Annotated in this window: 48 protein-coding genes, 1 tRNA gene and 1 pseudogene (1 of these 50 running past the window's edge); 13 read left to right on the plus strand and 37 right to left on the minus strand. The window is 44.2% G+C overall.

Features of this window, described 5'->3' with window-relative positions; translation table 11 throughout:
• Nucleotides 1-765: 765 nt before the first annotated feature.
• Nucleotides 766-1,509, minus strand: coding sequence for a tRNA pseudouridine(38-40) synthase TruA (gene truA, locus ACX0G7_RS19025; RefSeq protein WP_458925106.1), 744 nt, complete (start codon nt 1,507-1,509; stop codon nt 766-768).
• Nucleotides 1,510-1,563: 54 nt separating this feature from the next.
• Nucleotides 1,564-3,402: a DUF4476 domain-containing protein gene (locus tag ACX0G7_RS19030; RefSeq protein ID WP_458925107.1), complete on the minus strand. Its 1,839-nt coding sequence runs from the start codon at nt 3,400-3,402 to the stop codon at nt 1,564-1,566.
• A 160-nt stretch (nt 3,403-3,562) separates the two neighbouring features.
• Here ACX0G7_RS19030 and ACX0G7_RS19035 point away from each other — a divergent pair, with 160 nt between their 5' ends.
• Nucleotides 3,563-6,067, plus strand: a complete 2,505-nt coding sequence (locus ACX0G7_RS19035) for a M1 family aminopeptidase (protein ID WP_458925108.1) — start codon at nt 3,563-3,565, stop codon at nt 6,065-6,067.
• Nucleotides 6,068-6,348: 281 nt separating this feature from the next.
• On the opposite strand, the gene ACX0G7_RS19040 is transcribed toward ACX0G7_RS19035, so the two are convergent.
• From ACX0G7_RS19040 to gap, 5 genes are all read right to left on the minus strand, one after another.
• Nucleotides 6,349-7,203, minus strand: a complete 855-nt coding sequence (locus ACX0G7_RS19040; RefSeq protein WP_458925109.1) for a TPM domain-containing protein — start codon at nt 7,201-7,203, stop codon at nt 6,349-6,351.
• A gap of 10 nt (nt 7,204-7,213) precedes the next feature.
• On the minus strand, nt 7,214-7,669 hold the full coding sequence (locus ACX0G7_RS19045) for a TPM domain-containing protein (RefSeq protein ID WP_458925110.1): 456 nt from the start codon (nt 7,667-7,669) through the stop codon (nt 7,214-7,216).
• Nucleotides 7,670-7,810: 141 nt separating this feature from the next.
• Nucleotides 7,811-8,407 (minus strand): LemA family protein, encoded by a 597-nt coding sequence (locus ACX0G7_RS19050; protein WP_458925111.1) that lies wholly within the window; start codon nt 8,405-8,407, stop codon nt 7,811-7,813.
• A gap of 299 nt (nt 8,408-8,706) precedes the next feature.
• Nucleotides 8,707-9,906: a phosphoglycerate kinase gene (locus ACX0G7_RS19055; protein ID WP_458925112.1), complete on the minus strand. Its 1,200-nt coding sequence runs from the start codon at nt 9,904-9,906 to the stop codon at nt 8,707-8,709.
• Between the two features lie 165 nt (nt 9,907-10,071).
• On the minus strand, nt 10,072-11,088 hold the full coding sequence (gene gap, locus ACX0G7_RS19060; RefSeq protein ID WP_458925113.1) for a type I glyceraldehyde-3-phosphate dehydrogenase: 1,017 nt from the start codon (nt 11,086-11,088) through the stop codon (nt 10,072-10,074).
• A gap of 242 nt (nt 11,089-11,330) precedes the next feature.
• On the opposite strand from gap, the gene ACX0G7_RS19065 reads away from it, so the two are divergent.
• Nucleotides 11,331-11,402 (plus strand) — tRNA-Glu (locus ACX0G7_RS19065).
• A 161-nt stretch (nt 11,403-11,563) separates the two neighbouring features.
• Here ACX0G7_RS19065 and ACX0G7_RS19070 read toward each other — a convergent pair.
• The 4 genes from ACX0G7_RS19070 to ACX0G7_RS19085 form a co-directional block, all read right to left on the minus strand.
• On the minus strand, nt 11,564-12,271 hold the full coding sequence (locus tag ACX0G7_RS19070) for a class I SAM-dependent methyltransferase (protein ID WP_458925114.1): 708 nt from the start codon (nt 12,269-12,271) through the stop codon (nt 11,564-11,566).
• Nucleotides 12,271-12,981, minus strand: a complete 711-nt coding sequence (locus ACX0G7_RS19075; RefSeq protein WP_458925115.1) for a glycosyltransferase family 2 protein — start codon at nt 12,979-12,981, stop codon at nt 12,271-12,273. The genes ACX0G7_RS19070 and ACX0G7_RS19075 overlap by 1 nt, the downstream gene beginning before the upstream one ends.
• Nucleotides 12,982-12,995: 14 nt before the next feature.
• The gene (locus ACX0G7_RS19080; protein ID WP_458925116.1) at nt 12,996-14,501 is read right to left on the minus strand and encodes a DUF6056 family protein; all 1,506 of its coding nucleotides are present in this window, start codon (nt 14,499-14,501) and stop codon (nt 12,996-12,998) included.
• 324 nt (nt 14,502-14,825) lie between these two features.
• Nucleotides 14,826-15,110, minus strand: a complete 285-nt coding sequence (locus ACX0G7_RS19085; protein WP_458925117.1) for a hypothetical protein — start codon at nt 15,108-15,110, stop codon at nt 14,826-14,828.
• A 217-nt stretch (nt 15,111-15,327) separates the two neighbouring features.
• On the opposite strand from ACX0G7_RS19085, the gene ACX0G7_RS19090 reads away from it, so the two are divergent.
• Nucleotides 15,328-16,191: a hypothetical protein gene (locus tag ACX0G7_RS19090; protein ID WP_458925118.1), complete on the plus strand. Its 864-nt coding sequence runs from the start codon at nt 15,328-15,330 to the stop codon at nt 16,189-16,191.
• Between the two features lie 199 nt (nt 16,192-16,390).
• Here ACX0G7_RS19090 and ACX0G7_RS19095 read toward each other — a convergent pair whose 3' ends face one another.
• Nucleotides 16,391-18,256, minus strand: coding sequence for an outer membrane protein assembly factor BamB family protein (locus ACX0G7_RS19095; protein ID WP_458925119.1), 1,866 nt, complete (start codon nt 18,254-18,256; stop codon nt 16,391-16,393).
• Nucleotides 18,257-18,475: 219 nt separating this feature from the next.
• Between ACX0G7_RS19095 and ACX0G7_RS19100 the strand changes: the two genes are divergently transcribed.
• Nucleotides 18,476-19,495, plus strand: coding sequence for a helix-turn-helix domain-containing protein (locus tag ACX0G7_RS19100; protein WP_458925120.1), 1,020 nt, complete (start codon nt 18,476-18,478; stop codon nt 19,493-19,495).
• Between the two features lie 282 nt (nt 19,496-19,777).
• Complete coding sequence (locus ACX0G7_RS19105; protein ID WP_458925121.1) at nt 19,778-21,055, plus strand: vanadium-dependent haloperoxidase; 1,278 nt, start codon at nt 19,778-19,780, stop codon at nt 21,053-21,055.
• 158 nt (nt 21,056-21,213) lie between these two features.
• Here the strand turns inward: ACX0G7_RS19105 and ACX0G7_RS19110 are convergent, their stop codons facing one another.
• The 9 genes from ACX0G7_RS19110 to ACX0G7_RS19150 all read right to left on the minus strand — a co-directional run bounded on the left by ACX0G7_RS19110 (nt 21,214) and on the right by ACX0G7_RS19150 (nt 34,513).
• Nucleotides 21,214-21,438, minus strand: a complete 225-nt coding sequence (locus ACX0G7_RS19110) for a CDGSH iron-sulfur domain-containing protein (RefSeq protein ID WP_458925122.1) — start codon at nt 21,436-21,438, stop codon at nt 21,214-21,216.
• Between the two features lie 63 nt (nt 21,439-21,501).
• A complete protein-coding gene (locus ACX0G7_RS19115; RefSeq protein ID WP_458925123.1) occupies nt 21,502-25,101 on the minus strand; it encodes a TraB/GumN family protein in 3,600 nt (1,199 codons plus the stop codon).
• A 32-nt stretch (nt 25,102-25,133) separates the two neighbouring features.
• Nucleotides 25,134-25,619 (minus strand): GDYXXLXY domain-containing protein, encoded by a 486-nt coding sequence (locus tag ACX0G7_RS19120; RefSeq protein WP_458925124.1) that lies wholly within the window; start codon nt 25,617-25,619, stop codon nt 25,134-25,136.
• The gene (locus ACX0G7_RS19125) at nt 25,606-26,667 is read right to left on the minus strand and encodes a DUF4401 domain-containing protein (RefSeq protein ID WP_458925125.1); all 1,062 of its coding nucleotides are present in this window, start codon (nt 26,665-26,667) and stop codon (nt 25,606-25,608) included. The genes ACX0G7_RS19120 and ACX0G7_RS19125 overlap by 14 nt, the downstream gene beginning before the upstream one ends.
• Nucleotides 26,668-26,677: 10 nt before the next feature.
• On the minus strand, nt 26,678-27,631 hold the full coding sequence (locus tag ACX0G7_RS19130) for a DUF2157 domain-containing protein (protein WP_458925126.1): 954 nt from the start codon (nt 27,629-27,631) through the stop codon (nt 26,678-26,680).
• Between the two features lie 112 nt (nt 27,632-27,743).
• Entirely contained in the window at nt 27,744-29,219 is a 1,476-nt protein-coding gene (locus ACX0G7_RS19135; protein WP_458925127.1) for a family 43 glycosylhydrolase, read from the minus strand.
• 101 nt (nt 29,220-29,320) lie between these two features.
• The gene (locus ACX0G7_RS19140; RefSeq protein WP_458925128.1) at nt 29,321-29,614 is read right to left on the minus strand and encodes a hypothetical protein; all 294 of its coding nucleotides are present in this window, start codon (nt 29,612-29,614) and stop codon (nt 29,321-29,323) included.
• A 281-nt stretch (nt 29,615-29,895) separates the two neighbouring features.
• Nucleotides 29,896-32,295 (minus strand): alpha-L-rhamnosidase-related protein, encoded by a 2,400-nt coding sequence (locus tag ACX0G7_RS19145; RefSeq protein ID WP_458925129.1) that lies wholly within the window; start codon nt 32,293-32,295, stop codon nt 29,896-29,898.
• Between the two features lie 82 nt (nt 32,296-32,377).
• Nucleotides 32,378-34,513: a hybrid sensor histidine kinase/response regulator gene (locus ACX0G7_RS19150; protein ID WP_458925130.1), complete on the minus strand. Its 2,136-nt coding sequence runs from the start codon at nt 34,511-34,513 to the stop codon at nt 32,378-32,380.
• Between the two features lie 103 nt (nt 34,514-34,616).
• On the opposite strand from ACX0G7_RS19150, the gene ACX0G7_RS19155 reads away from it, so the two are divergent.
• The gene (locus ACX0G7_RS19155) at nt 34,617-34,991 is read left to right on the plus strand and encodes an Hpt domain-containing protein (RefSeq protein WP_458925131.1); all 375 of its coding nucleotides are present in this window, start codon (nt 34,617-34,619) and stop codon (nt 34,989-34,991) included.
• Between the two features lie 2 nt (nt 34,992-34,993).
• Nucleotides 34,994-35,683, plus strand: coding sequence for a LytR/AlgR family response regulator transcription factor (locus ACX0G7_RS19160; RefSeq protein WP_458925132.1), 690 nt, complete (start codon nt 34,994-34,996; stop codon nt 35,681-35,683).
• A 1,686-nt stretch (nt 35,684-37,369) separates the two neighbouring features.
• Here the strand turns inward: ACX0G7_RS19160 and ACX0G7_RS19165 are convergent.
• The 8 genes and pseudogenes from ACX0G7_RS19165 to atpG form a co-directional block, all read right to left on the minus strand.
• Entirely contained in the window at nt 37,370-37,558 is a 189-nt protein-coding gene (locus tag ACX0G7_RS19165; protein WP_458925181.1) for an MBL fold metallo-hydrolase RNA specificity domain-containing protein, read from the minus strand.
• Nucleotides 37,559-37,693: 135 nt separating this feature from the next.
• Nucleotides 37,694-38,772: pseudogene (locus ACX0G7_RS19170) on the minus strand (MBL fold metallo-hydrolase); the annotation flags it as partial.
• A 26-nt stretch (nt 38,773-38,798) separates the two neighbouring features.
• Nucleotides 38,799-39,284: a hotdog family protein gene (locus tag ACX0G7_RS19175; protein WP_458925133.1), complete on the minus strand. Its 486-nt coding sequence runs from the start codon at nt 39,282-39,284 to the stop codon at nt 38,799-38,801.
• Nucleotides 39,285-39,511: 227 nt separating this feature from the next.
• A complete protein-coding gene (locus tag ACX0G7_RS19180) occupies nt 39,512-40,345 on the minus strand; it encodes a ferritin-like domain-containing protein (RefSeq protein ID WP_458925134.1) in 834 nt (277 codons plus the stop codon).
• A gap of 10 nt (nt 40,346-40,355) precedes the next feature.
• On the minus strand, nt 40,356-41,063 hold the full coding sequence (locus ACX0G7_RS19185; protein ID WP_458925135.1) for a ferritin-like domain-containing protein: 708 nt from the start codon (nt 41,061-41,063) through the stop codon (nt 40,356-40,358).
• Nucleotides 41,064-41,696: 633 nt separating this feature from the next.
• Nucleotides 41,697-42,941, minus strand: a complete 1,245-nt coding sequence (lysA, locus tag ACX0G7_RS19190) for a diaminopimelate decarboxylase (protein ID WP_458925136.1) — start codon at nt 42,939-42,941, stop codon at nt 41,697-41,699.
• A gap of 92 nt (nt 42,942-43,033) precedes the next feature.
• Nucleotides 43,034-44,668 carry an SMC-Scp complex subunit ScpB gene (scpB, locus tag ACX0G7_RS19195; RefSeq protein WP_458925137.1) on the minus strand — a complete coding sequence of 545 codons (1,635 nt, stop codon included), beginning with the start codon at nt 44,666-44,668 and terminating at the stop codon, nt 43,034-43,036.
• Nucleotides 44,669-44,689: 21 nt separating this feature from the next.
• On the minus strand, nt 44,690-45,574 hold the full coding sequence (atpG, locus tag ACX0G7_RS19200) for an ATP synthase F1 subunit gamma (protein ID WP_458925138.1): 885 nt from the start codon (nt 45,572-45,574) through the stop codon (nt 44,690-44,692).
• Nucleotides 45,575-45,868: 294 nt separating this feature from the next.
• Between atpG and surE the strand changes: the two genes are divergently transcribed.
• A complete protein-coding gene (surE, locus tag ACX0G7_RS19205) occupies nt 45,869-46,711 on the plus strand; it encodes a 5'/3'-nucleotidase SurE (protein WP_458925139.1) in 843 nt (280 codons plus the stop codon).
• Nucleotides 46,711-47,007 (plus strand): hypothetical protein, encoded by a 297-nt coding sequence (locus tag ACX0G7_RS19210; RefSeq protein WP_458925140.1) that lies wholly within the window; start codon nt 46,711-46,713, stop codon nt 47,005-47,007. Before surE ends, ACX0G7_RS19210 begins: the two co-directional genes overlap by 1 nt.
• 15 nt (nt 47,008-47,022) lie before the next feature.
• Here the strand turns inward: ACX0G7_RS19210 and rfbD are convergent, their stop codons facing one another.
• The 6 genes from rfbD to ACX0G7_RS19240 all read right to left on the minus strand — a co-directional run bounded on the left by rfbD (nt 47,023) and on the right by ACX0G7_RS19240 (nt 53,141).
• Nucleotides 47,023-47,904, minus strand: a complete 882-nt coding sequence (gene rfbD / locus ACX0G7_RS19215) for a dTDP-4-dehydrorhamnose reductase (RefSeq protein ID WP_458925141.1) — start codon at nt 47,902-47,904, stop codon at nt 47,023-47,025.
• A gap of 37 nt (nt 47,905-47,941) precedes the next feature.
• Complete coding sequence (rfbC, locus tag ACX0G7_RS19220; RefSeq protein WP_458925142.1) at nt 47,942-48,496, minus strand: dTDP-4-dehydrorhamnose 3,5-epimerase; 555 nt, start codon at nt 48,494-48,496, stop codon at nt 47,942-47,944.
• 33 nt (nt 48,497-48,529) lie between these two features.
• Nucleotides 48,530-49,591 carry a dTDP-glucose 4,6-dehydratase gene (gene rfbB, locus ACX0G7_RS19225; RefSeq protein WP_458925143.1) on the minus strand — a complete coding sequence of 354 codons (1,062 nt, stop codon included), beginning with the start codon at nt 49,589-49,591 and terminating at the stop codon, nt 48,530-48,532.
• Nucleotides 49,592-49,659: 68 nt separating this feature from the next.
• Nucleotides 49,660-50,643: a UDP-glucuronic acid decarboxylase family protein gene (locus ACX0G7_RS19230; protein WP_458925144.1), complete on the minus strand. Its 984-nt coding sequence runs from the start codon at nt 50,641-50,643 to the stop codon at nt 49,660-49,662.
• 11 nt (nt 50,644-50,654) lie between these two features.
• Nucleotides 50,655-51,980, minus strand: coding sequence for a UDP-glucose dehydrogenase family protein (locus ACX0G7_RS19235; RefSeq protein WP_458925145.1), 1,326 nt, complete (start codon nt 51,978-51,980; stop codon nt 50,655-50,657).
• A gap of 33 nt (nt 51,981-52,013) precedes the next feature.
• Nucleotides 52,014-53,141: a DegT/DnrJ/EryC1/StrS family aminotransferase gene (locus ACX0G7_RS19240; RefSeq protein WP_458925146.1), complete on the minus strand. Its 1,128-nt coding sequence runs from the start codon at nt 53,139-53,141 to the stop codon at nt 52,014-52,016.
• A 98-nt stretch (nt 53,142-53,239) separates the two neighbouring features.
• Between ACX0G7_RS19240 and ACX0G7_RS19245 the strand changes: the two genes are divergently transcribed.
• A complete protein-coding gene (locus tag ACX0G7_RS19245) occupies nt 53,240-54,526 on the plus strand; it encodes a 3-deoxy-D-manno-octulosonic acid transferase (RefSeq protein WP_458925147.1) in 1,287 nt (428 codons plus the stop codon).
• An 18-nt stretch (nt 54,527-54,544) separates the two neighbouring features.
• Here the strand turns inward: ACX0G7_RS19245 and ACX0G7_RS19250 are convergent, their stop codons facing one another.
• Nucleotides 54,545-55,234 carry a hypothetical protein gene (locus ACX0G7_RS19250; protein WP_458925148.1) on the minus strand — a complete coding sequence of 230 codons (690 nt, stop codon included), beginning with the start codon at nt 55,232-55,234 and terminating at the stop codon, nt 54,545-54,547.
• A gap of 63 nt (nt 55,235-55,297) precedes the next feature.
• Here ACX0G7_RS19250 and ACX0G7_RS19255 point away from each other — a divergent pair, with 63 nt between their 5' ends.
• Nucleotides 55,298-55,867, plus strand: coding sequence for a thymidine kinase (locus tag ACX0G7_RS19255; protein WP_458925149.1), 570 nt, complete (start codon nt 55,298-55,300; stop codon nt 55,865-55,867).
• Between the two features lie 80 nt (nt 55,868-55,947).
• Here the strand turns inward: ACX0G7_RS19255 and ACX0G7_RS19260 are convergent, their stop codons facing one another.
• Nucleotides 55,948-56,850, minus strand: a complete 903-nt coding sequence (locus tag ACX0G7_RS19260; protein WP_458925150.1) for a DUF6263 family protein — start codon at nt 56,848-56,850, stop codon at nt 55,948-55,950.
• Nucleotides 56,851-56,896: 46 nt separating this feature from the next.
• On the opposite strand from ACX0G7_RS19260, the gene ACX0G7_RS19265 reads away from it, so the two are divergent.
• Nucleotides 56,897-57,535 carry a heme exporter protein CcmB gene (locus ACX0G7_RS19265; protein ID WP_458925182.1) on the plus strand — a complete coding sequence of 213 codons (639 nt, stop codon included), beginning with the start codon at nt 56,897-56,899 and terminating at the stop codon, nt 57,533-57,535.
• A gap of 102 nt (nt 57,536-57,637) precedes the next feature.
• On the plus strand, nt 57,638-57,671 hold the 5' end (the start) of the coding sequence (gene ccsA / locus ACX0G7_RS19270; protein WP_458925151.1) for a cytochrome c biogenesis protein CcsA. Its footprint extends 689 nt past the window's final position; only the first 34 of its 723 coding nucleotides appear in the window; it begins with the start codon at nt 57,638-57,640; the stop codon falls past the right edge of the window.

Consider the following 57,671-nt stretch of genomic DNA (forward strand, 5'->3'; position numbering starts at 1 on the left):
CGTACTATTGTTTCCAAACTTTCAAAGATCTTTCAGGCCTTTCTCGCCTCCCATTTTTCGTTGGGGTTGCAAAGGTAAGTGCCTTTTATATTTCAACCAAATATTTCTAAACTTTTTTCTGAAGTATTTTCAGGTGAGTTTCAAAAATCTATCGAAGAACTTCCTGCTAGTAACTCTTTCGTTTTTAGCGGACTGCAAAGATAGGGCGAGTAAATTTACTAGCCAAGTTTTTTTGAATTTATTTTCATTTTTCTATCCCCTTTAGATCGATTTTAACAAGTCCCCGGCCTGCCTCCTCCACACCATCTTTCAGCAGTAAAGGCCCCTGAATTTACGGGTGAGATTGCCTCTCCTCCTGCACACCGTACCCATTACATCGCATCTCCGCTTAAATATCGTACTCCACCTTTCAAACAACATTCAACACCCATTTCGGCCCCAACATTCAGTCATACCATGGTAATCCCACGATTCCAACATCACCTCGCCTTCATTAACTTCCCATCCATCCTATCTTACTTCTGGTATCCAATCTTAATTCTAAAATCATTCCAATGTTTCCGTCATCCTATGATCATTCAACTGGCCTGCCATAGCCCCATCATCGTGTATGCATCGCCCAATCATCGTATGTGAGTTCAAGATGCCACCCCCCCCTCCCCATTTCCAACAGCATGCCATTTTCGACACAGGAGGCCGGGAATCCAACCTTATTTACTGATCCGCCTTCCAATCAAAATCGTTTTTCCTATAATAGTTTCTATCCTATAATATCTTCTCCCAATCGAATTTTACCTCCTCCAGCATCAAACCATGCCCCGGCACATCAAACCAGGCCTTTGAATTATCCTTCGCCGCCAGCACCGTAAGCAGGTCATCCACACTCGCCCTCCCCCGGCCCACACGAAGCATGGTTGCCACCAAACCCCTCACCATTCCCCGCAGGAACCGGTTCGCCTCCACATAATACTCAAGCCTGCCATCCTTCATTACCCATTCGCTCCTCAGTATCCGGCAATTGAAAGTGTGCACCTGTGTGTTCCGCTTTGAGAAACTGCTGAAATCTTCATGCTCCATTAATATGGCCGCCGCCTCAAGCATCCGGTCCTCGTGCAGGGTATACGGATAAAAATATGCCCTGTCCCGCAGAAACGGATCCTTGCGGTTATACACCGAATACCTGTAGGACCTCGAAATGGCGTCGAACCGGCAATGGGCACCCGACTTCACCAACTGTAAGGAACGAATACTGATATCCCCCGGTAAAATGGCGTTGAGATTATAGATGATGCCCGGGTCAATCGCAGGCTCAATATCGAAATGGAAAAAGTTCTGCCTGGCATGAACGCCGGAGTCGGTTCTCGAGGACCCGGTAAGCAACGGTTTTTGCTTCAACACGATGGCCAGGGCATTTTCAACTTCCTGCTGCACGGTATGTGCATTTTCCTGTACCTGGAAACCGGCATAATTTGCCCCGTGGTACGACAATTCGAGAAAATATCTTGGCATCCCCCAAAGATATAGATAAGCCTTTTAGAGATATTGATAAGCGTGTCGGAGTCTTTAGATCCTTATCATCGCATTAAAACGTTTGATATAATAATCTTCTTTCAGCACAGTTACCAGGTTGCGGAATTCCTGGGAGTCAGACGCAAAGGGATATGCAGTGTCAAGAAATTTGTACTTTCCTTCATCGTTCAGAAAAAGCTCTGTCAGAGCCCTGATCTGCCGGCAGGTAAAACACTTTGTCCGAAATACTTTTTTGGCAGCAGCAATCCGGTCGTCAGCGCTCACCTCTGCCATCATCTTCACCCTGAGTTTATCAAGGTCATACTCAGTCGCAAAATTTACGCAATCAGAATTGATCATCACCGGGCCCCTGGATAAGGGTTGTGTGTTGGTGGCATAGGAACTTGAGCCGGAATCTTTTTTCGTAACCACGGGATCGGTCAATGGCCTTGGGTTAGATTGCCATCTGGGGAAGATGGAATCCTTTTTCGGAACAACCGACGCGGCCGGATCAATGGCGATAATAACTTCAATAGTGTCGGTTTTACCATCGCTCTTATCAATATAGGACACAGTGAGTGCACGCTCCGACTTCTTCTCGCCGATCTTTTTCACCTCAGATGATCCACTACCGGCTGTTTTATTTTTCAACGACGCCTTGTATACGCTGTCCTTGAAAGCCTTTTCCCTGACAATAGCATCCTTCGCAGCTGTTTCTTTATCAAGAGCTTCTTTTGTTGCCACTTCCCGGGCTGCCGCCACCTTTAATGCATTCTCTTTGTCTGTCGCTTCTTTTGCCGCGCTTTCTTTGGCAGCGCTTTCTTTAGCAGCAGTTTCCCTCGCCAAAGAATCCTTCAACGCACCCACCCTGGCTATGGAATCCTTTTCATTATTCGTCCTCGCCAAAGCTTCATTAGCTGCGGTAATCTTTGCGAGCGAATCCCTGGTTGCCGCTTCCCTCGCCAGAAGTTCAGTTGCAGCAGCTTCCTTTGCAGTCACCTCCTTAGCAGTTTCCTTTACAGCAACATCGTTTGCGGTTTCCTTTGCAGCAACATCCTTAACGGCTGCCTTATCAGCGGAGTCCTTTAAGATAGCCGCTTTGTCTGCGTCTTCTTTTTTTGCCTGCTCTGTTTGTGAGTCAGAAACCGCGCTTTTAGCACCGACAACTGCAACACCTGCTGCCCCGGAAGACGAATCATTCTTTGCCACAGCGTTACCAGCGGTTTTTTCAGCTGTCCTGCTCAGACTATCAGCCACTGCCTTGTCTTCTGCCTGTGATTTCTGCAGCGCAAGCGAAGAATCAACATGTTTGACCTTTGTTGAATCGATAAAAGCACTTGCATGCTGTTTCTCGTTCTTTTTGTCGGCCTGATTCGGAGTTTTTACTGCCTGGTCGCTGGCGCCCGGATCAGTAACGGTTACGGGAGTTTTTACCGCAGGATTTGCAGCAGCAACCGCTGGCTCATTCACCGCCGGCGGATGATTTATTACTGAAGTGTACAAAACCGAAGTGTCATTTACCACACCCGCCATCATGATCGAAAACGCATCCGTTTTCCTCACTCCCCCTAAAGGCATGGAAGCGCTCACGATCGGAGGTGACGGTTGAATCACCTTGTCGTTATCCAGGTCAATCAGCTGCCAACCCTGGTTTGCCTGTTTAAGCTGGAAACTGTTGTCACTTTTTTTAAGATTTATCTGGAAACGCTGTTCGGGCAAATCGGTCTCGGGGAAACCAATGAAAATATCAAAGCTGCTACCGCTGAGCTCGGTAACATATACCTGGCCGTTTGAGGTAGAAACATTGATCTTGCTTCCGATTTTTACATAAAAAGGTTTCTTCTCAGAAGCCTCTAAAAAAACCAGGAGGCTCTGCTGCGCTAACAAACTCATACTACACAGTAAGAGGCCCAGCAAAAATGGAAGTTTCTTCATGCAGGAGACAATAATAGCAAATCTAACTTATTTGTTATCAGGGTTTGACCACTTGTACATTTTTTCACAAATTTTAAGCCTTTGTAAAACTATATTTGCGCCCAACTAAATATTCGTCATGAAGAAATTTTTAATGTTTCTGTTGGTTACGGGCTGTTCTTTTGCGGCAATAGCGCAGGAGGAGTCGGAGCAGTCCGATACGAGCTGGAAAAAAATGTACCGTGAAACTGCCCCCCGTATCAATGATCTTGTTCATACCAAACTTGATGCAAAATTTGACTATGCGAACTCCCGGCTGAACGGAAAGGTCTGGATCACACTTAAACCGCACTTCTACGCCACCGATAGTGTCGAACTGGATGCAAAAGGAATGACGATTCAAAAAGTCGCTCTCGTTAAGGGTTCTTCAACAACTCCCCTGAAGTTTAATTACGACGGTATGATGCTTAACATCCGTTTGAATAAATCTTACAAAGCAGACGAAAGTTATACGATCTACATAGAATACATTGCCAGGCCAGACGAGTATACAGGAAAAGGCAGCGCCGCGATTACTGACGCTAAGGGTCTTTATTTTATCAACCCACGCGGTGAAGAAAAAGATAAACCTACCCAGATCTGGACCCAGGGAGAAACCGAAGGTACATCTGTATGGTGCCCGACAATAGACAGGCCAAATCAGAAAACCACCCAGGAAACTATACTCACTGTACCTGACAAATATGTAACGCTTTCCAACGGCAAACTTGTTTCCCAGAAGAAAAACGCAGATGGTACGCGCACAGATGCATGGAAAATGGATCTGCCACATGCCCCTTATCTCTTTTTTATGGGTGTAGGTGACTTCGCTATCGTCAAAGACTCATACAAAGGAAAAGAGGTTAGTTATTATGTTGAGAAGGAATACGCACCGGTTGCCCGTAAGATCTTTGGTAATACGCCTGAAATGATGGCGTTTTTTTCAAAGGCACTTGGCGTGGAATATCCCTGGGTTAAATACTCCCAGATGGTTGGTCGCGATTACGTGAGTGGTGCCATGGAAAACACCACAGCTACCCTTCACCAGGAAAGTGCACAGCAGGACGCCCGTGAACTGGTTGACGGCAATAGCTGGGAAGGTACCATTGCACATGAACTATTTCACCAATGGTTCGGTGACCTGGTGACCAGTGAAAGCTGGAGCAATCTTACGGTCAATGAATCTTTTGCAAATTATAGCCAGGTTCTCTGGAATGAATACAAATATGGAAAGGATGCGGGCGCAGAAGAAAACTTCAATGACATGCAGGGATACTTCCAGAGCATGAGTGAGAAAAAGGACCTGGTTCGTTTCTACTATGAAGATAAAGAGGCCATGTTCGATGCCGTTAGTTATAATAAAGGCGGAAGAATTCTGAACATGCTCAGGAACTATGTAGGCGACAGTGCTTTCTATAAATCTTTGAACCTTTACCTGACCGCTAATAAATTCAAGGCAGCTGAGTCGCACAACCTGAGACTTGCATTTGAAGAGGTAACCGGGAAGGATATGAACTGGTTCTGGAACCAATGGTATTTCGGCAGCGGTCACCCGAAACTGTCCATTGATTATGTATACAACGACAATGCAAAAACAGTCAGTGTTATTGTAAAACAAACCCAGAGCAGTAATAAGATATTCCGCCTGCCGGTTGCCATCGATATATATAACGGCACCAATAAGACCCGTCATTCTGTTTGGGTTGAAAATGCAGTTGATACTTTTACTTTCGCATATTCAGCCAGGCCCGACCTGGTAAATTTTGATGGCGATAAGGTATTGCTTGCAGAGAAAAAGGATAACAAGACCCTTGATAACTATGTGCACCAGTTTAAACATGCAGGCACATATATGGACCGCAGAGAAGCAATCGACTTTGCATCAAAAAACCAGGACAATCCCAAGGCTGTGGAAATCATGAAAGCTTCACTCAAGGATAAATATCATGGGTTAAGAACTTATGGCCTCACTAAGCTTGATCTTAAAAAAGATGCCATTAAAACTGAAGCCGAGCCATTGATACTTGCCATTGCTAAATCGGATCCGAAGCCTACTACAAAAGCCACTGCAATCGGACTTTTAAGCAGTTTTGACAAACCTGAATACAAGGAATTGTTTGTAAAAAATCTTAATGATTCTTCTTACACCGTTTCAGGTTATGCGCTTGAGGCACTTACCAAAGTTGATAAGGAAGCCGGTTTAACAGCCACCAAAAAACTGATAGCAACACCGGCTAAAGGAAAGCTGATGGGTACCATGGCTACTGTGCTTATACAGAGTGGCGATGAAGGCAGCTTTGATGCCATTGCTAAGTACTTTGATGGTCTCCCATTGTCAATGACAAAGATCTCCATGCTGCAGCCAATGACTGAATATCTCACCAAGATCAAGGATACTGATAAGGTAAAAAGAGGCATTGACCTGATCGTTGAGTTCAGGGAACAGGTTGAAAAGTATGGTTATGCCCCGGTAATTGATAATATGCTTAAATCTGTCATAGCTAAAAAAGAGACCGCTAAGGCTTCAGCCAGTGATAAAGCTCCTCTGCAGACACAGATCGATTATATCAAATCCAAGATCGGTGATCAGAGAAAAGGGTTTTAAGTAGTGATGATTTGAGAGTTATGAGTTATGAGTAAATTATGAGTTAGGGAGGAATGTGTGAGTTTGGTATGGTTGCAATTGAGTTGAGGAAGGAAATTTATTTTTAGGCATATCAATTAAAACGAAAAGCGGTTTCTGTTTGAAACCGCTTTTCGTTTTAATTGTCAAAGTTAAGAGTTGATCTGACAATTGGGATTAATTTTAAGTACCCCCTAATCACCCTCCCTAACTCATAATTTACTCATAACTCATCACTCATCACTCATCACTCATCATGGCTATTACCAGCTTCCTCCTGATCCGCCGCCACCGAAACCGCCGCCACCAAATCCTCCGAAGCCGCCGCCTCCACCGCCACCGCCGCCGAAACCACCAAAGCCACCGCCTCCGCCACCGCCACCTGGGAAGATCACAGGGAAACCGCCCCTGTAACCTCTGCGGCTCATGAATCCACCTCCGCCACCGCGGTTGTTACGGGAGATAATAAAGATGATTATGGCCAGGACGATAAAGCCTGCAATTCCGCCACCACTGCCTTTTGGCTTACGTTTATTATAGTTATCGGGCGCTTTGTATTCTCCCGCCGCTGCCTGGAAGATCGCATCAGTAGTTTGGTCGAAAGCCGCAAAATAATTGTTGTTTTTGAGATTAGGCACCAGGAACTCTTCCGCTATTGCATTAGTAGTGATAGCAGGAAGTGCGCCTTCAAGGCCATATCCCGTTGCAATAAAATAGCGTCGTTTGCCATTTTCTTCGGTTCCATCGCTTACAAGTATTACGACACCATTATCATATTTACCCTGGCCACCTACACCCCAGAAATGACCGATCTCGGTAGCATACTGATCCGCCTCATATCCGCGCATAGTCTTAACCGTGACCACCAGGATCTGGTTCGTTGTAGAGTCATCGTACGCCACCAGTTTTTGTTCCAGTTGTCTTTCCTCGTCAGGAGTTAACAGATCTGCATAATCATTTACAAGCCGGGGCGGATTGGGCTTCGGGGGTAACAGGTTATGTGGAACAACCTGGGCCTGGATACGCATCGGTGTAGAAAACAGCGATAACATTATCACAGCGATAAACGCAGTTGTCCTGAAAAGCGGGATATTTTTTATTAGCCTGAAATCTGTCATGTTTAATTGGTTATTTCCCAAATACGATATCATCAGGGAGTTCATTCTTATCTAATTTGTTATCGTAAGGGAAATGTTCATCGAGTGCGTGTCCAATATCACCGATAACCAGCACCAGGGCATCCATATAGTGTTGTTGCTGGAAATGCATACGCATTTTCGAGATTTCCATAGCCCAAAATGCTTCACCCACTTTTTGATGGATGCCTTCGTCACCAAGAATGGCCATCTGGTGATCCTTTACCGCAACATAAATCAACACTGCATTTCTTTCTGCCGTCTGATCCATTTTCAGCGACCAGAAAATTTCTTTGGCCCGGTCAAGCGGATCCACATAACGACAACGGCTTTCTATATAAACCCTGATTTCACCGCTTGTGCGCATCTCAGCTTCTTTGATGGCGGCTATTATCTTGTCTTTTTCTGAGGCACTCAGAAACTCGGTTTTACTGGAGAAAATAGACATAAGCAAGCATTTTATCCGGAAGATTCAGGTAATATGACGGTCCACTTCTTCAATACATCCAGGTCGTATTTTGCAACGAACATGGGTATCAATGAGGCGGACCGTAATATGAACTGTTGTCAATTTATTTAGAAGCCATTATTACTTACTGAAATCAACCTTAGGAGCTTGCTTTTCAGCGGCGGTTGCTTCGAAATATGGACGTTCCTTGAAACCAAGTGCACCGGCGTAGATCACGTTTGGAAACTTGGTGACCGTAGTATTGTATGACCTGGCCACTTCGTTGAAACGACTTCTTTCAGTTGCGATCTTGTTTTCAGTATTTGAAAGTTCAACCTGGAGTCCTTTGAAGTTTTCAGTGGCCTTCAGTTCAGGATATCTTTCAACAGTTACCAAAAGACGGCTCAATGCGCTACCCACCTGGTTTTGCGCTGCCTGGAATTCCTGTAGTTTTTCAGGGGTGATATTGGCCGGATCAACTTTCACCTGGCTGGCTCCCGCGCGCGCCTGGGTAACCTGGGTCAGGGTCTCCTGCTCGAAATTAGCTGCTCCCTTGACGGTTGCAACCAGGTTGTCAATCAGGTCATTCCGACGCTTATATTGATTCTCCACATTACTCCAGGACTCACCGACTCTTTGTTTCTGTTCATTCATAGTATTGTAACTACTACAACCGCAACCTCCAAGCAGGAGAACTGCAGCAACAATTATGATAAGTGTCAGGTTTCTTGTCTTCATTTTATATTTCTTTTTTTATTTACAGCTAAAATTAATGTTTTTGCAGTTTTTTAATGTTAATATTTCCACCAGGCCGGTCGGTTGAAAACACAACCGGATCCCGGTAAATCCCTAACATCTGACACAATGTTTGTCGTAGGTTCTGTTCAATTATTACAATCCCGGATTCCGGATGTTTCAAACCTCTGTTCAATCCTTATGCCCTGATTCAACCTACCTCGTTATCTGCCTGCCTTCCCATCCACAAAAAAGCAGTTGTAATACGCTTAGCATCACAACTGCCGCTCGATTATCTCCAGTTATTTTTTATTGATGGCTGCGATACCCGGTAATTCTTTGCCCTCAAAGTATTCCAGCAGAGCTCCACCGCCGGTTGATATATAGCTAACCTTGTCTGCAAAACCAAACTGGTTGACTGCCGACACAGAGTCACCTCCACCCACAAGCGAATATGCCCCGTGTTCGGTTGCTTTGGCTATCGCCGTTGCAATAGCCTTGGTGCCGGTCTGGAACTTTTCCATTTCAAACACACCCATTGGTCCGTTCCAGAGCAGGGTTTTTGACTTGCTGATCACATTGGAGAACTGCTCGCTGGCATATGGTCCGATATCAAGTCCCATCCATCCGTCCGGGATCTTGTTACTTGGTGAATGAGAAGTTGATGCATTCGCATCAAACTTGTCTGCTATCACCGAATCGGAAGGAAGATGAATACAAACTCCTTTTGCTTCAGCTTTGGCAATCAGTTCCTTTGCTGTTTCCAGCCGGTCTTCTTCTACGAGCGACTTCCCGATCTCTCCGCCATTCGCTTTAATAAAAGTATAAGCCATTCCACCGCCGATAATGATATCGCTGGCCCTTTCAAGCAGGTTTTCGATAATCAGGATCTTATCCGAAACCTTTGCCCCGCCTATGATTGCCGTGAAAGGTTTTTCTGAGCTGTTCAAGATCTTATCGGCACTTTCCACCTCTGACTCCATCAATAGACCAAACATCTTCTTATCTGCGTCAAAGAATTTTGCGATAACTGCAGTTGATGCGTGCGCACGGTGTGCGGTTCCAAAAGCATCATTGACATAGACGTCACCTGACTCACTTAATTTTTTTGCAAAGGCCTCATCTCCTTTTTCTTCTTCCTTATAAAAGCGCAGATTCTCAAGCAGCAGCACTTCGCCTGGTTTCAGGGCCTTTGCTGCTGATGTAGCTTTTTCACCGATACAGTCTTCAGCAAATATTACTTTAGCTCCCGGGAGTAATTCCTGCAGATGGGGTACCAGGTGCTTCAATGAATATTTATCCGTCGGCCCGTCTTTCGGACGTCCGAGATGGCTCATAAGAATCGCAGATCCACCCTTCTCAAGTATTGTTTTGATGGTGGGAATTGAGGCGGTCATCCTGGTATCGTCAGTGATCTGGAACTTATCATCCAGCGGAACATTAAAATCTACCCTGATCAGCGCTTTTTTACCGGAGAAATCGTAATCGGAAAACTTTGGCATATAGAATTTTTAGTGGTGATCAAATTTACAGGAAACAAAAATGTTTACGGAAAACAAAAATCTTACTTAAAATAAAAATGCCGGAAAGCATCCGGCATCTTCAGATTATTAAGCTTTCGCAACAGCATAGCAAAAATCATGCTTCGCGATAAACAAAAAGATTAGTTATTTTTTATTGATCTGTTTTGCAAAAAAGTTCACAGTGCGAACCAGCTGGCTAACATAGCTCATTTCGTTATCGTACCAGCTCACAGTTCTGACCAGTTGAAGGTCACCTACGGTCTGAACCTTGGTTTGAGTTGCATCAAACAAAGAACCGAAAGTACTGCCAATTACATCACTGCTCACGATTTCGTCGGTAGTGTAACCAAAGCTTTCATTGGAAGCGGCCTTCATGGCGGCATTGATCTCATCTACTGTAACCTTCTTTCCGAGAACTACTGTCAGTTCAGTGAGAGAGCCTGTAAGTGTGGGAACCCTTTGTGCAGATCCGTCCAGTTTACCTTTCAGTGCAGGAAGAACAAGGCCAATGGCTTTTGCAGCACCGGTACTGTTTGGAACGATATTCTGCGCGGCAGCTCTTGAACGGCGGAGATCACCTTTTGGATGTGGTGCATCCTGGGTGTTCTGATCGTTCGTGTAGGCATGCACGGTAGTCATCAATCCGTTAACGATACCATATTGTTCTTCGAGGACCTGGGCCATCGGTGCAAGACAGTTTGTGGTACAGCTTGCACAGCTGATGATCTCTTCTGACCCGTCGAGAATATCATGGTTAACGTTGAAAACGATTGTTTTAAGATCACCGGTTGCAGGGGCAGAGATAACAACACGTTTTGCGCCGGCAGTAAGGTGAGCTGCAGCCTTGTCTTTATCGGTGAAGAAACCGGTACACTCAAGTACCACATCAACATCATGGGATTTCCAGGCAATTTCTGCAGGATTCTTCTGTGCGTAGATTTTTACTTCGTCCCCGTTTACTATGATTGAATTTTCTGTGGATTTAACTTCTGCGTCGAAACGTCCCTGTGCACTGTCATATTTCAACAGGTGTGCAAGAACCTTAGGGCTGGTAAGATCATTGATTGCTACTACGTCAATTCCTTCCATTTTATATATCTGGCGATAGACTAAACGACCAATCCGACCGAAACCATTAATGGCAACTTTTACTGTGCTCATGTTCAATTTGATTTTAAATAGTGGTAAAATGCGCAGCGAAGTTACAATAATGGAATAAATAATCAGCTACCATTTAAGAGTGTTTCGGATCAAAAGCGTTGGAGATCATATCAATTAAGAAGAAAATGCCATATTTGGCCTTGATTGACAAGGGTTCAGCTTCTCAAAAAGATTCTTGGCGATAACAGCAAAAAATTTTGGCGGGAAAACGAACAGCTACTATCTTTGCCGTCCCAAAATTAGCCGCGTTGGTCAATCGGTTAAGACGCATCCCTTTCACGGATGAATGAGGGGTTCGATTCCCCTACGCGGTACATAGTTTAGATTTTGAATCCCCCGTAAGTTTATAACTTGAGGGGGATTTTTCATTTTGGTGACTTTTGCTTTAGCCGACTAAGGATACCTTTTTCCCGCGATGTTACAGCCGCAGACGCAGTGCACAGTTCCGAAACCAGATCTGTTTTCCCTACTTGGATTATACTTCAGAGTGGAATTGGCCCACATAGAACCAATCGCCTTCAATATTCTCGCAGGCATGATCCGGAAAATCCAGTTTCGCAGTCAGCATTTCTCTCTGTGGAAAAAATTGCAAATGCTCATCAAGCGAATAAAAATAATAGCGCTGCTTTGGGGTGACAACAATCAGTTTTTTCCTTGTTACTCTTTTCAACTCAGCGATGAAGTTCCCGATCTCGAATATATGTTCAATAGTATGAGAACAGATTACGACATCGAATGATTTATCTTCAAAAGGAAGGCTCCGCACGTCCGCATTTACAAACTGAATATTCGGATCCCCGTTTTTTGCAACAAAATCGACACCAGTTAGTTTGAGCTTTGGATAACGGTCATGGATCACTGATAAAACATATCCATCCGAACACCCAACATCAAGTACATGCTGGTACCCGTCATTCAGTTCGGTCAAAATCAGGTCCAGGCATTTTTGAGTCAGGTCTGTTTTTCTGTTTCGCGAAATTGAGTGAAGATTCCTGTAGAAATCCTGCAGTTGATTTTCATCCCATGTAAAATAATTCTTCTTAAAATTCATCACCGCCCTGATATTCCTACCGCCATAAGCAAAGTAGTAGAAAGGATACATGAACCAACGACTGTCCCGTATGAACGGAGGTATCCATTCATCCAACATATACCTGATTTTATTGGTAAGCTTTCTGTTCATTATTTGCGGTATTTACCGGCGATGTAGCGTGTCAATATTTTCAAAAGCCCGACAGACAACAGCAATCCATCCCTTACAATCCTTACTGAGCTTTCCCGCTGTTCGATAACCTGGACCGGTATTCTCACCAGGTTATGGTTCCGAAGACCCGATATAAACAATACCTCCACATCAAAGGAAAAGTCAGTCAGGGTCACTTTTTCAAAGATAGATCTTGCGATGTCCCGGCGAAAGCCTTTCACACCACATTGCGAATCGGGTAATCCCTTAAGGATAAATCGAGTCACGATAGCGGAAAGCAGCCGGCTGCCAAGCGTTCTGGCAAAACTGATCTTTGGGTACCGCGATCCCGGCAGCGACCGGTCACCTATAACTACTTCCACCGAACTGTTTTGAAACACGGCCAACATATCAGTAATAACGGTCAGGATAAAAGGGAAATCTCCATCCATAAAAATCAAGACATCCCCGCTTGCAGCAAAAATACCTCTTTTAACAGCCGCCCCTTTACCCAGGTTAACCACGTTATCGATATAGATACAACCGGATGCTGCACTGATCTCTGCAACACTTTCTGATTCATCCGAGCCATCATTAACCACTATGATTTCATACTCAAGCCCGGTAGAGCCAAGCAAATCCACCAATTGCGGAATGCCTTTGCGGAACTGATGAGCACAATTGAATACCGGGAGTATGATACTAACCATATTTGATCGCGTAACTATTGATTTTTGAGACGATGGTCGGAAAGCCCCCAACGCAGATGATATTTCTTGTTATAATAGATCGTGTCAATATCATGGTATTCGGCAAAAAAATACGCCGATCCGTCTGAAGCCGGCTCATCTTTAAAATAAGTAAATGAAGGTGGCAGAGGAATCTCATCCTTATAAAACCGCGCCTTCTTTTTAGAAAATCGTTCGTTCAGGAATTGCTGTGCGATGCTGTCGTATGTTGGAATAACCACTGATTTTATGCCCTGGGCCTTTGCATTGTTGATACGGCTGATCCTGTCTGATATAACAAAACGATGTACAGGTGCCGCGAACAGATTCAGCAATAGTTCATGAGTGGCCGCTGAAAAGACGAGCAGCACGCAAAACGAAAGTTGAATGAGATTACTCTGGCTGATGTTATTAATCTTAACGTCCAACTTATTCCTTATCGCCGGGCCATTCACCATAATCACTCCCCAGACACCGAGGATCAACACGCAATTGATGATGTTTGAAAGCCGGCCAGGGACCACAGCACCACCGATTTGCCTGACGACGAAATGGAAGGCAAGAGCCATGATAAATAGTGCTCCAAGCTCCATCCACCAGCTTGTTTTTTTCAGGTTGAACTGTTTCGCGTACCCAGTCTTGAGTTTGTCAGACAAAAGGAAGACAGCCAGGCAACCGAGGTAAAAAAGAGGGTTGGAAAGAAAGGTCATTGTAGCCTGATTGAGCCTGTATACTCCACCGAAAAATGAAAATAGCAGATGCTGTTTATTTGTGTATTGCCCGGTTCTTTCTGCGTTGCCGGGCAGAGCCACTGTGCATGCAATAGCAATGATTGCGACACCAATTGAAACAAAAAGATAACCTGGGATCTTTTTTTGATGAATTACAAACAGCAGCAATGCACATGACGGCACTGCTAATACCATCATCCCCATAAATTCGTTTGTACCAGCCAGGATGATCGTCAACAGACAGCAAACAAGGACCGAAGAAAAACTTTTTTCCCTGGAAATCAGTAATGTGCCATGTTGTTTGATTAAAAGAAGAAATAGGAAAAATGGCAAAGTGTAGGTTACAAGGGTTGCCAGCCAATATGAAAATGAAGACGGTTGTGGTACAGATGTAAAAAATACCAGGTATACAGCAAGGGTTACAGACACGTGCATCAGCATTGAATTGTTCAGCACGAAAAACGTTTGTAGTACCCATTTCACAAAGATGTACAGCATCCAGAGCGATACCAGGTTGAACACCAGTAAAACCAGTGAGTAGTGCTGCATCAAAAAAGTGGAGGAACCGATTAGCAGGAACAACGAAATACTTGAGTACCGGCCGTTCAGATTGTCGAGATAGAAACGAATACTGCCGGATGGTCCAAAAGTTTCCACCAGGTATTTTGGAACAAGATCATCAAACGACGGAAACTGTGCAAATACTAACCCGAGGACAAGAACCATGTAAGCACCAACTATTATCCTGAACAACCAGGGCATGATCTTCATAGGGCAGCAAGATAAATATTATTTGGATGATCAGACTTCCCACCCGAATTTGTTTATCCAGACACCAAGCGATCTGTTTCGCCGGCAAAATAGATTTCCTGCATCGCGTCCTTCCCTGGTCGCAATAACTTCGGCTTTTACACCAGAGATTTTAATTCTCGAAACGTCAATAGCAAAATTGTTTGTCAGATAGGTCGGGAAATTCCGGCCATCTTCCTTACACCAGTGGCACTGGTCTCAAATCTGGCAGGTAAATCCTGGGATTTGAAATTGAATAGCGTTTCCAGAACAACCTCAAGTATTGGCTTGACTGTAAATGAGTCCCTAATTAAGATTTGTTTCTTCCATCTTAATTTTCGGCAGACCGATCGCATTTTCAACGTCTACTTCATAGCATAGATTTTTCGCAAACTGTCCGGCAACCTTATCAAGGAACTGTTGAACTTCCTGGGCACTGTCGGCTTCCCAAAGACAGGTACCTGTATTGCCATCTTTGGCAGGATAAATTCCGTGGATTTTTAAATTAGCGGGAAGATTTTTTGACACTTCCTTTGCTCCTGCCCAGAAATTCTCGGGATCGTTGATGTTGTGATGTGCAATGACTAACATAATTTTAAAATTTAAGGTTTAAAAAATAAGTTGCCTAACACAGGTCAGAATAAGAGAAAAGTCTTCAAAACAATGGTAAGATTTGATAAAGCAGGATGTAAATATTACATTAAAACCGATAAATTTCCAAATCAGCTTTTGGAGTGTCTTTTCAATCAAAGAAATAAACAGTAAGGCCGGGTTGCCAAAATAGCACAATTAACAATGGAAGCATAAATTGAAAGAAATTAAGCAGCATAATATTATGACACCAGAAGAATATGAGTGGTATATAAATCTTATCAAAAAGCGACATCAATACCTCAACCTGACATCTGAACAGGCCCAACAAATCTATGATTATGAGAAGGACAAGAATCTATATTCTAAAAAGCATTACTTGTCCACCTGGGAGGAATGGGACTACGAATCTTTTACATTTAAGAAAATACTCTCTGAGCAGCAATTTAAAGACTACCTGGTAAACCTCTCTGACGATATTAAACGATATGAGCAGAGTTTGATAGATCAGGATAACCAGAAGGCCAATACAGTTAACTATCACCAGGAGATACTATCTTACTATGCAACCGTGTTTTTACCGGATTTGTTTAAAGAACCTAAAATCACTGCCATGCCAAATATGTATGGTGTGCAAGAAAAAATTACATTCCTAAAATCGGAATACAAGTTGTTTTTAAATGACGACAAGAAAAAGTTACTTATAGAATGCTTCCGACACAGCAGGTCGTTTGCCCCAAATGAAGTGCGGATAGGGTTGTTGATGCATAAAATTTCTTATCTCTGGCCAGATTATGGTTACTTTAAGCATTCGGCAGACGAGGCAACAAAAGGGGTGATGGCTTATGTCAGGGCAAAGGTGCGGAATCTGCCGGACGAAGTTGAAAGTTTATTGGCGAAAAAAATCACTGACCTGAAAGATTTCAATAAAGCGTTATCTAAAAAATATTATGGGGAACCAAAAGGTTGGCATGTCCACTTTGGAGAGCTAAGTAGCGAAGAAGAAAAGGAAGAACGGATTATGCAATTGTTTTTACTGGATGCAGATTATTACGGCATGGCATTAAATAAAATTGGTTAACAGAAAACACCCCGGCGTGAAATATGAGACTATCGAGACCGCCATTCAATGTTTTCCTTAAAACGTTGTCAATATTCACTTATTGCAAAAGCCTTCAATTTCAAAGTATCGAAGCAATTGAATTTATGCAACAGATATCAGGTTCAAAGTCACTAAGCACCGGCTTTACGCAAACAGCTTTCCGACACATCCTTGAATTTTATTTCTTCAACGCATCTGCCTCAAAAGCCAGCAACACATTACCTGGTGCCTGGCCAAACATACCGTAACCCGAATTCACAAATAACATTCCATCCGCAACAACCGGTGCAGGGCCATCGATCGACCCACCTTTGCCTTTGATACCATTGACAGTATCAAATGGTTTTGCAGTATCGAACTCCCAAAGGATAGTACCATCTATACTTGAATATGCTCTTAGTATTCCATCTAAAGAACCTGCAAACACGATTCCAGGCACAACCAAAGGCGCTGCAGAATTCCCATTCAGGCAAACCTTATTCGGTGGACATCCAGGTGAACGGGCACTCCATACCGTGTCACCGGTTTTAAGATTTAATGCGAACAAACCCGGAGAAGGTTGGAAGTCTTTTACAGCTTTATCAAGCGCAATAGGGTTGTCAGCATTACAGGCATAGACATTAGTACCATCAGTAGCGATACCCCAATGGATGCCGCCTAATTTACCTCCCTTACCTACCCTTGATTTCCAGATCAATTTTCCTTCCGGAGTAAGCGCATAAACTACACCTGACTTTTGCCCTGCCAACAACATATCATTGCCGTCCGGACCTTTAACGATGATGGGCGCCACACCAAAATCAAGGTCAGGACCATCAGATGCAGGACAATTCAGAAATACCGGGCAGGCCAGGTTATAGGCATCATTACCAGTAGCCTGGAAATTCCAGACCAGTTTTCCTGTCTCCATGTTTATGGCCTGCAGAGCGTCGCTCGAAATTGTTGCGGGATCAGAATAGTTTTGTCCGGTGCCAATATAAAGTACACCACGTTTCGCATCCACGGTCGGACTGCACCAGACAGGTGCACCAGACGGACCATAAAACGATTTGCCATTTTTCTTTTTTACTGTCTCGGCTGCTTTGGGAAGTATACGATAAGTCCAGATTATTTTCCCCGTCTCAGCATTCAAAGCAACAACTCCCCCGGACGAAGTACAACACTCATAATTGTTAAGCCCTGCCGAACCAATTTCTGATGACACGATTGGAACAAATACTTTTCCATTATAAGTCACTACAGATCCGGTATTTTGTGAATAAGCTTCAAAACCGGCCCTGGTGTTCCATCTTTGTTTGCCGGTCTTCACATCGATCGCATATACATTACTGGTATAATCAGCGAAAATGGCGGTGACATTGTTCTTTGATTTCACAATGTTGATGGCGCCACGTATTGCTGCTGCAGCCGTAAACTCCCATCCGATCTTCCCTGTATGCTTGTTAATGGCATAAATCTGTCCAAATTGAGAACCTGTTATCAGCCAGTCCCCGGCCACAGCCGGTTTTCCTCTTGCAACGGTGCCATCGGGAAACGCAAATGCCCATTTCAATTTTAAGGTCTTTACATTTTGTGTTGATATCCCGGCTTGTGATGTTGTTCTGAAACCCGTACCCTCCAGGTTGTTTCCCCAACCCGAATGATCAGATTTACCTGAAATTGTATTCGCAGAAAATTTGGTATAAGCGTCTTTACTCATTTCAGAAGTTTTCATGGTTGTCTTTGTGATCCATTCTGAAACTTTTTTTCGTTCATCATCGCTTAAGGCAACTCCTTGCTGACGCATTTTACCAGTGGTTAGCGAAGTATAGATAGAACGCGGTGACATAGTGGCAAGCACACCCAGCCCCGGGGCAAGCGATTCTACAGACTCTTTATGGCAGCTTAAACAATTTGAATTGTAAATTTTTATACCGGTTGAATCCGCGGGTAAGAAAGCTGGCACCGACCCCGAAAAACTGCCCGGATAGATCTCCGGGTATCTATAAGCAGACATCAGGGTAATGGTAAATATGATGCCGGTTATTTTGAGAATCTTTGTCATAACTATTATTTAGAATAAGACTACCACGCAACTACCAGGGCTCAATGATCTGGAATATCCGACGTTTAAAATCAAAAATTATTACAAAGTTTCCCGGAAAAACTTCTGCCTTAGTTTGCAGGATTTACACTAAGCAGAGCATGAATCTCGCGGATCCCGCATATTCACCGGTTTTGGTGAGCATCTCCCGCCGGGGAGCATCTTAAATTTGCAACGCCGGTGAGCAAATCTTGCCGGAGTTTTTTTATGAATGCAAAAGAAGCAATAGAACACCAGGTGAACACGGTTTACAGAAGTTGCGGAACAGCAATGCTGTCTGTTAAAGAACCGGGAATGGCCGATATTAACGTGAATATCCGGGAAGTTAAGGGCGCGCTCGTGTTTACGCAGGATATGCAGACTCATGATAACGATTTGCATTTTGACCTCGAAAGAACGGAGCCGGTTGTAATGATGTTTTTTCAACTAAAAGGGTCCGCCTTTTTCCTGGAAGATAAACCGTTCAAGGTACCTGCTATGCATCACTCGGTTAATCATGTGACTTCTTTCAGGTCAAGATGTGTTGCCGAAAAAAATACAACGTCAAAAAACCTTTGTATAAAGATCAGCCCTTCCCTGATCTTAAACGAATGGCCGGTTGAACTTCCTGATGACAAATGGTTACGTGCCATTGAAGATGGACAGCCGATGGTAACATTGGACCAAAGCCGCCCGATGAACTATGCAATTCATCAAAACGTAGAACAACTGATTAACTGTCCTTATTCCGGCTTGTTGGGTACGTACTACCGGGAATCAATGATAAGGTTACTGTTGATACAGCAACTGGCCGAGTTTAACGGTGGCGATGCCGAATCCAACAAACAACACGCTACTGTGCCTCCAAAACTGACCATCAATGATGTTGCCGCCTTGCATGATCTGAAGCAATACCTGGAAACCCATTTTCTTGAGGATGTATCATTGGACAAACTTGCGCGCCGCGCGGGTCTGAACAACTTCAAACTTAAACATGGATTCAAAACATTGTTTAAGACCTCTGTAATGCGTTTTATCGACGACAAGAAAATGGAATATGCGAAGCAACTGTTGCTTGATCAAAGGGAGGATGCAGGCAGGTTCGATCTTTCTGATCTCCTGGGATATAATCATTATTCAAATTTCAGCGCTGCATTTAAAAAACGTTTCGGTCATTCTCCATCAACTTACAAAAAGCAGTTTTCACAAAGGGCAGCATAATACCACCGGTCAGCTTCATAACAAAAGGATCGTTAGATAGAATACATTTCTTCCCGAACCCTCTTAACAGAGGGTTTTTTTTGCACATAAAAATACATTGACTGTTTACCGCTTATAACATTGTTCTTTTGTTCAGCAAAAAACAATGTTCTTGTTTTAAACCTCTGCAAAGGGCTTTTTTATGCCTTACAAAAAATACCTTTCTCATACCAGTTGATACTTTTCCCATAACCATACCAGCGCCCGGCCATTGTTTCTTTGTATTCTAAAAACATTATCAACATGAAACAGTATTTAGTTATGGGCGCAATTTTTATCAGCGCCTTATGTGCCTGTAACAGGTCGAACAGCATTTCGGCAGACAAACCGAAACCGAAAACATTTTCAAACAAAGTTGTACTTGACTGGAACGAGATGGCATATAATGCCATGGGAGGTGCTGCTTATCAGCATTCACTGCTCGCCTCCCGGATCAATGCAATGATGCACATCGCCATGCATGACGCAGTGAACGCCGTGATCCCACAGTTCAAAACTTATGCATTCAACAAAAGAGATGAGAACGCAGATCCGGTTGTTGCAGCGGCATCAGCGGCTCACGGTGTATTGGTAGCCGCTTTCCCCGAAAAACGTTCATCGCTTGACTCCATGTTACAGGCTTCCACAGCAACAGCAACAGATCCCATTGCTTCACAAAAGGGTATGCAGACCGGCAAGGAAGCAGCTGCAGCAATTCTTGCCCTCCGTTCAAATGACGGCGCGCTGGCAGATCCGTTCGGAGCAATAACTCCATCCAACACACCGGGCATCTACCAGGCAGTTCCGCCGTTTGACATAGTGTTTGCACCATTCTGGAAAAATATGCAGCCCTTTGGCATTTCAAGCGTCAGCCAGTTTCGCGTGGCCCCACAACCAGCGCTCGATTCAAAGGCCTACACGGATGGATTTGAAGAAGTAAAACGCATGGGTTCAAAATCAAGCACACAGCGTAATTCAGAACAAACCGCTTATGCGCAGTTCTGGTATGAGTTCTCGGAAGCAGGCTGGAACCGGATCGCCAGGAACGCTGTAATGGCTAAAAAAACAGATCTGTTTACGACTGCGCGTTTATTCGCGCTTGTGGATATGGCACTTGCAGATGCATACAGTGCGGGCTGGGATTCGAAGTTTCATTATAATTTCTGGCGCCCGTTCACGGCTATCCGTAATGCAGCAAACGATGGTAATGCAAACACAGCACCCGACCCGGCCTGGGAGCCGTTCCTGCCTACTCCACCGGTACAGGATTATCCATCAACCCACAGTGCACTGGGAAACGCAGCAGCTACCGTGTTGACATCGATCCTTGGGGACAACCAGTCCTTTTCGTTTCAATCTCCAACATCGAACCCTGTTAACATGACAAGGCAGTTCAAGAGTTTTAAACAGGCGGCCGTGGAAAATGCCGACTCAAGAGTTATGGCCGGCCTGCATTTCCGGTTTAGTTGTGATGCGGGTCTGACCCTGGGAGACAATATTGGAAAATGGATAGTTCAGCACCAGTTAACACCATTGAAATAGAGAAAGTACAGGGGTAAAGAAGTTTAGAGCGATGAGTTATGGGTTATGAGTAAGTTTTGGGTTTTTAAGTAATGAGTTTGGAGTGGTTGCTTATCACTAATAACTCCATCCAAATTAATCACTCACTCATAACCCATAACTCATCGCTCTAAACTTATTTACGTTTTTTTGGGAGGTAAGGCAAATGCTACTGCCTCATGTTCGAAATGACCTTTGTGCGAAGCATCACAAAACGGCTTGTTTTTCGAAAGGCCGCAACGGCAAATCGAAACCACATCTCTCCCGCCAAGATCGTATGGCGTACCGGTTTTATCTACTATCTCGAAATCACCTTCAATCTTTAATGAACCATTGCTATTCACTGTAATTTTTGTAGCTGCCATTTCTATACTTTTTGTAAGCTGCGAAAATAGCATAATAATGTCATTGATATGCTGCAGCCATCTTTATTGCTCATCTCTGTCCCGTATCATCTCTTTGAATTGTTCTTTCACCTTTTTCTGATCGAAGGCAGCGTTCCAATATATGTTTGTAAGTTGAACAGCTGGCTCCAGCGAATCCGCGGAATCATAACCACCGGCCATCGCGAGATAAAATTCTTCATCTTCACCAAAGCCCATTTTATATAAGTAAAAGTTGAGGCTTTTACCATTGATTATTTCCCTGCGTTTTTCAATAAACTTTAAAGAGCTCGGCGAATAATCATCCACGCCGCTATTGTAAGCGAGTGACTCAGCGAAAGCGGCCTGGTTAAGATATTTTGACGGAAACAAAGATTGCTTACCCAATGTTTTCAACATCTCATAAACGGAAACGCGTATTTCTTTATCAGCTGCAAGTTTATTGATATGCCCGGCATCTACGACCTGTGCATTTTTAAGAAGCAGTTCGACCACATCCCTGGAGAGATATTTATCCTTTGTTGTCAGTAGACCAGATAGCTCTCTATTTGATTTCCCGGTGTTGAACCTCCCAAGTAAAGCTGCAACATCATACAAACGATAATCAGCATTCATCTCCGAATACATTACCGGCCGGTTTAAAAAACGGGCAGTGGCAATGAAATCTGACTCGTCCTTAATGATCTCATTTTTTGCGATGACATTGCTATCAAGCAACCGGAGTGCTACTGATGACATTACTGGTCCGAAAACAGTATCCTTTATAAACCTTCTTAGTTCAGGATAAAACGCAGCAGTTAAAGAGAGTGAATCTTGCAGCGGTTCGGACAGTTGATAGCCCGGATCCATAGTCAGGGATGACTGCTTTATAAGTGCGATCATTGCCTTATACGACTCACTGCTTTTCATTTCAGCAAGGCTTTTTAGAACCAGCACTTTATGATCCTGGTTATGTAACACATTGTAGGTCCTGGCAAAATAATCGATCGACTCCGGTTTATTAAAGGCTACTATACGTTCGGCTATCCTGTTATTAACGGTCATCCCTGAATCAGTTCCGTAGGGGTAGCGATAAGTCTTAAATACTGCACCGTGAAGCAACTCCAGGTCGGACGCTACAAATGGTGCCGTTTCAAGTTTCTGATATGCTTTAAGACGTGTTGTGGAATCAACAGCAGCGAGGTCACGGATCAAAGCATTGGCTTTAGGAACCAGGTGCAAGGCCTGGTCCGCTGCAATTGACCCGAATGTAAACTCATCAAAAAACCTGTTGATATCCGGCTGGTATACAAATTCACGTATTCCGGTTACACAGAGTTTATACACTTTGTCTCCATTCAGGAGTATCCTTACCCGGTAAACTATACTACCACCGCCTTTTTTCCGCATCAATAGTTCACGCCCTTTGCTTCCGGCGTTAAAAACTTCCTTATCAGTGAGCAACTCACCGCCCGCCAGCTGGGCATCAATCTGCATCTTCCAAAAGTCGGGGTCAGACTGCGCCCAGTCGTAAGCACCGAGCGTATCGGGCAACACCGTATAGGAAGTAGAAGTCATTGTATCATAAGCAAGCCATTGTAGATTATTTAACTCCTGGCCGGTGAGCCTAAACACGGCAGGGGCCCAGGTACTGAAGTTTTTATCTGACTCCTCATATCTTTTCCAATGCGCCCCGGGCTGTTTGATAAACCGCAACGACTGAAAGAGTGAATTACCGGCTTCCCCATAAACATTGGCCGAATCACCTATCATCATCAGGAGGATGTTGCGATTACCGTTGATACCAGCCACCGTTCGGGCATACAGGCCTTTTTGTTGTGTACTCACGCCGGTAACCTGTAACATGCGCTTACCATCGAGCCAGACACCCTGCGAGTCGATTACGCGGTATTGTGTACCCATCTTTTCATAGAGTTCTGCTTCTATCAGGCTATCACTTTCAATAAAATGACCGGGCAGTACTTCCTGTGAGAAAAGCATGGTGTAAATCCCTTTGTCCAGGTCCACTCCTGCAAAACCGGATATATGCCATCCATTGTCATCACGACTGTATTGTTTGTTTGGTTCGATGCGGGATGGAGCTTCGAACGTGATTCCCATAATGGTATCAGTGAAGAGAAACCTGGAAGCCCGGGACGGGATGACACGATTTTCAGGAATGGAAAATGAGCTAAAGAACTTATTGGCGTCAGCACCTGCAAGATGTTCACTTTTGTTTCCGGACATCATCGCGACATATACAACGCGTTCGTCCATCAGTATCTGGACGCGCATGTTCTGGTTACTTACGCGTTCAATGTACTCCTGACCGGTAGCCTTCCCTACACTTATTCTTCTGCCAGGCCTCAATTTTCGGCCCTTGAACATCAGCGAGGCCATTTGTTGCGCAACACTATCCTTGTTGAAATTCTGCTGAGGATAAATAACGGCCATGGTAGCGTAAGTCGACATGGTAAACAGGTCCAGGTGGAACTTCATATCTACCAGGCTCTGCAACCGAACAGATGCAGGGTTGCCTGGCATTGATATTTTATATAGATTGTTTACATCTGAAACTTCCTGCCAGGGCAGATGTACTTCCTTAAAGCTGTATTTGGAAGCATCGATCTTTTTAGCTGACATAACCGGTTCCACCTTAAAACCACGCCGGGTCAACAGGTCAATCACACCGCTGTCACCGGGTAAATGTGCGGCCCCGATCGCCAGGAACATTGTGCGGATATTGACAAGGCTATCGATCCGCCTGGCCATTTTCACATTTCTCCGCAACAGTAACTGATCTTTATACTCTGCTCCGCCCTGGTTCGAGATCTGGTTGATACCATCCAGATCTTCCCTGGTATAAGTTTCGATCATGGACTCCATCATCGATTTACCGGTCTTGTTTATCTTCTTTTTATTATCCAGCAATAAATAGTCAAGATCCGACTTATCAACCATGTCTTCCATCAGACCAACCTGGTCGCCCAGGTCCTCAATTCCACCTAGCCACTTTCCCTGGCGGCGGGCAATATTGTACAGGTAGGCATCTACAAATGTTGGCATCTCTCCTTTCGACATGAAATCATTCATCCAACGATTCCTTTCCTGCACGATTTCATCAGTAGTAATTTCCCCGGCTGGTTTCTTAAACTTCCGCCCAAGGCCTTCCCGGTAATATTCAAATTCTTCTTCCGAAAGCAGATCCTGCAACTTTTTTTTGTTGGCAAGATCATCAAACATCTTATTCACATAGTAAACAGCCATCTCATCGGGATTGACTTCGATCGCCAGACCTTCCGACTTTTCAATGGCAGCATATACGGAATCGCTGAAACGAAATAATCGTTTATCACTAAGATGCATCGTGCCAAAGAGGTAGGAGGGCTTTTGAAGGCCATGGCCACTGATCCGCCACAAAAGTGTTTTGGGGGTTGATTGCTGAGCTGAAGCAGAAATAAAAGCCAGGCAGAGAAGGCTGCTCAGCACACGAAGAGAAATAGCCATGGTTAGGAACAGATATGGTTTTTGAAACTTTGAACGATCAGCCGGATTTGCTATCAAAATAATTTTAATAACCCAGATTCCATAGCTTACCGGGAACATTTTTTCATGATTACTGTACCCGCGTTCCCGTCGCTTTTCAGCGAGGGTGTTCCGTTTCAATAAACATACTCCAATTCAATAAACATACTCTTTTACTCTATTTGCTTAAGGTGTTCGTCAAACAGGCCTATGAGAACAGTTTCACCGTTTGAATCCGCTTTGAGACCACCATATTTAGCAACTGCATATTTCTCTGCCTGCCCTTCCTGGAAGAAAAAGGACTCAGCACCAAGATTCAGGCTCCAGGCACCCATACTATAGCGGATGGCATATTCACCGGCAATAAGCGGTGTTATATTTTCCTGTATCCTGACCCTGTCGGCCACTCCATCCGATCTCAGTTTCACCACTACATATCCCCGTGGCAACACACTATCCGCACTGATCCCCTGCGATATTGCATACCTGAGTGTCATATAATCACCCTGCATTAAGGACCTTGGATCAACCGGGGCAAGTTCAAGTAAAATCAGTTTTCCATCTTTCAACAGGGACTCCTTACTCAATACTGACCTGTTGAAGAAAAACAACAAAACCAAACAGTTCAACAAAATGATGATCCACTTAAGCTTTGACATTTGTCACTAATTTTTTTATGGTCACTAAATAAATAAGGATGAATAAAAGCCCGCTACCCATCAGGAAAAAGGATTTATATAACAGGCTATATTCAAGGTCGTAATAGTACTGGCAGATAAAATATATCAACCCGGCAACGCCTAAGATAAACGCACCACGATGTTGTACGAAAAAGCTCAGCAGGATAATCAACAGGCATCCGGCAATGGCGGGCGCAAGAATGGTGGGCATGAACATAAGGAAGGCAACTCCATAAATGAGTGCTTTATCATCGCGCTTACTGACTTTAAGTACGGAGGCCAGTCTGAAAGCAACATACACCAGGGCCAGTATCATGGCCACTGAGGTGACCAACACAAAGTATGGATGAGTAGAGATGAGGCCTTGTTTTCCTATGAGAATCAAACCGGCCAGGAACGAGATAGCCATGCCTGTGCGGACCGGTTGGTAGAGCTTTGCGATTTTATCACCGGCTGATATAAAAACCGATTCATGAAGGAACAGGTAAACGATGACCACTACCTGTACTATCAATAACAAGTGGATCAGGTTATTATTACGACTTAATAAAATCATTGCAAGCAGACTGCCGTTAATGACGAGCAGGGCGATCAATGAAAAAATATAGTTTTGAATGATAACCAGGGTGATGAGGCCAACGCCAATAAAAACCAGGCAGAGCTGTTGCTCATTCAAATGCATTGAACCAAGGCCGATACCCATCAAAAACAAACCAACCAGGTAAAAAGATATACTTGCTGTGTCAACTATAAGATTGTCAAATTTTTTGTTAACGCCAACTGCTGCAATCATGGAGACCACCCCAAAAAAAAGCATACCGGTTTCTGATTCGTACAATCCTGCGACAAATAGAAACGCAAGAAAAAAGAGGCTTGCCGCAATGCCACCAAAGACAGACAAAACCTTTATTGCAATCCCGGATTTACCATTGTTTTTCTGATCCTGGTATTGGTCGAGGATCTTGTCTTCGTCAATAACGAGCGGCCGGCCGGCAGTTGCTTTCAGTTGATACAGCGTGTGTATCATAATGTTTATCTTATTCAACTGCCCATTTTTTTTGTAATGAAATCAAATTTCGTATGATCAGCGTAACACTGACAATAACAAACACAAAAGTCAGGAAAAACATACCCCCGTCTGTGCCGAGGTTCAGCAAAAGATCCGAGATAATGATTACTACGCTGAAGGGGATGATCGATAGGTAAAATGAACGTCTTTTTTTAATGGAGTAGATAATACCTGCAAAATAACCCAGGATTGTCAGTAAAACCAGGACAGCAAACGCCGGGTCTGATGGCCCGAAGATACCGGCCGTTATACCAACGGTCGCACACAGGACCGTTGCAAGCGCAAGGGTTTTGATGAACCAGGAAGGCATTTTCAGCAGGCGGTTTGATTCGGTCAGCGTGATGAAGATAACCAGGGCAGCCAGGTTGATTGCAAAAACCAGTGAATAAACAAATGCAGTACTCCAGTTACCCGCTACCTGTTCGGAATATAAAACAACTGTGGTATTGATCAGTATAAGATATAACAACCATAGAGGTGCGAAGCCGGCAACTACCACCCAAAGTGTTATGGAAAGGGTCCACCCGAGGAAAAAATCATATGCATTTGCACCCGTCTGGTAAATCTGGCCGAAGACAGCAAACAAAACACCCACAAGTACCGAAGCGCCGGTGAGACAGATATTCTTGATATCCTGCTTCAGTTTTGTAAAAAGCACCAGTGCAGTGGTCACAACAATGAGCAGCTCTATCAGTCCTATCTTAGAAAATTTACCAAGCGAATTCCAGTTGTAAGCAAAAAACATTACAATACCTGCTGATAGAAAACCGACGCCAAGACTCATGAAAAATATGCGTAGAAATTTTTTCCAGGAGGCTGCACTAGTATATACATGCTCTGCCAGCAATGAATGAATTTCCGTCTTCGTCAGATCGCTGTGACGACTGATCAGGTATATATCGTCCCGTTCTAGCTTAGCCATGAATATTATCAATTATTTAGTCTGTAATTAGTCGCTATCATTTAGCCTGGCTGAGATTCAACTACACACGGAATGCAGGTAATCGCTCATCACAAACGATGCTGACTAATCCTTAATTGCTGGAAATCCGGCACCAGCTAAAACGTGCGGGTTCCGTCGGCTTCCCCTGGTGAATGATTCCGGGCCTTGGTGCGCGATCCCACTGCTTTGTATAGGTTACGTCCAGGCCCTTTTCCGGCTTAGCGCCAACGCTCACCTCGTTCCATTTTTTACCGTCAGTAGAAAAGAAAAACTTAAGTATCCGCCCGTAAGTTACAGCCATTTTCAGCCTGACTGATTTTGCAGATGTCAATGTTAGTGTTTTCAAGATTTCTTTTTTATTGTTATTATTTGACCATACAATAAGATCGTTACCCTTCAGACCGATCCCTGCATTACTGTTATCATCACCATATAACACCAGGCCCTTGAGTGAATTATTTACGTTAGAGATCTCAGTACTTATTTCGTAATCCGGAACAATCGTCCTTACACATAATACTGTACCGCTCTTGTTGCCGGGTTTTACGTTTCCTGATAAACTCAAAAATCCATCATCAATCTTTGCTGCGAGGTCGCTGTGCCTGAAATCCCATGACCATTGCAATGACAATTTTTTTTCATTGAAGTCATCCCTCCATTCACTCTTAAACGTTGTTGAAGCAGGGCCCGGTTGTGTGAAAGACGGCCAACCCTCCGGGTCATTCCATGATATTTCAGAGATCAGCGCTTGTCGCCCGGTAAATACATTGTATTCCTTCTCATATCCATGATAGATAAAAAACCAGCGGCCATCAGGTTGCAACACCGGTGTACCATGCCCCGTACACATCCATTGACCAGCTTCGTGTAATACCGGATTTTGTGCATAATCTTCAAAAGGCCCGGTGACTGATTTTGACCTGCTCACCCTCAGGTTATAATCACAGGGTACACCGCAACAACTGCCTGCCGAATAGAACAGGTAATAGTAATCATTACGTTTTATCATGGACTGCCCCTCAAGCCCCTTGCGAAGAAAATCTTTTTTTATAGAGACCGGCTCACCGGTAAGTTTCAGTCCATCTGCAGAAAGTTTCGAAGAAAGCAATTCGATAGGGCGTTTATCCAGACCGTAAGCCTTCCAGGTCACATATAATTGTCCTGAATCATTGAATACAAATGCATCAATTGCTTCTTTGCCAGTCCTGATCAGAACCCCTTGATCCGTGAAACCCGATTCAGGATGATCGGCTGTGGCAACACCAATACAGGATATCCCATTGGTATCACGCACGGTATAGTATGCATATACCTTGTTATTATGATAGAATAATTCAGGTGCCCAAAACGAAGAAAGCATCCATGATTTTTTCTCCGGGAAGATATGTGCCACCTGTTTCCAGTTCAGGAGATCGCTGGAAACATATACCGGGAAATGAGGCGCCCATTCAGAAGATGTACCTGCGGCATAATACTTATCACCAACCCTTATTACTGATGGATCCGCAAAGTCACCCCTGATAACAGGGTTCAGTGTATCGGCCGGATTAGCTTTAAGGCCTGCCATGCAACCTGAGACAATAATTGAAAGAACTAAAAAACTACGAAGGCACCGGATCATAAATATGGTTTTAATAACCAAATTTAATACTTGCAATTATGGAATCACTAATTCATCCTTCCACCTAAAAGGCCAGGCAGTAATAGCAGGAACATGTAAATAATAAGCAGGCCTACCGGTGTTGCCATGATAAGTGTTGCAATCTTCAGATGGCCCGTGAAATAAAAGATGAGACCTGATACAAAAATTACCAGCCCCGTGATCATCACGTATTTGATGGACCCGGAAGATGATTCAGGTCCGCCGTTGTAATTCTTATAATAGATGTTGATAAAACCATTAATGATGTAAAGGTTGCCTATGAAGCTGATGATGGTAGCGATCCAGAATATTATTTTCATTTGTTTCTATAAAGAACAAATATAGGATCAGCGGAAGCCCTTGTCCACGGGTATACTTGTAGCCTGTAGGTTATTTTGAGTAATCAACCGCCGGCCAGCGGAGTATTGGTTAAATCTGCGTTCCAACCCTTGGAGCACTCACTGGTTAAATCCGCGCCCCAACCCTTGGAGCACTCATTGGTTAAATCGGCGTCCCAACCCCCCGTGCAATCATTGGTTTAATCGGCGCCCCAACCCCGGGAACAATCATTGGTTAAATCGGCGCCCAACCCCCGGCGTAATCAATTGAAACTGACCTGTTGTTTTCCCCCGGTCAATTTCACCTCTTTACCGTTCCAGACAAACCTGCCGCTAGTACCTGCCGGCAAGGTGACACTGCCTTTCAGGCCATTAGTGTTTTGCCTGGTGAACTCCACTGATATAACGCCATCCGGATGTGGCATTGAAGCAACGACGTTATTTAGTTTGCCGGGTGAGGGCTGTATAAGTATCTTGCTGAAACCGGGAGCATCGGGAACGATCCCACATATCGTGGCGAAAAAATCATAATTGGGGCTTGCGCTCCAGGCATGACAGTCACTCCTTGTCGGATCAGGGTTTTCGGCGAACGTGGTGAGACCGACTGCAAGCATATCTCTCCATGGCTGTAACTGCTCATAGTAGAGCTGTGACAGTCCCGCTTTTTTCAAGGCGATAGTCAGGTAAAAGCGGTAATAGAAGGTTGCCTGGCTCAAAGAAGTATCCGTGAGTACCTTGTTCATCACCGCCTTCATTTTATCTGCGGGTACCGAGCCCGTAATTACTCCCATGATACTCGCATGCTGGCTGAATGTTTTCTTCTGCGGCGTGTTGGCCATTACTCCCTTCGCTGCGTCAAAACATTGCTGATACACGGCGGCGGAGATCTTATCTGCCAGGGATCGGTAATGCGAGGCTTCATTTTTCTTGCCGTAATATTCAAAAAAGGCAGCTGCCTGCCTTAAGGTATAAACATACTGAAGCGAAATCACGGACGAGTTCCCGTCTGTCGCACCATCAGGCACGCCATTCGCAAATGCTTTGTTCCAGTCAGTAAATCCCCACCATTTCATTGGACCAAGCATGGACTTATTGGTGTCAAGATTTTTTTCATACCAGTCAAGAACACCCTGCACACCAACCAGGAATTGTTCCAGGAACTTTGTGTCTTTACGATGCATCCAATAATCATAGATCATAGTAACCCAGTAAAGAGAAAATGGCGGAATCACCTGCAGGCGGTTACTCGGATAGCGGCCCTGGGTGAGACCTTCCGGTACCCGCGAATGGAAGAAGTCGAGCAAAGCTTTTCTCATCAACCGGTCATCACCCGTAACATACAACGAGATCAACGACTGTATCCGTGTATCACCCTCATACTGCAACTGTTCGTAGTAAGGGCAATCGTAATAAGTTTCACCGGCACATAATCTTGCTGTTCTCCAGCCTACGTCCCAGATCTCTTTTAAAGATTTATCATTGCTTGTAAAAGTGGCCACTTCTTTAAATGGATACCCGGTATACATACCATAAAGATCGTCTAATACAAGTGGCTCATTAGCGGTAACTATGTCTACCTGGATATAGCGGTATGTTCTCAGCCACAATGGCCGGAACAATCTTTTGTTTCCACCATCTGTCCTGAATATATCAAAATTGCCCATCAGCTCTTTGCCTTCAATTGAATCACGGTGGCCCTTTACCCGGTTTTTAAATAATGATTCAGCATAGGTCAGGGTCACAGATGAACCTTTTCCACCGGATAAAATCAACTCCGGGTAAGCGACGGTATTAAAAGACTGGTCAAGCAGTATCGAAACTTTTTTATTCGCAGGAATTGTGATAGGTTGTTTACCTGATTGAATGCTGCTTGTGTAGGCCGCTATTATATTTGCCTGCTTTTCATTATCCACGCCGGTAGTTCTTCTCACCATATCGATCCTTTGGAGCCTCTCTTCCATCAGTGGGATGTTGCGCGGCTTAAGCGTCCAGATATTATCCGTTCCATAGCCCGCCGGCACTGGGGTAGTTATCGCCACCGCATTTTTCCAGTTACTATCATCGAACTGTTGTTGCTCCCAACCCCAGGGATATTTGCTACCATCCACATCATCACCGGGACCAATGACCATATAGGAGCGTAACCTTGAACCATTGTCCTGCGAACAGGGTGAATACGACAGGTTCTGTATGACCTTCCACTTATTGTTTGTATTGACCACTTCTTCTGCCGGTCCGTTGCCCTGTACCACCAGGCCGGTTTGATTGGAGATCTGTGCCACGGGTGCATCCGTTCCCATATTCCATACAACTGCCGCCAACAGGTTTTCACCTGCCTGTAAAAATGGTGCTATATCGATCGTCTCAAAATACCAGTTATACAGGTCGCCCCTCGCCGGCCCGTTACAAACCGCCTTACGATTCACAAACAAACGGTAACGGTTATCCGCCGTTACGTGTATTATAAATTGGCCCGGCTTTGCATCCAAAGAAAATGACTTCCTGAAATGAAAGATGCCGTAATCCCGTTTAGGAGCACCAGGGCAGGATATCCACGATGATTTCCATTGTTGTTTTAACAATACAGGATTTACGGTAAGATCCTGTGCGGCGACAAATTGAATGACTGATGCGAGAAAAAAGAGGATGGTTAGTCTTTTCATAAGCTGATGCAATTGTACCCGGTAACGGGCTTTGTAAAGCTAACCGAAAATATAAAAGAAAGAATGACTAACTCAATTTTACTCAGGCTCTTTTTTCCATGAGCAATACCGATATTTTGCCATGAAGATCTTCGGGCCGGAATGGTTTGGGTACGAAGTCGACAAAACCTTTCCTGAGCAGATCCACCTGCATGTTATCATAAACAGCGGCAGTAAAAGCTATGGCGGGAATGGAAGGATCAATTTTTCTTATCTCCCTGAGAGCAGTAGCACCATCCATCTCAGGCATTTCAAGGTCGATCAGTAACAAATGATAGTTACCCGAACGAAACAGATCAACAGCTTCGCGGCCGTTTGTGGCTTCGCCAACCTCGATGCCCCATTTATTAAGAAAGCGTTTTGCAATTGACATGTTTACCGGGTTGTCCTCAGCAATAAGAACACGGGTGCCGGGCATAGGAACCAGTTCACGTGATTTACCTTCACTGATGTATAACCGCCGGTTTTCATTGATTTTGAGCTCCATGGTAAAATGGAAAGTACTGCCCTTTCCTTCTTCACTCTCCAGGAAAAGATCACTATTAAACTTGGTAACCAGTTTGCGGGTAATTGCCAGCCCAAGCCCGGTTCCACCATATTTACGGGTAGTATCAAACTCAGCCTGCGTAAAGCTCTCAAATATCTCCTTGTGTTTATTCTTCGAAATGCCGATACCGGTATCTCTTACAATAAACTGAACAGATGCCTTAGTGCTCGAAGCAAATAGTTGTCTCGCAGCAAGGGTAACCGTTCCGGATGCCGTAAATTTGATAGCATTTGAAAGGAGGTTACTCAGCACCTGGTTAAGTCGTGTTTCATCTGTAATAAGTTCCTGGTCAAGTTTATCATCGATATCAATGATAAATTCAAGGTTCCTTGATTTCACCTGGCCCTGGAATTGTGAAGCGATCTTCTGAACAAATTCCTTCATGTTGACCGGCGCTTCTGCAAGCTGCAACTTGCCCGCTTCAATTTTTGAATAATCAAGGATATCGTTTATCAACATCATCATATGCTCCGAAGAAAACTTGAGTATGTTCAACTGTTGCCTTTGTGAGGGCAAATGTTCCTCACTTAGTAACAAATTAGACGCACCGATGATTCCGTTGAGCGGTGTACGCAGTTCATGGCTCATATTGGAAAGAAACCTTGACTTCGCCTTACCGGCTACTTCAGCTTTTTCTTTTGCTTTCATCAACTCGAAACCCGCCAGCTTTACCTGCGATATGTCCAGGATACTGATCTTTGTATACCTCGTATCCTTATGTATAAAAGGAACAACGCTCACATAACCATAAAACCTGCGGCCCGCAATAGTAGTGAAAGACAGCTCGCCCTGCCAACTTCGCGAATCAGCGTTCACTGATTGTTCAATAGAAGTAAACTTCGCGATATGATCCTCATCGAACCAATTTTCAATATGTGTCCCCTCTATATCCCGGCTGTTCGCAACTTCAAATAGTTCAAGCGCCCTATGATTACAATTAGCTATGATATTTGACTTACTGAAAATAATAAATACTCCATCCAGCGAGGTATTGAAAATGGTATCTCCGAATCTTTTCTCCTGGTAAATGGCGAGTTCATTATCGTTATTTACCCGTAGGATCGCATATGAAAATATGATGGTCACCAGCATGGAGATGATAAGACTACTTCTTGACAAACGCAGGTAAAGAAATTCATTGATCGCCTGTATATTGTTTGTATATGGGCTGACCTTAAGACAGATGAGTGCTGAGAAGACAGTAATGGCATAGATTAACAGCAACTCGCCGAAATTTCTACGCATGCTAACCACAAATGTGAGCGCAAGAAAATACGGGAAAAAGAAAAGGTATTCCCCCGCGCGCAACCCTTCCACATAGCTTATCACTATGAGGTAGAGGTTAACATTTACAACGCAGATTATCCGCGCAATCTCCAGTTGCCGTCTTGAACTGAAATAAAAAGCCAGCAGGAAAAAATAAGCTGAAGTGATATTTATCAGCGCACTTATATAGAGTTTATTGTAGAAATACGATATAACCTGTAGGAAATTTACGAGCAATGCCAGTATCACGAACTGGTTCAGGCGAATGATCTTCTTTCGCTGGTCCCTCGAGACGTTGGCGTCAAGACCGGAATATATTATATCCCGGTAAATTGACCATCCCAGATATAATAATTTTGCTTTCATAGAGTTTATGGATTAGAAACGGTATCCGCCAGGCAAGGGTAAACTGGTTACGTGATAACGCAAAACAGGTGTAAGTATTTCCCCGGAAAACAATTATTGATTTATGTCATTCAATTTTAATCCCAAAATCGACCGGGATTTCATTACTTCGATGTACGAAGACGACTATCCGTATATCTGTGAAGTATTTGCAACTACGCTTCGACAGTTGGTCCCTGATATCGAAATCGTCAAAACCGCATTCAACAACCAGGACATTGTAAGTCTCCGGAAACAAGTACATAAAATAAAACCTGCTTTTGGTTTTGCAGGATTACGCGATATTGAAGCGCTTTGCCAGCAATTCGAGGATGCTTGCGTTACCGCAGGTTCTACAACAGCTCTGGCAGACAAATACACCATCCTGATTATAACACTGGATGAAGGATGTAAGATCATTCAACAAGAGATTGAAAAATTAAAAGTATTTAATAACTGATCATGAGCCTTAGTTGTATCATAGTGGAGGATCTACAGGTCGCAGCCGATTTCCTGAAAAAATGCTGCGAGAAAAGCGGTCAGGTGGAAGTGAAAGCCCATTTTCCGAATGTAAGCGATGCATTGGCTTATCTCAATGAAAATTCTGTTGACCTGCTGTTTCTTGATGTCGAAATGCCCGGCGCCACCGGCTTCGATCTGCTCGACCAGATTGCATACTCACCAAAGGTGATTCTGACGACCTCTAAGCCAGAGTATGCGTACGATGCGTTCGAATACAATGTCACAGATTTCCTCAAAAAGCCATTTACCTACCAACGTTTTATTGAGTCGCTCCTGAAAGTAACCGCACATGCCGACAGCACCCCCGCCACCGTCAGCATTGATCATATCTTTATCAAGACGGAAGGAAAACTTGTGCGCCTGAACAACGATGACATACTTTATATCGAAAGCATGGGCGACTATGTAAAGTTTGTGACAACAGATAAAAAATACATCACACACAATACGATAAAGAACCTGGAAGACAAGGTTAACAAGGAAAACTTCATGAAGGTGCACCGCTCCTATATCATCAACATCAGCAAAATCGATGATATCCGGGAGAATGATCTCTACATAAAGGGTAACGAGATCCCGGTTAGCAAGGCACACAAGCCTGAAGTAATGAAGCGGCTGAACATCATCTGAACCAACGTTTCATAGGTTCATCGGCAAAAGGGTTCCATTCATCGGCAGAAAATTCCCAACGGGCTAATAAACTTCAGATACTTCAATCCTGTTCGCATCTTTACATCATCAGACAGGCGTGAAGATTTGAAGTTTGAAATGTTTTTAATCCCTACCCTGCCTTAACCCTTGAACCCTAAACCCTGAACCCAAACAATTTCAAACTTCAAATCATCATTCCTCTCGGAATAACAAAATTTTCTAAACGTATAAGCGACGGTTAATCTGGAAATCAAAATCCGACTGAAATAAGTAGGAAGTCCGTACTCTATGAAAACTAAATGCTGAACTATTAGGTTCACCATTCCAACCACGAGATTTCAACTTACCGGAACCGGGCTCTTAGGAGGTCCGGTTTTTCAATTTCCCCCCTTTCTTCATTGCGGCGTTTTAACTGGTTTGAGATGGCGGTTGATTTTGTCCCGCAAGTGCGGGGGCGTTCACTTGGTATCTCACGGCGCCGGATGGGCCTTTCGGTGGTCTGATTGGCCACTGTGATTCCTCCCGCGGAATAGCGTTTTATTGCTGGTCCCGACTGTTCGGGAGGAATCGAAGGTGTCCAATCAGCCCACCTCAGGCCCATCCTCCTTCGTTCCAACTGACGTTCTCTGGGGGGGTGTATGACACCAGCACTATATTCTTCACCATTCACTTATTGCGGGCGATTTGAATCGATGGCTGACAAAACCAACAAACTGTTCCCAAAGGAGCGAAGAAGTGCTAAAGAATGTTGCCGCTAGGGAAGAAGCGGACGAAAACGGCCCAAAATTAAGTGCCAGGCAGTGGGGAGGCTACGGACAACTTAAGGATATCCGTACAATTTGGACAAAAATCGTTGGAAAACAGACGTTGGTCGAATTAACTATGATCCTTTAACAGAAATTTTCATCTTTGAAGAGTAATCCAAATGATCCTCTGAATATCCACCCTGATCGCACCCTTTTCCAATCCTTTGTAAAGCCGAAACAAAACCAGAACACCAAAAAGTCAAATCCTTCAAAAACACAGATTCTACTCCTGAAAACCAAATTTCCAAATCCTTCGAAACAACCCAACCAATCCTGAAGAACTGAATCCCTGAATCCTTTGAAAACATCAACCCAATCCTGAAAAACCAAACCGATCCATCCTAAGGAAAAACTGAACCAATCCTGAAGAACCGAATCCCTGAATCCTTTGAAAACATCAACGCAATCCTGAAAAACCAAACCGATCCACCCTAAGGAAAAACTAAACCAATCCTAAAAAACCGAATCCCTAAATCCTTTGAAAACATCAACCCAATCCTGAAAAACCAAACCGATCCATCCTAAGGAAAAACTAAAACAATCCTGAAAAACCAAATCCCTGAATCCTTTGAAAACATCAAACCAATCCTAAGAAAACGAGTCCAGCCTTCCTAAGAATCAAACCACACCAATCCTGAAAAAAAAAAAACCAGATTAGTGCCGTTATCAACAAGATCAAAATCGAAAACCACCCCAGCCCTATCGATGAAAATTTGACTCAAAAAGATTATGATCCAAAGAATGTGAAAAACTGCCCTGAAGGACAGCTTTTATCTTTTTAGATATGATTAGCGTGGACGATTCTACGTAAGAGAAAACACAGTGCGGGCTTGTCTTAAACGTTGACCCAGGTTTAAATTTACCTCAATACAACTTCCGAATGACGAACAGGAATCTGTACATCGTTGAAACCTTTGTTGAGTATTCGTTTTCTGAATAGCTGTTGTACATCCGGCTCACCATGCACGAGGAATATGGTCTTCACTTTGGAAGGATCCTGGGATGATATGAACTCCAGTAAATCTTCGTAATCCCCGTGAGCACTCATACTGCGCATTGAACCGATTTCAGCATGAACCTCATGCTTGACTCCGAATATGCCAACCTCTTTCGCACCAGCAATTAGTTTCCCGCCTAACGACCTTGGCTCGCAATAACCGGTGAACAGTATGGTATTGTGACTGTTCTCAATATTATTGCTGATATGATGTTTTACCCTCCAGCTTCAGCCATTCCGCTTGATGATATTATCACACAGGGATCACTCAGATAGTTAAGCATCTTAGACTCCTCGACATCTTCAACAAAGCGTAGCCCCCGAAAACCAAAAGGATCGTTATCGGTCAGCAGAATTTTCTGAATTGTACTGTTGAAGTATGCAGGATACTTCTTGACTACGGCTGTCGCTTCGAGACTCAGGGGACTGTCTACAAAATAGTTCAGCGGGGGCAGATTGCCTTCAAGTTCAAGCTGATTCAGTGCGAACAATATTTCCTGCGTGCGACCCACACTGAACGCAGCCATAATGAGTTTACCCCGCCGCTCAATACAGGTCTTTCGGATCCAGTTCAGCAATTCATCCGGCGTTGCAGCAAATGTATTGTGCAATTTGTCGCCATAGGTTGACTCCAATAATATATAATCGGCCTGGGCAAATGGTTGTGGTGAGCGAAGTATCACATCACGGTACCGGCCCACGTCCCCGCTGAAAGTGATGTTTGTTTGCCGGCCATTCTCAGTCACCTGCAGATGAACTGCAGCACTGCCAATGATATGCCCCGCATCGGTGAAAAGCACAGAAACATATTCATCAATGCGGTGCCAGATGCCGTAATCGACCGATTCGAACAATTCGACCGCCGCTTTTGCATTTTCAATATTATAAAGTGGCTCAAGCAGAGGGAGACCTTTCAACTTGCGGCTCTTATTGCTGTAACGTATATCACTTTCCTGGATATGCGCAGAATCTTCCATTAAAATCCCCGCGAGATCAAGGGTGCCATGAGTCGAGAAGATTTTGCCATTGAAGCCATCCTTCACTAATTTTGGTATCAGGCCGCTATGATCGATGTGCGCATGTGATAATATAAGGTGATTGACTGTTGCAGGATCAAATCCCCAGTCCAGGTTCATACTATCGGTATCTCTTCCCATGCCCTGGAAAAGTCCGCAATCAAGTAAATATTTTCTACCATTATCTAAAGTGAGGAGATGCTTTGAACCCGTAACGGTCTGGGCAGCACCGTGAAAGGATAACTTCATATATGCGTGACTGTTAGATTATAAACTCAGGACGATCTTCTTTTGAACGACCATGTAATGAAAAATTCGGCTACAAGCTCGCCTTTTTGATTGACACCTGTAGATTTCGCTCTGAAACTTACGGGATCACCCGAATCAACTGCGCGCTGAATATGTTCCCGGAGCTGATCTCCGTCGTTACAAGTGAAGGAAGTAAGACCATCGGCCTTTTTAAAATAATTGCCTTCGAGGTGTACCACAAGCATAGACACCGCTGGTTTATGTTTGTAAACATATGCCATCGCCAATGATCCGGTACTCATCTCTCCTGCCATTGCGAGGCAGGCAAAATATGTTGACCGGAAAGGGTTTTGTGAGAACCATTTGTAAGGAATAGTCGCGGTGCAATGATGAGCATCCATCGACTTAATACGCAATCCGGAAAAGTATGCGCTTGGGAGCCTAGAAAACAAGAATAACCTGAACTTAACCGGGTGATTCATCAGCCTGATAAATTCCTCATTTGCTACCATAGTCAATATTGCTTTTTGCGATCTGCATACATTAATCATCTTTGCCAGATCGGGATGGTCAAATCCGGTAAATACAGAAATCTAAATGTAAATGAATTTCACACCCATACCAACAAAAAAAGGGCCTTACCTGCGTAAGACCCTGGATATAATTCTGCGTTAGAATTAAAATTGTTATACCTATATAATAAGACCCGAGAGTTAACTCTGCGTCAGGGTGAATATAGTTATGCCCTTATAAAAGGTCTGACGATGGCCAATACTGCCTCTTTGCTCAGACCTTCGTCAAATGCTTCAGAAGCTGCGTTAGCGGAGATGGCCATTCCATTGATATTGGTGATCTGGATAGTAGCCTGAGTGGTATTTTCTTCACCGTTATAACTGGCCTGCACGGCGGAACCTATGCCTGAAGTATCCTTACCGGTTATCCATGGTTTTGCGTCTCCAAAATTGTTGGCTTTACGCATTGAACGGATGTGAGCAGCATGTCTTGCCTCCACCGAATGAATATTCAACGCCGCAGTCAGCAGGTCGCCACCTTTAACAAGTTCGGCCGCCCGTCCTTTATATGCGCGCACTCCGGTATCCTCAAACACCTGTGCGACTGCCAGGAATGTAGGATAGCTGGTAAACACGTTTGCGAATGCACCTCCTGCTGTGAAATCAAAAGAAGGTTTTGCAACCGGTGTTCCACTTGCTGCTCTGATAGCATTGGTAAGAAACACAACGTGAGCCGATTCATGTTTGCTTATGGTCTCAATGGCTCCTCTTGCTGCTCCGGCGGGAATCGGCGCCTGGGCCAGTCCCATCGTATAGAATTCTGATTCAAGATACTCAAGCGTGAGTGCATAATTGAGAATTTCAACGGCGGTCTCAAGTGTTCCGGTGGATCCTGCATATGCCTTTTTGAACATTGAACCCAATGCCAGAGGGATAGCAGTTAAAGCAAGTTTGCCACTAAACCTGGCAAAGTTTTTCATTGCCGTTCTGCGGGTATCGAAACGGTCATACACATCGGCATCTACCTTTTCTATTTCGTGAAATACATTATTAAGATTCATGATTATTAATTTAAGAGGTTGGTAAATTGGATGCGTTGATTTTTGTTTTGATGAATGGAGCTGCAATAGTCAATACTTCCATTGGCATCCTGGATTTATCAAGGCCCATTGCATCAACTACTGTACTATCAGCAAAAGAACCGTTGCTGATAAGGTCGCGGATATATGCGGCATGGCGGGCTTCTACTGATACGATTTTGCCTGCAAGTACGAGATAATCAGGAAGCTTGATGAGTTTACCGGCACCATTGTATGCTGAAACACCAAGATCTTCAAATGCTTTTGCAGTACCCAGTACACTGTCACGCTTTGTAAAATCGATCGAAGAGAAGTTTACTTCGAGTCCCGGAATTGCGTTTGCTGCCAGTGCGTTCTTGAAAAACTCACGGTGGGCAATTTCATGATCACGGATATCAGAAAGCAATGATTTCTCGCCATCAGTCATGCCCGCAAATGGCGTTAGTATAACCTGGGTATAGAACGCTGCTTCAAGTTGTTCTAACGCATATGCATAGTTGAGAATACCGATATCATCCTTTCCAAGATCGACGCCGGAATCCATATTGTTGTCATCGTCATCCTTGCTACATGAGGCGGCAACTGCCATTACGCCGGCTGAGGCACCTGCAAAAAGTAAGAACTTGCGGCGCGATACAGATTGTATCCGGCCATCATTAGGAGCCAGTTGGCTTTGCTGCGGAGAATTGTTTGTTGGCATAAACTGCAATTAAAAAGATTAGTGATAAATATTATGTTGAATTATTACGTAGCGCCAACTAACCTACGAGAGATTTATGATTGCAGATTTATACTTCATTTTGTAACGCTCGTTGCGGATGTTTGTTTGCGTTAAAATCGTTACGGCATGACATTAGTCTTCCGGTCTCTTATTAATCAAACTGTAGCACTAATGTAGATTTAGAATAACCATATGACTTGTTTTCCGAAGGTTCGTAGAACATATGCCCCAATTATTGAGGTGATTTTTTTAAACAATTTATTTTAAGGAAAATAATCCTGATCTATTACATGTTGCCCTTATTTTATGCTATAGTAGTAGCTCCAGTGATAAATCAATCACCAGTTTGTAAACCGACATGGATGATATGCGGTCTGCAATTACACAAAGTCAGTTAGTAAGAAACGGGGGCAGACATTTAATGAAAGTAATGAGAAGAGTGTGTGCACATAATGGACAACAAAAGTTCATCGACAAAACAAACTTTACAACTCTGGGATATACACAAAGTGGTGGTTGAAGTTGCAGCTTAGTTTTGTTGAACAACTAATGCTTGTGGAAAGTAAGTTTGTTGATAAGAATTTTTACAACACAGTCGGTACCGGTGGAGTATCAAAATACCTGGTTGCGCAACAGGTCATCCAGCGTATCGCGGGACCTGATCAACCTGGCCTCATTATTCTCAATAAGGACTTCAGCCGGCTTGAAGCGGGCATTATAATTCGAGGCCATTTCAAATCCATAAGCCCCTGCATTATGAAATACGAGATAATCGCCTTCGCGGATTTCACTGATCATCCTGTCGGTAGCAAATGTATCTGTCTCGCAGATATTACCCACGATGGTATAGGGCTTTAACTTACCCGCGGGGTTTGAAAGGTTTGAAATTTTATGATAGGCATCATAAAACATGGGACGGATAAGGTGGTTCAACCCACTGTCGACTCCAACAAATTCCTTGACCGATGTCGATTTGATCACATTCACACGGCAAACAAAATAACCGCTGTCGCTTACTATAAACTTACCTGGTTCGAACCAGAGTTCTAGCTTTCTGCCTGATTTTGCCTCGTATGCCTTGTGGGCCTCTGTAATTTTTTTTCCCAATAAATCAATATCAGTGCCTTTATCTCCTTCCTTATAAGCCACCTTGAAGCCGCCACCGAGGTCAAGAAATCTTAGTTCAGGAAAACTCTCACTGATATTGTAGAGAAGTTCGATTCCTCTCATGAACACTTCTACATCCTGTATCTCGCTGCCTGTATGTATATGCAGACCGTTGATAAAGAGATTATGTTCGCGTATGCGATCCTGCACGAGATCAAGCTGATCTATTGGTATTCCGAACTTGCTGTCCTGGTGGCCGGTGGAAATCTTCAGGTTGCCGCCTGCCATGATGTTGGGACGCAGTCTTATGCCAACCGGGTATGAATGGCCAAACTTCTGACCAAACTTCTTTAGGTTAGAAATACTATCAATATTGATATTGACGCCAAAAGCTGCCGCCTGCTCAATTTCCTCGAAAGCTATGTTGTTGGATGTATATAGGATATTTGATGGCTCAAAGCCTGCCATGAGTGCAATCTGAACTTCGTTCACGGAACTGCAGTCGATGTTACATCCTATGCTGCGGATATATTTAAGTATGTTGAGATTGGTCAGTGCCTTACTTGCATAAAAGAAAGTTGCGGGAGCTTCAGCAAACGCGTTGGTCAGCTTTTCGTACTGCGCCCTGATGGTTTCAGCATGATATATGTAGACGGGACTTCCGAATTTGCGGGCCGCTTCTATCAATAGTTCGGAACCAGGTCCGGATTGAGTAGCTATGTTGACTTCCTGTTTTGCTATTGCGTTCATTGCTGGTTATATGATCGTCTTTGGGTACTGCTCAGTGTGCTTAGGCATGCTGCCTTTTTGAATCGTGATCTCCCATCTTCTGCTGAATTGCCTTATTTGTTGCGGTCCTTCATATCGTCGGCATCATCGTCGTCGGCATCATCGTCGTCGTCGGCATCATCTTTTGCGCCTTCGTCAGCATCATCTTTCTCGTCATCGTCGTAGTCAGCACCTTCTTTTTCGTCATTGTCGGCGTCAGCACCTTCTTTTTCGTCATTGTCGGCGTCAGCACCTTCTTTTTCGTCATCATCATCATCGTCATCTTCATCATCTTCATCCTCTTCATCATCATCTGATCCTTCTTTCTTTACACCGCTATCATCGTCGTCAACCAGATCTTCTTCTTCAATGGTCGTGTCTTCAATCACATCCTCCTCATCATCATTAGTCTCATCGTCGGTATCTTCGTCAATATCCAGATCAGTGTCTTCATCCACTGTTATGTCATCATCTTCAGGTTCACCAGATTCGTCCTCAGCCAGGTCATCATCTCCGCCAATCTCAGAATCATCCCCAGACTGATCGGATTTTTCCGATTCAAAGTCCACTTTTTCTTCTTCTTCTTCTTCTTCTGCTGCTGCTGCTGCTGCTTTTTCTGCTGCTGCTATCTCAGCCTCTGACACTTCGGTTGCAGATACTTCGGTTGCAGATACTTCCGTTTCTGATACTTCAGTTTCTGATACTTCAGTTTCGGACACTTCAGTTTCAGAGACCTCGGTTTCACCAGACTCCGTTTTACCAGACCCGGTTTCACCAGACCCGGTTTCACCAGACTCAGTTTCACCAACTTTGGCTTCAACGACTCCGGTTTCACCCAACGCATCGTGGCGCGGATCCACATCCTCGTTGGCGTTTTTATCCTGGCTCGCTACCTGATCCGTGATCGCGTCTTCATCCCGGCTACCCCCCTTATTCCCGCTCTCTTCTTCCTGGCTCTCCCTGGCGTTGTCAGCCTTAAGGCCTGTATGTTGGGTTGAATCTGAGATCCTCTTATCTGCGTCTTTATTTATTCTTGCAGTTGTCAGCTCACCGTCTTGAGTGACCGCGAGCAATTCATTATTGCCTGAACCTTCCTGTTCAGGTTCGTCACTGAGCGTAACTCCCTGCCCCCCGTCCATTACGGTCGGGCTGACCATCGCTTCATCAAAAATCTCTTTAAGCTTCGGAAGATCATCGGGTGAATTGATTCCGAAATAATCCATGAAGGATTTGGAAGTAGCATAAACAAGCGGATGTCCCGGCATTTTCTCATTACGGCCGGTAATCACCACCAATTCTTTCTCCAGCAGGCGCTGAATGGCATAATCACTGCTCACACCCCTGATGGCCTCGATCTCGCCTTTTGTTACGGGTTGTTTGTAAGCAATGATCGACAAGGTTTCCAGTGCTGCCGTCGACAGTCGCTTAAGAAACTTCTCCCCATTAAGCTGGGCAACAGTTTTATGATATTCCTTCTTCGTAAGAAACTGCAGCCCGCCCCCGCTTTCCCTTACCTCGAAGGGATAAAACTCTGAACGGTACTTTTCAACGATGCCGTCGACCGCCGTCTGAATTTGTTCGAGTGTAAGTTTCTCATCCATGAAGCCAAAGGCATTATTCGCAAGTTCAGTGAGTTCCATAGCCGTTAAAGGCTTATCACTTGCAAATATGAGGGCTTCAATATGCGGTATGATGTTTCCGATTTCCATATGTAATATGCAGGTGGTTGATTAACCCTGCAGTGCAGCAGCACCGCTCACGATCTCTGTAAGTTCAGTTGTGATGGCAGCCTGACGCGCACGGTTATACGAAATCTTGAGACTTTTGATCAGTTCATTGGCGTTTTCGGTAGCCTTATCCATAGCCGTCATTCTTGCACCATGGTCAGAAGCATTTGCATCAAGCACCGCTTTGTATAACTGTGTGTTCAGAATTTTCGGCATCAGTTCAGCGATTAACTGTTCCTTTTCCGGCTCAAAAATGAAATCGACTTTTTTAGCGCCTTCTTTTGCCTGGATCTTTGGGATCGGGAGGAATCTCTCAACAGTAAATTTCTGGGTAGCTGCGTTTTTAAACTCGCTGTAAACCAGTTCAACCACATCAAATTCCTTTTTTTCGAAGGCCTTTACCGCTGCCTGGGAACAGGCCTGCACAGATTCAAAATTCAGCTTTAAAAATATATCCCTATAGGTAGGGTCAACATTATACTTGTTTTTCAGGAAATGCTCATACCCCTTTTTACCGATTGTCCAGATCACCACATTGCCTTTTGCGGCCTGGGTGGTGTACCTTTCACGGATGGCTTGTTTTGCCATTTTAATGATGTTCGCATTATAGGCACCACACAAACCACGATCTGAAGTAATAACGATCAACAATACTTTCTCAATCGATCTTTCAACGGCCAGACCGGACCCGCCTGCACTACCGTCTGAATTGCTCACGATATTACTGAGGACTTCCTGGAGTTTGCGGGCATAAGGACGCATCTGGACAATATTGTCCTGGGCTTTACGCAGTTTTGCCGCACTTACCATTTTCATTGCCTTGGTAATTTGTTGCGTATTCTGAACGGATTTTATACGGTTACGTACTTCTTTTAACTGGCCTGCCATAATTGAATAATGATGGTACTTAAAGTATTGAATGGATCAGAGAATCAATTTAACTCATTGACTTTGAATCATGTAGATATAACTGCTTCAAAGGATGTTTAAATCGGATGCAAAGGTAGCAGAAAGGCAGCAAACTTCCATTAATATAGGCCCAAATTTGAAGGTGCGCGGCCGCAGTCAGCCTGCCAGATTACCGCCTAAAAAACTATTTTGAACTTAGAAGGGACAAAAGCACTTGCAATCAAAGGATTAGGATAAATTTAGCCCCCGGATTGCAATATCCGTTAGTAGAATATGGCAAAAGCAAAGAAATCGACTAATCCGCCCGCAGCAAAGTCATCCCCCGTGAGCCGCAAACCCGCAGTGATGAGAGAACCGCCCATCATACTGGTAACCAACGATGATGGTATTACTGCGCCTGGTATCAGGAACCTCGTGGAAGCGGTGAAAGGACTCGGTAAAATTGTTGTGGTGGCGCCGGACAAACCGCAGTCGGGAATGGGTCACGCCATAACGATAGGACACCCGCTGAGATTACAAAAGGTGGAGAGTTTTGGAGATGTGGAAGCATGGTCTTGTTCGGGTACCCCTGTGGATTGCGTAAAACTGGCGGTCGACAAAGTACTACAAGGCAAACCCGATATATGTCTGAGCGGGATAAACCATGGAGCCAATCATTCCATTAATGTAATCTATTCCGGCACCATGTCGGCGGCGATGGAGGCAGCAATCGAAAGCATCCCCTCGATAGGTTTTTCGTTACTCGACCACAGCATCGATGCGGACTTTACCGGTGCCAGGAAATATGCGAACCTGATCGTAAAGGATATGTTGAAGAGAAAGCTTGATCAACACCTGTTGCTCAATGTGAACGTTCCTGCCGTTGACGTAAATCTTATCAAGGGCGCAAAACTTTGCCGGCAGGCTTATGCGAAATACCAGGAAAATTTTCTCGAGAGAGATGATCCGAACGGCAGAAAGTATTTCTGGCTCACCGGCGAGTTTGTAAATTTTGATAAGGGAAAGGACACAGATGTTTGGGCGCTTAAAAATAACTATGTGAGCGTGGTGCCCGTGCAATTTGACCTGACGGATTACGTTTTAAAAACCAAATTTGAAAAAAACTGGAAACTCTGATGTTTAAAAGAAACGAACTCCGATTCGGTCTTCTGCTGGGATTTTTAGCCCCCGTCCTAAGCGTATTCGGCTATTACTTCATAAAGTATTATCCTACATTTTCATTCGGGGAATTTATTGCAGGACTGCGCTCTAACAAGGCCCTGATCACAGCGATGACCATCCCGTGTCTTCTTTTGAATATAGTCCTGTTTACTATCTATATCAATTCAAAGAAAGATCAGACCGCGAAAGGCATTTTTGCAATTACACTGGTATATGCGATCCTGTCACTGATAGTGAAATTTACAGCTTAGACCTGTGTTTGATTTTTAGACCGCACCGAGTTTTTTCAGGCAGATATCAAGACTTTCCTCCCAACCTGGTATTTCCAGCCCATAGGTGTTGCGGATCTTTGAAGTATCGAGCAACGAAAATGCAGGTCTTTTTGCCGGCGTCGGAAACTCCGCTGTTGTGATGGCTTTTACCCGGCAGGACTGGTTAGTTTTTGACTTTATGGCCTCTGCGAAATTGAACCAGCTTATCCGCCCACTATTACTATAATGATACAAACCGGGCGTCCAGGATCTCTTATTCCCTGAAGTTTTATCGACAATGTCAAGTATCGCGCGTGCAAGATCAGTAGCGAAAGTCGGTGCGCCGACCTGGTCATGAACAACTCCAATTTCCGGCCTGTCCTTCATCAGCCTCAACATGGTCTTTACAAAATTGTTTCCGAATTCTGAATAAACCCAGGCAGTGCGGATGATGATCGATTCCTCATTTTTTTCAAGCGCAAGCTTTTCTCCCACGAGTTTTGACGCTCCATAATTATTTACCGGATCAGTGAGATGATCTTCCGAATAGGGTTCTGAAGACAAACCATTGAAAACATAATCAGTGGAAACATGCACAAAAGCTGCACCTGCTTTTTTCGAAGCTTCGGCCAGTATACCAACAGCTTTTCCATTTATGTCAATAGCACCCTCCTTGTCGCTTTCAGCTTTGTCAACCGCGGTATAAGCAGCAGCATTGATCACATATTGTGGCCCGAACGATGCTATGGCTGTATTTACAGCGGCTTCATCATCAATGGACACGGTATCACGGCCGGCAAAAAGAAATTCAAACTGCGGGTAATCACTGCTTATCGCTTTAAGCGATTGCCCCAGTTGCCCGTTCGCACCTGTTACAAAAATTTTCTGCTTTGCCATGCGTTTTATTTGGATTTTGACCTGAGTTTTATTTCGGTTAAAACTCGAAGTTTACCTGTATGTCGGAAAACCTGCTGTTGGTTTTATCCTTATCAGATATGATCATCTTATCGGCAGGAATCTGCCAGTCAATATTCAAATCGGCGTCGTCGAGCAGGATGCCTCCCTCGGATTGCTTGTTATAAAAATTATCACATTTATATAATACTTCCGCTGTTTCACTCAATACCGAAAAGCCGTGAGCAAATCCTTTTGGAATGAACAACTGTTTCTTATTTTCAGCTGAAAGCTCAATTGAAAACACCTGCCCGTAGGTAGGTGAATTTTTACGTATATCAACGGCTACGTCGAGGATATTTCCAACCAGTACCCTCACCAGCTTTGTTTGTGCATATGGATTCTGTTGATAGTGCAACCCACGAACAACACCATACCCGGATTTTGATTGATTATCCTGTACAAAATGCTCAGTGATGCCCTGGGCCTGGAAAAGTTTCTCATTATAAGACTCGAAGAAAAAGCCGCGGCTGTCGGCAAAAACTGCGGGTTCAAAAACCAACAACCCGGGTATAGAAACTTCAGTAAAAGGCATGAATTATTTTGATTTCAGAATTACAAAAATGGGTTATCTCCTCGTATACTGATCATCATAATAATGCTGATAATCTCCAGAGGTTACATGTTTCATCCAATCTTCATTTTGGAGATACCATTCAACAGTTTTTTCGAGACCTTCCTCAAACTGCAGCGAAGGCTCCCACCCAAGTTCTTTATTCAGTTTAGATGCGTCGATGGCATAACGCATGTCGTGCCCTGCCCTGTCTTTCACATAAGTTATCAGGCCGGCAGAAGTGCCGGGCTCTCTTCCGAGCTTCTCATCCATAATCTTACAAAGGAGGTGCACAAGGTCAATATTCTTCCACTCATTAAACCCACCAATATTGTATTTTTCACCGTGGCGTCCTTTGTGAAAGATAGTGTCAATCGCCCGGGCATGGTCCTCAACAAATAACCAGTCACGTATATTATCTCCCTTACCATAAACAGGCAAAGGTTTATTGTTTTTGATGTTGTTTATCATCAGCGGGATCAGCTTCTCCGGAAAATGATGTGACCCATAATTGTTTGAACAATTAGATACCACAACCGGTAGCTTGAATGTATGATAATAAGCCATCACCAGGTGATCCGATGAAGCTTTGGACGCTGAGTATGGTGACCGTGGATCATAAGCTGTTTCTTCCGTGAACAAGCCTTCGGCACCAAGTGATCCATAAACCTCATCAGTGGAAACATGATAAAACAATTTGTTCTTCATGTCGTCCTTCCAGACCTGGCGGCAGATATTCAAAAGATTAGCCGTGCCCATCACATTTGTTTTTACAAATGACAACGGATCGATGATCGAACGGTCAACATGGCTTTCAGCTGCAAGATGAATAACTGAATCAAAATTATACTGATCGAAAAGACTGAAAATTTTCTTTTCATCGGTTATATCTGCCTTTTCAAACTTATAGTTAGGCGCGTTCTCAACGTCTTTAAGATTTTCGAGATTACCGGCATAAGTAAGCGCATCCACATTCACCACCAGGTATTCAGGGTATTTATTAATAAATAACCTTACTACATGTGATCCGATAAATCCGGCGCCACCGGTAATCATTATGGTTCTTGAAGTTGTCAAAAGAATTGTATTTACAATTTGAAAATTCCGTTTGAGGTCGGCATGATAAGGTTAAATCGCTTACCAGTTTATTTCTGACTTACAAACTCCTTTGGTTGTTTAAAAAGCTCTTCCTGTGGAAGTGACTTAAAATATTCGTACGTGATCTTCAGCCCTTCGCTTCTTTTCACCTTAGGTTCCCATCCAAGTACTTCACGTGCCCTGGTGATATCGGGTTGCCGTTGCTTAGGATCATCAACCGGTAAAGGTTTATAGACGATCTTCTGGCTGGTTCCGGTAAGTTTGATGATCTCTTCAGCAAATTCTTTCAAAGAGATCTCATCGGGATTACCGATGTTAACCGGCTGTGCATAATCGCTCAGCAGTAACCTGTAAATTCCTTCTACCAGGTCATCAACATAGCAGAATGATCTTGTCTGGCTGCCATCTCCAAACACTGTCAGATCCTCACCCCTCAGGGCCTGGCCTATAAATGCTGGTAACGCGCGGCCGTCATTGAGTCGCATTCTCGGGCCATAGGTATTAAATATCCGGATGATGCGGGTTTCAAGGCCATGGAAGGTATGATAAGCCATGGTGATTGCCTCCTGGAAACGCTTGGCTTCGTCGTACACGCCTCGCGGACCAACAGGATTAACATTACCCCAGTACTCTTCTGTCTGTGGATGTACCATTGGATCCCCATAGATCTCAGAGGTCGAAGCGATCAGCATTCTTGCCTTTTTTGACTTGGCAAGGCCGAGGCAGTTATGTGTTCCAAGTGATCCTACTTTCAGTGTCTGGATCGGTATCTTCAGATAATCAATAGGGCTTGCCGGTGAAGCAAAATGCAGGATATAATCAAGTTTGCCGGAAACATGAATAAACTTCGAAACATCGTGATGATAAAATTCAAATGCTTCGAGCTTAAACAGATGCTCTATGTTATGAATGTTTCCGGTGATCAGGTTATCCATTCCGATAACATGATATCCTTCTTTGATAAAACGATCACAAAGATGCGAACCAAGAAAACCCGCCGCACCGGTGATTAATATTCTCTTTTTTGACATGGGATATTTATTTATTTATTTGCTGTTGCTGAAACACTCGGGCGGCCAATACTTTCGTAATAAAATCCAAGCTTTTTGATTGCACTAGTTTCAAACAGGTTACGTCCGTCGAATATCACTTTTTCTTTCAGCGCACTTACCATCTTCAGGAAATTCGGCGTTCTGAACTCGTTCCACTCCGTACAGATTACCAGGGCATCAGCATCCTGCAGGCAGTCGTACTGGTTTTCGCTATAGACGATTTTATCTCCTATTACGCTTTTCACATTGTTCATCGCTTCCGGGTCATAGGCTTCGATCTGTGCTCCGCATTTCAACAATTCATCGATGATGTATAAGGCGGGTGCCTCACGGATATCATCGGTATTTGGTTTGAAGGCAAGACCCCAGATTGCAATTTTTTTACCCTGAAGGTTGTTATCAAAATATTTTTTAATGCCTGGTAATAAATGGAGTTTTTGCCTTTCGTTTACGTCCATTACGGCGTTCAGGATCTTGAAGTCGTAGCCGGTTTCCTGGGATGATTTAACAAGCGCCTGTACATCCTTAGGGAAGCAACTTCCGCCATAACCTATTCCAGGGAAGAGGAATCGTTTACCAATTCTTTCATCGCTGCCGATTCCCAGCCGGATCATATCAACATCGGCCCCGAGCCTTTCGCAGAGCTGCGCAATTTCATTCATAAATGAAATCTTTGTGGCAAGGAATGAGTTCGCTGCATACTTGGTCAATTCCGCAGAACGCTCATCCATAAATATTATCGGATTTCCCTGGCGCACAAACGGTGCATATAATTCACCGAGTATTCTTCTTGCCCTTGGTGATTCTGTTCCGATTACCACACGGTCGGGTTTCATGAAGTCTTCCACTGCTACACCTTCCCGGAGAAACTCGGGATTGGAAGCAACATCGAATTCGCCATTATAGTTTTTTGCGATGGCTTTCCTGACTTTTTCAGAAGTACCCACAGGTACAGTGCTCTTATCGATGATCACTTTGTAATCTGAAAGGATCTTTCCGAGATCATCAGCTACACCGAGAATATATTTCAGGTCAGCTGAACCATCCTCACCGGGAGGCGTCGGTAGTGCAAGGAATATGATTTCAGCATCCTTAATGCCTTCTTCGAGGTTGGTCGTGAAACGAAGTCTTTCCTCGCGCACGTTACGGATAAAAAGTTTTTCGAGGCCGGGTTCATAGATGGTAATCTGTCCGCCTGATAACTTGTCGACTTTCGATTTGTCAATATCAACGCAGGTTACGTCATTTCCGGTTTCAGCGAAACAGGTACCGGTCACTAATCCAACATAACCGGTTCCGATAACAGCAATTTTCATATTTGAAGGTGTTTTTTAGGTTTTGCCTATCAGCTAGCTGATATATGATAAAACATTTGAGGTGATAAATTCAAGTTGTTCCTGGTCGAGTTCGGTATGCATAGGAAGAGAGATTACCCTTTCAGTGAGCCAGTCCGTTGTTTTTAATACATAATCTCCACCACCAAAGGCAGCGAACATTTGTTGACGGTGAGCTGGTACCGGGTAATAGATCATCGAAGGGATCTTTTTTTCTGCGAGGTATTGGTTCAGGCCATCTCGGTCGACACCTTCCAGTGTTAACGTATACTGGTGAAACACATGCCTGCTATATGGCGAGCGGTATGGAGTGGATATCTTCTTATTGGATTGAAAAGCTTTATCGTAAAAATCAGCGGCGGTTCGTCTCGCTGAAATATAATCGTCCAGTAAAGGCAATTTTACATTTAATACAGCAGCCTGCATGGAATCAAGCCGGCTGTTGCAACCAACCATGTCATGGTAATACCTTTTACTCTGACCATGATTGGCGATCATCCTGAGTTTGTTAGCGAGCGCCTCATCGTCCGTACACATAGCTCCACCGTCCCCATAACAACCCAGGTTCTTCGAGGGAAAAAAAGATGTGGTACCAATTGTCCCAATGGTCCCTGTTTTTTTAGTCGTGCCATCTTTAAAGGTGTAGTCGGACCCAATCGCCTGGGCATTGTCTTCGATCACGAAAAGATTGTGTTTTTTCGCGATCGCCATCACTGCTTCCATATCGGCGGACTGGCCATACAGGTGAACTGGTACAATAGCTTTTGTTTTCGGAGTGATCGCTGCCTCGATAGCGGCAGGATCTATACAAAAGGTTTTTGCATCAACATCAACAAAAACCGGCTTTAACCTCAGCAGCGCAATCACCTCAGTAGTAGCGACATACGTAAAAGAAGGAGTAATAACTTCATCGCCGGGCTGCAGGTCGAGGGCCATCATGGCTATCTGCAGGGCATCGGTACCATTGGCACAGGGAATCACATGTTTTGAGCCCAGGTATTTTGCCAGGGCTGAAGAAAAATCTGAGACCGCCTTCCCATTAATAAAAGAAGCATTATCCAACACCTCCTGAATCCCGGCATCAACTGCATCTTTTATTTTAGCGTATTGCAACTGTAAATCAACCATTTGAATGGGCCGCATAGTCCGATTATCCTTTTTTAACGGCCACAAACCTACTTTAAAAAAGTGGTTTAAGCAACGATATGAGCTATGAGTTGTGTTTTCGTTTAATTTGCCGCATGGCGTTATTCTTCTATAACCTCTTCCTGGCGCTGTATAGCCTGGCCGCAAAGCTCATTTCACCCTGGAACCCTAAGGCGAAACTTTGGTTACAGGGTCGTAAGGATCTTTTTAGTCGTTTGGAGGCGAAGATCCGCGAAACTTCCGCCGGTGTTCCCGCCGGATCGCCGCTGATCTGGATGCACTGCGCATCCCTCGGGGAGTTTGAACAGGGAAGACCGGTGCTGGAAGGCCTGAAGTCGGCATATCCAACCCTCCGCATCCTGATCACATTTTTCTCACCTTCCGGATATGAGATCAGGAAAAACTATGCGGGGGCCGATTATATCTCCTATCTGCCCGTCGATTCCCGGTCCAACGCGAAAAGGCTCCTGGACCTCGTAAAGCCTGACCTGGTACTCTGGGTGAAATATGAATATTGGTATTACTTTTTACATGAAATAAAAAAGCGGAATATTCCCCTTTTGCTGGTAAGCGGTCTATTCCGGAAGGACCAGGCGTTTTTTAAGTGGTATGGCGGTCTGCACCGGAAAATGCTTTCCTTTTTCAGGCATCTTTTCGTGCAGGGGCAATCATCTGCCGACCTGTTGAAAACTGCAGCAGACGTCCCGCCGGTTACCGTCAACGGCGATACCCGGTTTGACCGGGTCACGGCAATAGCCAATTCCTTTTCACCGATTGAAGAGATCGTAGCTTTTTGCAAGTCGTACCCCGTCATCGTGGCGGGCAGTACCTGGCAGGAAGATGAGGAAGAACTGGATCACTATGCCAACACTCACCGGGATCTGCGATTCATAATTGCCCCGCACGAGATCGATGAGTCACATCTCCGCAGTACCGAGGCCTTATTTAAATATACCATCCGGTTTTCAAAATGGAAAAAAACCTATACTAACCCCACTAACGGAACTTCATCTCCGCCCAATGTGCTCATCATTGACAATATCGGGATGTTATCCAGGCTTTATTATTATGCCACTATAACATATGTGGGCGGCGGATTTGGGAACGATGGGATACACAACATACTGGAAGCCGCGGTTTATGGAAAACCAGTGTTTTTCGGCCCGGTGTTCGACAAATTCAGTGAAGCCATTGACCTGCTGGAGTGCGGTGGTGCATATACCGTAGAAAATGCCCTTGAACTTGAGAAAACAATGAATGACCTTTTGCAGAACCAGGATGAGTACCGGGAGGCCTGTGCGGCAGCCTTTAATTATACACAGCAACACAGGGGAGCTACAAAAATGATCCTTGATTATATCGCAGAGAACCGTTTATTATGAAGATTTGAATGCGGGTGGTTAAGAAAATCTTCTTTTAACCAGTTGGTAGAAATGACGGGTAGTTTCTTTCATATCATCCCATCCAAGCTTTACTTTCAATTCCCTTTCGATCCAGTATTCCGCTTCGGCCATTATCCTGAACCCGTTGATGGTTTTCAGGCTTCTCTCATACATCACTTCATCACCCCTGAAAAGTTCGTTGATAAACACGAAACGATCGTTGATGCCAATGGCCTTTTTGAGATCCTTGATTGGCGCATCTGTTAGCCGGTGCCCCACCTCGAGCACTTGTTCTTTTAACTTATCGTTAAGAGAATAGTCGGGTGAAGCCATCAGTTCATTGAGCTCTTTTGGTGTATGTTGGTGAGAAAGTGTAGGGATTTCAACTAATGGATCAAACTGGTAACCGTTCGATTCGTGTTTGTCACTATGATGATGTGAACCGTTTGTTTTTACCGGTTCCGTTTTTACCACTTCAACAGGTTCTTTAGCCACTGAAGCAACTGCAACAGTCTCCTCCCTGCTATAGGACCGGCTTGCCGGCATTTGTACGGATATCTTGGAAGCAGCCATGGGCCTGCCCGGCACGGCAATGAGCAACCTCAATTCCGACTCAATCATTTGTGTGGTTACCAATAGTTGTGAATGATCAGCGTTTTGTTCAGATTGTTCTTTTAACTTGCCGATCAATTGAGATAAACGATCCATGGTTTGTGACAAAGTGTATTTAGTAGTTTAAAGTTAACAATTTTCATACCTATTTCAGTCATAATGTTCATAGAACATAATATAACAGGGGAACGCAGGGGGTTTATCGAAGTCATTTGTGGATCAATGTTTTCAGGGAAAACAGAGGAGCTGATACGCCGGCTAAAAAGAGCTAAAATTGCAAATCTTAAAGTGGAGATCTTCAAACCGAAGATCGATACCCGTTATCATGAAACGAACATAGTTTCACATGATGAATCCATGATCACATCGACACCGATCGATAATTCCCAGACTATACTGTTGTTTGCAAGTGGTGTAGACGTTGTCGGCATTGACGAAGCGCAGTTTTTTGATGATCAGCTGCCCGAGGTCTGTGATCAGCTGGCACTGAGAGGGACCCGTGTGATTATCGCCGGGCTTGATATGGATTTTAAGGCAAGACCTTTCGGGCAGATGCCCAATTTACTGGCCCGTGCCGATTTTATAACCAAACTTCATGCTATCTGTGTCAAGTGTGGTAATATCGCGAACTACTCATACCGACGGAGGCCCGATGGTCCACAGCTCTTAATCGGTGAGAAGGATATATATGAACCACGTTGCCGGCAGTGTTATTATCTCAGGGATTGACGCATGTGCTGCCGTCTCCTGCTTATACAATTCGACTTCTGTCCCCGTCTCCTGGTTATACAAACCGATTTGTGTTGCCGTCACCTGGTTATACAAGTGATCTCAGTAAGTTTTATATTTTGGATCTCACCCCCCGTTGTCCGGGTTACTGTTTCATCGGTAAACATTGCAGTAGCAGGGATGCCTGAATTAAGCAAAGCTTTAACCATACCGTTCCTGGTTCCGGCCATATAAGTGGTCCCCTCCCCACCCGCAGAAATGCGCGAGACAATCCTCAAAGAAACCAGGTCGTTTTCTATTTTATCTACCGAAATCACATTGCTGTGCTTAACCGGGGCGAGAGCTGTGAACATGGTGTTATTTACCCAGCTATCGTTTTGAGATATATGTTTCCCCGGCAGATAAAACATAAATCCTGTAAACATATCCTTCAGCGCTGCCGGAGACAGGAAGTCCCTTGCTACCGCTTTTACGGCTGCATTATCCAACCCGGTTTTGTGGCTTACATTTTTTATCAGTTGTTCAAATCCATCTTCCATCACCAACTCAACGCGGTTATTGAAAAATAGTACCAATGAATCTCCGGCAAAGCCTTTCATGATATGCAGCCTGTTCGCCAGGAATTCCGCCAGCATATCAGTAAACTTGCCTTCTTTTTTTACCATCCGGTTCTTCGCGGAACCGTCACGAAGCTGCATAGGTTGTTTTGCGAGCCGCAGTTCCTGAATTACCATTAGCAGGCGGCTCCCCATTGTATCGACAAGTTTAGGCTGCAGCGTAAAACGAAATAAAGTTGTGTCGCCACTTGTTCCAAACGGGGAAACTGAAGTTGAAACTGTTTTTAGCACAAACTGGTAAACCTTGTCAGGATCAGGTTGAAAGCCGAAAAATGATGATTGGTTTTGTCTACCACCTTTGCAGCCAATGACTATAACAAGTAAGGACAGGTATAATTGTTTTATATGCATCTGATATTGAAGCATTATTTTCGCAGGCTAAACACTATATATCAGGCAAGCTAATCATATCATTGCTCTTGTAAAAAAGGATCTGTTGCTGGAGATCAGGCAGCAGTATACTTTTTATGGTATAGTGTTGTATGTCGCCTCAACGGTTTTTGTGTTATACCTGGCTATGGACCAGCCAGAAGAAAAGATCTGGAACGGGCTGTTCTGGATGATCCAGCTTTTTATTTGTGTAAACGCAGTAGCAAAAAGTTTCCTGCAGGAAAGCCGTGGACGCATGTTGTATTTTTACACCATTGCCGGGGCGCGTGACTTTATGTTATCAAAGCTCCTGTTCAACGTTGTGCTCATGATCATCATGAGCCTCATCAGCCTGTTGTTATTCCAGTTATTGCTGGGCAACCCCTTACAACACGCATTGAGATTCGCAGGCATTGTGTGCCTGGGAGGTTGCAGCCTTAGCATGGTCTTTACTTTCCTGGCGGCAATAGCTGCACGGGCCCAACAGAATGCAGCCTTGATGGCGATCATGGGTTTCCCGCTGATCATCCCACAGTTGATGTTGTTGATGAAAATTTCCACTACTTCTTTTGCAGATGTTTTACAGGGTGGCCAGCTAAGCCTTATGTTACTGCTCGGAGGTCTCGATGTACTGGTGCTCGCGCTTGCCATTATCCTTTTCCCTTTTCTCTGGAAAGACTGATATGGACAGAGCTTTTCCGCCTCCATACACTAATTGTGCAGGTTGAGATCTAATTTCTATTTCGGATAGTTTACCCTAATTTTGCCTCCACACAAAAATAATATGCGGCTAGCCTGGTGGAAAATATTGAGCATCG

The sequence above is a fragment of the Flavitalea antarctica genome (assembly GCF_054461535.1).

Coding starts and splice junctions, on each gene's coding strand:
- truA (WP_458925106.1), bottom strand. CDS start 1,509: ATGCCAAGATATTTTCTCGAATTGTCGTACCACGGGGCAAATTATGCC.
- ACX0G7_RS19030 (WP_458925107.1), bottom strand. CDS start 3,402: ATGAGTTTGTTAGCGCAGCAGAGCCTCCTGGTTTTTTTAGAGGCTTCT.
- ACX0G7_RS19035 (WP_458925108.1), top strand. CDS start 3,563: ATGAAGAAATTTTTAATGTTTCTGTTGGTTACGGGCTGTTCTTTTGCG.
- ACX0G7_RS19040 (WP_458925109.1), bottom strand. CDS start 7,203: ATGACAGATTTCAGGCTAATAAAAAATATCCCGCTTTTCAGGACAACT.
- ACX0G7_RS19045 (WP_458925110.1), bottom strand. CDS start 7,669: ATGTCTATTTTCTCCAGTAAAACCGAGTTTCTGAGTGCCTCAGAAAAA.
- ACX0G7_RS19050 (WP_458925111.1), bottom strand. CDS start 8,407: ATGAAGACAAGAAACCTGACACTTATCATAATTGTTGCTGCAGTTCTC.
- ACX0G7_RS19055 (WP_458925112.1), bottom strand. CDS start 9,906: ATGCCAAAGTTTTCCGATTACGATTTCTCCGGTAAAAAAGCGCTGATC.
- gap (WP_458925113.1), bottom strand. CDS start 11,088: ATGAGCACAGTAAAAGTTGCCATTAATGGTTTCGGTCGGATTGGTCGT.
- ACX0G7_RS19070 (WP_458925114.1), bottom strand. CDS start 12,271: ATGAACAGAAAGCTTACCAATAAAATCAGGTATATGTTGGATGAATGG.
- ACX0G7_RS19075 (WP_458925115.1), bottom strand. CDS start 12,981: ATGGTTAGTATCATACTCCCGGTATTCAATTGTGCTCATCAGTTCCGC.
- ACX0G7_RS19080 (WP_458925116.1), bottom strand. CDS start 14,501: ATGAAGATCATGCCCTGGTTGTTCAGGATAATAGTTGGTGCTTACATG.
- ACX0G7_RS19085 (WP_458925117.1), bottom strand. CDS start 15,110: ATGTTAGTCATTGCACATCACAACATCAACGATCCCGAGAATTTCTGG.
- ACX0G7_RS19095 (WP_458925119.1), bottom strand. CDS start 18,256: ATGACAAAGATTCTCAAAATAACCGGCATCATATTTACCATTACCCTG.
- ACX0G7_RS19105 (WP_458925121.1), top strand. CDS start 19,778: ATGAAACAGTATTTAGTTATGGGCGCAATTTTTATCAGCGCCTTATGT.
- ACX0G7_RS19110 (WP_458925122.1), bottom strand. CDS start 21,438: ATGGCAGCTACAAAAATTACAGTGAATAGCAATGGTTCATTAAAGATT.
- ACX0G7_RS19120 (WP_458925124.1), bottom strand. CDS start 25,619: ATGTCAAAGCTTAAGTGGATCATCATTTTGTTGAACTGTTTGGTTTTG.
- ACX0G7_RS19125 (WP_458925125.1), bottom strand. CDS start 26,667: ATGATACACACGCTGTATCAACTGAAAGCAACTGCCGGCCGGCCGCTC.
- ACX0G7_RS19130 (WP_458925126.1), bottom strand. CDS start 27,631: ATGGCTAAGCTAGAACGGGACGATATATACCTGATCAGTCGTCACAGC.
- ACX0G7_RS19135 (WP_458925127.1), bottom strand. CDS start 29,219: ATGGCAGGCCTTAAAGCTAATCCGGCCGATACACTGAACCCTGTTATC.
- ACX0G7_RS19140 (WP_458925128.1), bottom strand. CDS start 29,614: ATGAAAATAATATTCTGGATCGCTACCATCATCAGCTTCATAGGCAAC.
- ACX0G7_RS19145 (WP_458925129.1), bottom strand. CDS start 32,295: ATGAAAAGACTAACCATCCTCTTTTTTCTCGCATCAGTCATTCAATTT.
- ACX0G7_RS19150 (WP_458925130.1), bottom strand. CDS start 34,513: ATGAAAGCAAAATTATTATATCTGGGATGGTCAATTTACCGGGATATA.
- ACX0G7_RS19155 (WP_458925131.1), top strand. CDS start 34,617: ATGTCATTCAATTTTAATCCCAAAATCGACCGGGATTTCATTACTTCG.
- ACX0G7_RS19160 (WP_458925132.1), top strand. CDS start 34,994: ATGAGCCTTAGTTGTATCATAGTGGAGGATCTACAGGTCGCAGCCGAT.
- ACX0G7_RS19165 (WP_458925181.1), bottom strand. CDS start 37,558: ATGAGTGCTCACGGGGATTACGAAGATTTACTGGAGTTCATATCATCC.
- ACX0G7_RS19175 (WP_458925133.1), bottom strand. CDS start 39,284: ATGGTAGCAAATGAGGAATTTATCAGGCTGATGAATCACCCGGTTAAG.
- ACX0G7_RS19180 (WP_458925134.1), bottom strand. CDS start 40,345: ATGAATCTTAATAATGTATTTCACGAAATAGAAAAGGTAGATGCCGAT.
- ACX0G7_RS19185 (WP_458925135.1), bottom strand. CDS start 41,063: ATGCCAACAAACAATTCTCCGCAGCAAAGCCAACTGGCTCCTAATGAT.
- lysA (WP_458925136.1), bottom strand. CDS start 42,941: ATGAACGCAATAGCAAAACAGGAAGTCAACATAGCTACTCAATCCGGA.
- scpB (WP_458925137.1), bottom strand. CDS start 44,668: ATGGAAATCGGAAACATCATACCGCATATTGAAGCCCTCATATTTGCA.
- atpG (WP_458925138.1), bottom strand. CDS start 45,574: ATGGCAGGCCAGTTAAAAGAAGTACGTAACCGTATAAAATCCGTTCAG.
- surE (WP_458925139.1), top strand. CDS start 45,869: ATGGCAAAAGCAAAGAAATCGACTAATCCGCCCGCAGCAAAGTCATCC.
- ACX0G7_RS19210 (WP_458925140.1), top strand. CDS start 46,711: ATGTTTAAAAGAAACGAACTCCGATTCGGTCTTCTGCTGGGATTTTTA.
- rfbD (WP_458925141.1), bottom strand. CDS start 47,904: ATGGCAAAGCAGAAAATTTTTGTAACAGGTGCGAACGGGCAACTGGGG.
- rfbC (WP_458925142.1), bottom strand. CDS start 48,496: ATGCCTTTTACTGAAGTTTCTATACCCGGGTTGTTGGTTTTTGAACCC.
- ACX0G7_RS19230 (WP_458925144.1), bottom strand. CDS start 50,643: ATGTCAAAAAAGAGAATATTAATCACCGGTGCGGCGGGTTTTCTTGGT.
- ACX0G7_RS19235 (WP_458925145.1), bottom strand. CDS start 51,980: ATGAAAATTGCTGTTATCGGAACCGGTTATGTTGGATTAGTGACCGGT.
- ACX0G7_RS19240 (WP_458925146.1), bottom strand. CDS start 53,141: ATGCGGCCCATTCAAATGGTTGATTTACAGTTGCAATACGCTAAAATA.
- ACX0G7_RS19245 (WP_458925147.1), top strand. CDS start 53,240: ATGGCGTTATTCTTCTATAACCTCTTCCTGGCGCTGTATAGCCTGGCC.
- ACX0G7_RS19250 (WP_458925148.1), bottom strand. CDS start 55,234: ATGGATCGTTTATCTCAATTGATCGGCAAGTTAAAAGAACAATCTGAA.
- ACX0G7_RS19255 (WP_458925149.1), top strand. CDS start 55,298: ATGTTCATAGAACATAATATAACAGGGGAACGCAGGGGGTTTATCGAA.
- ACX0G7_RS19260 (WP_458925150.1), bottom strand. CDS start 56,850: ATGCTTCAATATCAGATGCATATAAAACAATTATACCTGTCCTTACTT.